46 protein-coding genes (1 of these 46 running past the window's edge) are annotated in these 57671 nt (G+C 71.3%); 11 read left to right on the top strand and 35 right to left on the bottom strand.

Going from position 1 to position 57671, the window contains the following annotated elements:
• The 5 genes from ACIBLA_RS30955 to ACIBLA_RS30935 form a co-directional block, all read right to left on the bottom strand.
• Positions 1-146 carry the 5' portion of a TetR/AcrR family transcriptional regulator gene (locus ACIBLA_RS30955; protein WP_363242541.1) on the bottom strand. It extends 454 nt beyond the left edge of the window, so the window shows 146 of its 600 coding nt (coding positions 1-146); its start codon is at positions 144-146; its stop codon lies beyond the left edge, outside the window.
• Between the two features lie 112 nt (positions 147-258).
• Positions 259-1353: a branched-chain amino acid aminotransferase gene (locus tag ACIBLA_RS30950; protein ID WP_399200534.1), complete on the bottom strand. Its 1095-nt coding sequence runs from the start codon at positions 1351-1353 to the stop codon at positions 259-261.
• A gap of 227 nt (positions 1354-1580) precedes the next feature.
• Positions 1581-2621: a 3-isopropylmalate dehydrogenase gene (locus ACIBLA_RS30945; protein ID WP_399200533.1), complete on the bottom strand. Its 1041-nt coding sequence runs from the start codon at positions 2619-2621 to the stop codon at positions 1581-1583.
• A gap of 92 nt (positions 2622-2713) precedes the next feature.
• On the bottom strand, positions 2714-2842 hold the full coding sequence (locus ACIBLA_RS30940) for a hypothetical protein (RefSeq protein WP_363242544.1): 129 nt from the start codon (positions 2840-2842) through the stop codon (positions 2714-2716).
• A gap of 305 nt (positions 2843-3147) precedes the next feature.
• Positions 3148-3693: a GNAT family N-acetyltransferase gene (locus tag ACIBLA_RS30935; RefSeq protein ID WP_363242545.1), complete on the bottom strand. Its 546-nt coding sequence runs from the start codon at positions 3691-3693 to the stop codon at positions 3148-3150.
• Positions 3694-3794: 101 nt separating this feature from the next.
• Here ACIBLA_RS30935 and ACIBLA_RS30930 point away from each other — a divergent pair, with 101 nt between their 5' ends.
• The 3 genes from ACIBLA_RS30930 (at position 3795) to ACIBLA_RS30920 (ending at position 6690) form a co-directional block, all read left to right on the top strand.
• Positions 3795-4370: a CDP-alcohol phosphatidyltransferase family protein gene (locus ACIBLA_RS30930; protein WP_399200532.1), complete on the top strand. Its 576-nt coding sequence runs from the start codon at positions 3795-3797 to the stop codon at positions 4368-4370.
• Entirely contained in the window at positions 4367-5245 is an 879-nt protein-coding gene (locus ACIBLA_RS30925; protein ID WP_399200531.1) for a phosphatidate cytidylyltransferase, read from the top strand. Before ACIBLA_RS30930 ends, ACIBLA_RS30925 begins: the two co-directional genes overlap by 4 nt.
• A 224-nt stretch (positions 5246-5469) precedes the next feature.
• On the top strand, positions 5470-6690 hold the full coding sequence (locus ACIBLA_RS30920) for a lysophospholipid acyltransferase family protein (protein ID WP_399200552.1): 1221 nt from the start codon (positions 5470-5472) through the stop codon (positions 6688-6690).
• A gap of 150 nt (positions 6691-6840) precedes the next feature.
• Here ACIBLA_RS30920 and pruA read toward each other — a convergent pair whose 3' ends face one another.
• Positions 6841-8472, bottom strand: a complete 1632-nt coding sequence (gene pruA, locus ACIBLA_RS30915) for an L-glutamate gamma-semialdehyde dehydrogenase (protein ID WP_399200530.1) — start codon at positions 8470-8472, stop codon at positions 6841-6843.
• Positions 8473-8547: 75 nt separating this feature from the next.
• Positions 8548-9474: a proline dehydrogenase family protein gene (locus tag ACIBLA_RS30910; protein WP_363242550.1), complete on the bottom strand. Its 927-nt coding sequence runs from the start codon at positions 9472-9474 to the stop codon at positions 8548-8550.
• Between the two features lie 176 nt (positions 9475-9650).
• On the opposite strand from ACIBLA_RS30910, the gene ACIBLA_RS30905 reads away from it, so the two are divergent.
• Positions 9651-10901 carry a helix-turn-helix domain-containing protein gene (locus tag ACIBLA_RS30905; protein ID WP_363242551.1) on the top strand — a complete coding sequence of 417 codons (1251 nt, stop codon included), beginning with the start codon at positions 9651-9653 and terminating at the stop codon, positions 10899-10901.
• Positions 10902-10979: 78 nt separating this feature from the next.
• Here ACIBLA_RS30905 and ACIBLA_RS30900 read toward each other — a convergent pair whose 3' ends face one another.
• Complete coding sequence (locus ACIBLA_RS30900) at positions 10980-11606, bottom strand: TetR/AcrR family transcriptional regulator (protein ID WP_399200529.1); 627 nt, start codon at positions 11604-11606, stop codon at positions 10980-10982.
• Positions 11607-11742: 136 nt separating this feature from the next.
• Between ACIBLA_RS30900 and ACIBLA_RS30895 the strand changes: the two genes are divergently transcribed.
• A complete protein-coding gene (locus tag ACIBLA_RS30895; protein WP_363242553.1) occupies positions 11743-13332 on the top strand; it encodes an MFS transporter in 1590 nt (529 codons plus the stop codon).
• A 117-nt stretch (positions 13333-13449) separates the two neighbouring features.
• Here ACIBLA_RS30895 and serA read toward each other — a convergent pair whose 3' ends face one another.
• The 6 genes from serA to ACIBLA_RS30865 form a co-directional block, all read right to left on the bottom strand.
• Positions 13450-15054: a phosphoglycerate dehydrogenase gene (gene serA, locus ACIBLA_RS30890; RefSeq protein WP_363242554.1), complete on the bottom strand. Its 1605-nt coding sequence runs from the start codon at positions 15052-15054 to the stop codon at positions 13450-13452.
• A gap of 290 nt (positions 15055-15344) precedes the next feature.
• Positions 15345-16346: a ketol-acid reductoisomerase gene (gene ilvC / locus ACIBLA_RS30885; RefSeq protein ID WP_363242555.1), complete on the bottom strand. Its 1002-nt coding sequence runs from the start codon at positions 16344-16346 to the stop codon at positions 15345-15347.
• Between the two features lie 119 nt (positions 16347-16465).
• Positions 16466-16993, bottom strand: coding sequence for an acetolactate synthase small subunit (ilvN, locus tag ACIBLA_RS30880; protein WP_363242556.1), 528 nt, complete (start codon positions 16991-16993; stop codon positions 16466-16468).
• A gap of 35 nt (positions 16994-17028) precedes the next feature.
• Positions 17029-18912 (bottom strand): acetolactate synthase large subunit, encoded by a 1884-nt coding sequence (locus tag ACIBLA_RS30875; RefSeq protein ID WP_363242557.1) that lies wholly within the window; start codon positions 18910-18912, stop codon positions 17029-17031.
• A 208-nt stretch (positions 18913-19120) separates the two neighbouring features.
• Positions 19121-22057: a putative bifunctional diguanylate cyclase/phosphodiesterase gene (locus ACIBLA_RS30870; RefSeq protein ID WP_399200551.1), complete on the bottom strand. Its 2937-nt coding sequence runs from the start codon at positions 22055-22057 to the stop codon at positions 19121-19123.
• A 358-nt stretch (positions 22058-22415) separates the two neighbouring features.
• Positions 22416-23354 (bottom strand): 2-hydroxyacid dehydrogenase, encoded by a 939-nt coding sequence (locus ACIBLA_RS30865; protein WP_363242559.1) that lies wholly within the window; start codon positions 23352-23354, stop codon positions 22416-22418.
• A 138-nt stretch (positions 23355-23492) separates the two neighbouring features.
• Between ACIBLA_RS30865 and ACIBLA_RS30860 the strand changes: the two genes are divergently transcribed.
• Positions 23493-24485, top strand: a complete 993-nt coding sequence (locus tag ACIBLA_RS30860; protein WP_399200527.1) for an aldo/keto reductase — start codon at positions 23493-23495, stop codon at positions 24483-24485.
• A gap of 92 nt (positions 24486-24577) precedes the next feature.
• Positions 24578-25732, top strand: coding sequence for a PQQ-dependent sugar dehydrogenase (locus ACIBLA_RS30855; protein WP_399200526.1), 1155 nt, complete (start codon positions 24578-24580; stop codon positions 25730-25732).
• Positions 25733-25742: 10 nt separating this feature from the next.
• On the opposite strand, the gene ACIBLA_RS30850 is transcribed toward ACIBLA_RS30855, so the two are convergent.
• The 6 genes from ACIBLA_RS30850 to ACIBLA_RS30825 all read right to left on the bottom strand — a co-directional run bounded on the left by ACIBLA_RS30850 (position 25743) and on the right by ACIBLA_RS30825 (position 35185).
• Complete coding sequence (locus tag ACIBLA_RS30850) at positions 25743-28763, bottom strand: AAA family ATPase (protein WP_399200549.1); 3021 nt, start codon at positions 28761-28763, stop codon at positions 25743-25745.
• Positions 28764-28923: 160 nt separating this feature from the next.
• On the bottom strand, positions 28924-29097 hold the full coding sequence (locus ACIBLA_RS30845; protein WP_363246388.1) for a hypothetical protein: 174 nt from the start codon (positions 29095-29097) through the stop codon (positions 28924-28926).
• A 198-nt stretch (positions 29098-29295) separates the two neighbouring features.
• The gene (locus ACIBLA_RS30840) at positions 29296-29988 is read right to left on the bottom strand and encodes a hypothetical protein (RefSeq protein WP_399200525.1); all 693 of its coding nucleotides are present in this window, start codon (positions 29986-29988) and stop codon (positions 29296-29298) included.
• Between the two features lie 46 nt (positions 29989-30034).
• Complete coding sequence (locus tag ACIBLA_RS30835) at positions 30035-30598, bottom strand: GNAT family N-acetyltransferase (RefSeq protein ID WP_399200524.1); 564 nt, start codon at positions 30596-30598, stop codon at positions 30035-30037.
• Between the two features lie 39 nt (positions 30599-30637).
• Positions 30638-32896: an MMPL family transporter gene (locus ACIBLA_RS30830; protein ID WP_399200523.1), complete on the bottom strand. Its 2259-nt coding sequence runs from the start codon at positions 32894-32896 to the stop codon at positions 30638-30640.
• Positions 32897-33043: 147 nt separating this feature from the next.
• Positions 33044-35185 carry a phosphocholine-specific phospholipase C gene (locus ACIBLA_RS30825; protein WP_399200522.1) on the bottom strand — a complete coding sequence of 714 codons (2142 nt, stop codon included), beginning with the start codon at positions 35183-35185 and terminating at the stop codon, positions 33044-33046.
• Between the two features lie 272 nt (positions 35186-35457).
• On the opposite strand from ACIBLA_RS30825, the gene ACIBLA_RS30820 reads away from it, so the two are divergent.
• Positions 35458-36075: an NAD(P)-dependent oxidoreductase gene (locus ACIBLA_RS30820; protein ID WP_399200521.1), complete on the top strand. Its 618-nt coding sequence runs from the start codon at positions 35458-35460 to the stop codon at positions 36073-36075.
• A gap of 41 nt (positions 36076-36116) precedes the next feature.
• Here ACIBLA_RS30820 and ACIBLA_RS30815 read toward each other — a convergent pair whose 3' ends face one another.
• The 12 genes from ACIBLA_RS30815 to ACIBLA_RS30760 all read right to left on the bottom strand — a co-directional run bounded on the left by ACIBLA_RS30815 (position 36117) and on the right by ACIBLA_RS30760 (position 49821).
• The gene (locus ACIBLA_RS30815; protein WP_363246394.1) at positions 36117-36623 is read right to left on the bottom strand and encodes a tetratricopeptide repeat protein; all 507 of its coding nucleotides are present in this window, start codon (positions 36621-36623) and stop codon (positions 36117-36119) included.
• Positions 36624-36677: 54 nt separating this feature from the next.
• Positions 36678-37142 (bottom strand): universal stress protein, encoded by a 465-nt coding sequence (locus ACIBLA_RS30810; protein ID WP_363246395.1) that lies wholly within the window; start codon positions 37140-37142, stop codon positions 36678-36680.
• Entirely contained in the window at positions 37139-38386 is a 1248-nt protein-coding gene (locus ACIBLA_RS30805; protein ID WP_399200520.1) for an SLC13 family permease, read from the bottom strand. The genes ACIBLA_RS30810 and ACIBLA_RS30805 overlap by 4 nt, the downstream gene beginning before the upstream one ends.
• A gap of 698 nt (positions 38387-39084) precedes the next feature.
• Positions 39085-40602, bottom strand: a complete 1518-nt coding sequence (gene gatB / locus ACIBLA_RS30800) for an Asp-tRNA(Asn)/Glu-tRNA(Gln) amidotransferase subunit GatB (protein ID WP_363246397.1) — start codon at positions 40600-40602, stop codon at positions 39085-39087.
• Positions 40603-40627: 25 nt separating this feature from the next.
• Positions 40628-40870: a hypothetical protein gene (locus tag ACIBLA_RS30795; RefSeq protein ID WP_363246398.1), complete on the bottom strand. Its 243-nt coding sequence runs from the start codon at positions 40868-40870 to the stop codon at positions 40628-40630.
• A complete protein-coding gene (gatA, locus tag ACIBLA_RS30790) occupies positions 40867-42372 on the bottom strand; it encodes an Asp-tRNA(Asn)/Glu-tRNA(Gln) amidotransferase subunit GatA (RefSeq protein ID WP_363246399.1) in 1506 nt (501 codons plus the stop codon). The genes ACIBLA_RS30795 and gatA overlap by 4 nt, the downstream gene beginning before the upstream one ends.
• A 5-nt stretch (positions 42373-42377) precedes the next feature.
• On the bottom strand, positions 42378-42674 hold the full coding sequence (gene gatC / locus ACIBLA_RS30785; protein ID WP_363246400.1) for an Asp-tRNA(Asn)/Glu-tRNA(Gln) amidotransferase subunit GatC: 297 nt from the start codon (positions 42672-42674) through the stop codon (positions 42378-42380).
• A gap of 114 nt (positions 42675-42788) precedes the next feature.
• Positions 42789-44915, bottom strand: coding sequence for a bifunctional diguanylate cyclase/phosphodiesterase (locus tag ACIBLA_RS30780; protein WP_363246401.1), 2127 nt, complete (start codon positions 44913-44915; stop codon positions 42789-42791).
• A 265-nt stretch (positions 44916-45180) separates the two neighbouring features.
• Positions 45181-47415, bottom strand: coding sequence for an NAD-dependent DNA ligase LigA (gene ligA / locus ACIBLA_RS30775; protein ID WP_363246402.1), 2235 nt, complete (start codon positions 47413-47415; stop codon positions 45181-45183).
• A 70-nt stretch (positions 47416-47485) separates the two neighbouring features.
• On the bottom strand, positions 47486-48487 hold the full coding sequence (locus tag ACIBLA_RS30770) for a methionine synthase (protein WP_399200519.1): 1002 nt from the start codon (positions 48485-48487) through the stop codon (positions 47486-47488).
• On the bottom strand, positions 48484-49173 hold the full coding sequence (locus ACIBLA_RS30765; RefSeq protein ID WP_363246404.1) for an SDR family oxidoreductase: 690 nt from the start codon (positions 49171-49173) through the stop codon (positions 48484-48486). Before ACIBLA_RS30765 ends, ACIBLA_RS30770 begins: the two co-directional genes overlap by 4 nt.
• 108 nt (positions 49174-49281) lie before the next feature.
• Complete coding sequence (locus ACIBLA_RS30760; protein WP_363246405.1) at positions 49282-49821, bottom strand: TIGR00730 family Rossman fold protein; 540 nt, start codon at positions 49819-49821, stop codon at positions 49282-49284.
• Positions 49822-49948: 127 nt separating this feature from the next.
• Here ACIBLA_RS30760 and ACIBLA_RS30755 point away from each other — a divergent pair, with 127 nt between their 5' ends.
• On the top strand, positions 49949-50278 hold the full coding sequence (locus ACIBLA_RS30755) for a DUF427 domain-containing protein (RefSeq protein ID WP_363246406.1): 330 nt from the start codon (positions 49949-49951) through the stop codon (positions 50276-50278).
• Between the two features lie 100 nt (positions 50279-50378).
• A complete protein-coding gene (locus ACIBLA_RS30750; protein WP_399200548.1) occupies positions 50379-51164 on the top strand; it encodes an alpha/beta fold hydrolase in 786 nt (261 codons plus the stop codon).
• A gap of 120 nt (positions 51165-51284) precedes the next feature.
• Here ACIBLA_RS30750 and ACIBLA_RS30745 read toward each other — a convergent pair whose 3' ends face one another.
• The 3 genes from ACIBLA_RS30745 to mnmA form a co-directional block, all read right to left on the bottom strand.
• Positions 51285-52208, bottom strand: coding sequence for an acetamidase/formamidase family protein (locus tag ACIBLA_RS30745; protein WP_399200518.1), 924 nt, complete (start codon positions 52206-52208; stop codon positions 51285-51287).
• A gap of 120 nt (positions 52209-52328) precedes the next feature.
• The gene (locus tag ACIBLA_RS30740) at positions 52329-54884 is read right to left on the bottom strand and encodes a beta-galactosidase (RefSeq protein WP_399200517.1); all 2556 of its coding nucleotides are present in this window, start codon (positions 54882-54884) and stop codon (positions 52329-52331) included.
• Between the two features lie 228 nt (positions 54885-55112).
• Positions 55113-56243, bottom strand: a complete 1131-nt coding sequence (mnmA, locus tag ACIBLA_RS30735) for a tRNA 2-thiouridine(34) synthase MnmA (protein ID WP_363246410.1) — start codon at positions 56241-56243, stop codon at positions 55113-55115.
• Between the two features lie 60 nt (positions 56244-56303).
• Here mnmA and ACIBLA_RS30730 point away from each other — a divergent pair, with 60 nt between their 5' ends.
• Complete coding sequence (locus ACIBLA_RS30730; RefSeq protein WP_363246411.1) at positions 56304-57083, top strand: N-acetylmuramoyl-L-alanine amidase; 780 nt, start codon at positions 56304-56306, stop codon at positions 57081-57083.
• Positions 57084-57671 lie beyond the last annotated feature (588 nt).

The following is a 57671-nucleotide window of genomic DNA, read 5'->3' as shown; positions in this document are numbered from 1 at the left end:
AGGTGCCCGCTGCTCATCCCGACGTCGCGTCCGAGCCCCGCCATGGTGAGGCCGTCGAGCCCGCGCCCGGCGATGGTGTCCATGGCGGCGGCGAGTACGGCCTCACGGGGCGGCGCGGCGTTGCGGCGGCGTGCGGTGGGTGTCACCCGTCCGTTGTACCTGATGCGGGCACACGGCGTTGCCGCCGGGTCACACAGTGCTGGAGACACCGGTTGTCGCCGCCGTCGCTGCGGCTGCCGCGCCGCCGCCCCTGCGGCGTCAGACCACCTGGTGCATCCACCCGTGGACGTCCTCGGTGCGGCCCGTCTGGATGTCCAGCAGTGCCGCGCGCAGCTTCGACGTGACCTCACCGTGCGACTGCGTCCACTCACCGCCCGCCGACCTGACGAGGCCGACCGGCGTGATGACGGCGGCGGTGCCGCAGGCGAAGACCTCGGTGAGGGTCCCGTTCCCGGTGTCACCGCGCCACTCGTCGATGGAGATACGGCGCTCCTGCGACGTGTAGCCGAGATCACCGGCCATCCTCAGCAGCGAATCACGGGTGATGCCGGCGAGCAGGGAGCCGGTGAGCTCGGGAGTGACGATCTTGTCCCCGTACACGAAGTACAGGTTCATCCCGCCCAGTTCCTCGACCCACTTGTGCTCCACCGCGTCCAGGTACGCGACCTGGTCGCAGCCCTCCGCCGCCGCCTCGGCCTGCGCGAGGAGGGACGCCGCGTAGTTGCCGCCGGTCTTGGCGTCGCCCATGCCGCCGGGAACGGCGCGCACCCGGTTCTCGGAGAGCCAGATGGAGACGGGCTTCACGCCGCCGGGGAAGTACGCGCCGGCCGGGGAGGCGATGACCAGGAACAGATACTCGTTGGCCGGCCGCACCCCCAGCCCGACCTCCGCCGCGATCATGAACGGCCGCAGATACAGCGACGCCTCGCCGCCGTGCGGCGGGACCCACGCCTCGTCCTGCCGGACCAGCGCGTCGCACGCCTCGATGAACGTCTCGACCGGCAGCTCCGGCATCGCCAGGCGGCGCGCGGAGACCTGGAAGCGCCGGGCGTTGGCCTCGGGCCGGAAGGTGGCGACGGTGCCGTCGGGGCGCCGGTAGGCCTTCAGCCCTTCGAAGATCTCCTGCGCGTAGTGCAGCGTCATGTTGGCCGGGTCGAGGGAGAGCGGGCCGTACGGGACGAGCTGCGCGTCGTGCCAGCCCCGGCCCTCCGTCCACCTGATGGTCACCATGTTGTCGGTGAAGTGGCGGCCGAAGCCGGGAGCGGCCAGGATCGCCTCGCGCTGCGCGTCGGACAGCGGATTCGACGAGGGCTTGAGCGCCAGAGTGGGCAACGGGGTCGTGGGCGTGGTCATGATTCGTGTCCTTCACCGGTTGTGTGTGACGGACCGCGCTCACGCCGCTACAGGTACTAGGACGTCCGAGCTTTCCCTCACGCCGCGGCCCACCACGATTGTCGCGCGTGACGGGACGGTGCATGAAACGGGGTGAATGCGGCCCTACGGATGATGGTGACACCCGGTCGCCGCAAAGCACAGCCGCCGGGTGCTGTGACCCGGCGGCTGTGAGAGTCGTCGGCGGGTCAGCTCGCTACTCGTACGACGAGCGCGTCACCGATCTCGTCGGTCGTACGGGGCGCACCGCCGCGCTCCGTGAGGTCGGCCGCGACGGCCTCCTCGATACGGGCGGCCTCGGCGTCGTACGCCAGGTGCCGCAGCAGCAGGGCGACCGAGAGGATGGTGGCCGTGGGATCGGCCTTCCCCTGGCCCGCGATGTCCGGTGCCGAGCCGTGGACGGGCTCGAACATGGACGGGAACACCCGGTCGGGGTTGATGTTCGCGGACGCCGCCAGGCCGATTCCGCCGGTCACGGCAGCGGCGAGGTCGGTGATGATGTCGCCGAAGAGGTTGTCGGTGACGATCACGTCGAAACGCTCGGGCTGGGTGACGAAGAAGATCGTCGCGGCGTCGACGTGCAGATAGTCGGTGGAGACGTCGGGGTACTCCTGACCGACCTGGTCGAAGATCCTCTTCCAGAGGTGGCCCGCGTAGACGAGGACGTTGTTCTTGTGGACCAGCGTCAGCTTCTTGCGGGGGCGGGAGTTGGCACGCTCGTACGCGTCGCGCACGACACGCTCCACGCCGTACGCCGTATTGAGGCTGACCTCCGTGGCCACCTCGGCGGGCGTGTCGGTGCGCAGGGAACCACCGTTGCCCGCGTACGGGCCCTCGGTGCCCTCGCGTACGACGACGAAGTCGATGTCCGGACGGCCGGCCAGCGGCGTGGCCTGGTTCGGGAACAGCTTCGACGGGCGCAGGTTCACATAGTGGTCGAAGGCGAACCGCAGCTTCAGCAGCAGCCCTCGCTCCAGGATCCCGGACGGCACGGACGGGTCGCCGATGGCGCCGAGGAGGATCGCGTCGTGCGCCTTGAGCGCGGCGAGTTCCGCGTCCGGGAGGGTCTCCCCGGTACGGTGCCAGCGCCGGGCGCCGAGGTCGTACTCCTTGGTCTCCAGCTTCACATCTTGCGGAAGCACGGAGCCGAGGACCTTCAGGCCCTGGGCCACGACCTCCTGGCCGATGCCGTCACCGGGGATCACTGCGAGATTGATGCTGCGAGACATGACGGGCACCCTACTGCGCGTCTTGGTGCCTGACACCTGCGGTCCAGGATTCGGACGGTCGCGTGTTGGGCGTGCGCCCGCGCCGTACCGGCTCAGTGACCGGTGGAGCCGCCGTTGTCCCTGCGGTCGAGGGCGCGCTGGAGGGCCGCCGCCGCGTTCTTGCGGTCGGACTCACTGCCACGGACGCGGTGACGGACTCGGCGGACTGTCGTCTCGGCCATGATGATCGACTCCTTGAGACAGCTGAGGCGTACGGCCGGGGGGAGCCGTACGAGGCATCTGCGAGGCGCCGGTTGGGCGGGGAGCACGCCCGCAGGGGTTGCCTGCGTGAGGGCGATTGCTCCTGTCCGCCGTTCGCTGGATCGAGCGAGTCGTTCGGCTTCTACAAAGCTAAGGGAGTCGGGCCGTTCTGTCTCCACAGTTAGTCGGACGTCCTACTATCTGAGACGGCGACCTTGGTCCGGCATGCATTCCGGAGGGGGCCGAGGCGGTACGTGGCGAGGGCCCGCGGCCCGCGCCACGGGGCCTACATCACGTCGCCGTCGCGCCAGTCGAAGGTCAACGCGGCGTCGGCGGACGGCAGTTCACGGTCGGGCACCGGCCAGAGAAAGGTCGTTCCCTCCTCCTCCGGCAGCCGCACCACCCCGTCCGGGCTCAGCACCTCGACGCGCCCCGGCCACAGATGCCAGCCGCGCGACAGGTAGAGCCGGGCGCCCGCGTCGGACGCGGAGAGCGCCCCGACGTCGTAGGCTCGGCCGATCACCCGCTCCAGCACCTCCAGGACCCGGCCGCCGAGCCCGTCCCTGCGCCGGTCGGCGCGTACGGCGACCGCCTCGACGTACCCCACGCGATACGACAGCCCCGCGTGCGTCAGCCGGCGCTGGATCACGCTGCCGTGCGCGACGAGCGCTCCCGCCCCGTCGCGTACGAGGACATGGACGCCGCCGAGCCCGTGCGTCCAGTCCTCCTCGCTGAAGTTCCCGTCGAAGGCGTCGTCCAGGAGGTCGCGGACCTCGCCGAGGGTCGCCGGGTCGAGTTCGAAGGTATGGGCGGTGCGCAGCGGGTCCGACATGCGTCTCACTCTTTCAGGCCGGGCGCCCGCGCACGTACTCAGTGGCCGGTTGAGTAGTTGCTCGATGTCGGAAAAGCGTGCCTGTCGCGACAGTTGGCCCCATGAACGGCCTTTACGCACTGAAGCCCTGGTACGCGTCCCGGCTCTCCGGAGTCCGGGCCGCCCTCGTCCGTCGCGAGGTGTCGCCCGACGCGCTCACCGCGGCGGGTGTCGTCAGCGCGGCCGGTGCCGCTGCCGCGGTGGCCTGGTTGCCCGCCGGCCCGCTCGCCGCGCTCCCCGTCGCCGTCCTCCTCGCCGCCCGGCTGGCCTTCGCCAACCTGGACGGGGCGCTGGCGCGTGACACCGGCCGGACGACCCGGCGCGGCGCCGTCCTCAACGAACTCGGCGACCGGGCGGCCGACCTGGTCGTCCTGGCCGGCTTCATCGCCCTGGCACCGCTGTGGCTGGTCGCCGTGGCGGGGCTGGCGGCGACGCTCCCGTCCTGGGTGTCCCTCGCCGGTGCGGCAGCGGGCGCGCCGCGCCGCAACGGCGGCCCCGTCGGCAAGACCGAACGCTGCCTGCTCGTCGTCATCGCCGCCGCGACCGGCTGGGCGCTGCCGGTGCTCGTCGTGATCGCGGCGGGCTCGGCTCTGACCGCGGCCGTCCGGTTCGGCTGGGTCTGGAGGGAGCTCGCATGAGCGGCGTCCTGATCGCGGGAGAGACCGTGGGGCGCGCCGTGCCCCTGGTGGCGGGTGCTCTCGGGGCGAGCGGGATCGCGGTGGCGGCGCTGCCGTCGCGCCTCGCGATGCGGGCGGAGCTGCGCGCGCGGTGGCGGACGTGGGTGATCGCCGCGCCGGTGTTCCTCGGGACGCTGTTCCTGGGCGCCGGGGGCGCGTTCGCGCTCGCCGCGGCGCTCGGGGTGACGGCGGTGAGCGAGTACGTACGGATGGCGGGCCTGCCGCGCGCGGAGCATGCGGTGCTGGCCGCGTCCGCCGTCGTACTCCCCGCGCTGGCGTGGCTGGTGCCGCACGCGGTGGACCTGCGGGCGATCGACCTGCGGGTGGTGGCGCTGCTTGTGGTGGCCGCGGCGCTGCCGGCGCTGCTGGCGGGTGACCACGAGCGGGGTTTCACCCGCTCCGCGCGCACCGTCTTCGCCCTGTTGTGGATTCCGCTGCCGCTCACGGGACTTGTGGTGCTCGGGGACACGGCGGTCGCGGTCGGGCTGGCGGTGGCGCTCGGCGACGTCGGGGCGTGGTGCGGGGGTACGGCGCTGGGGCGGCGTGGCGCGCTCGCCCGGCCGCTGTCGCCCCTCTCCCCCAGCAAGACATGGGCGGGGGTGCTGGGCGCGGCGGGGGCGACCGGTCTCGCCCTGGCCGCTGTCGGCGCGTTCACGCCGCTTCTGTGGGCGGCGGTGCTGACCGGCTGCGTACTGGGCGACCTGCTCGAATCCATGGTCAAGCGGGAGGCGGGCGTGAAGGACGCGGGCAGTTGGCTGCCGGGGTTCGGCGGGCTGCTCGACCGGATCGACTCCTTGCTGCTGGCTCTCCTGCTCGCGATGGTGGTGACGGCATGACCGTACGGATCTCCGGTCGTACGGCGGCGAGGTCGGCGGCACGTTCGGCGCCGCGACGCCTTCAGCGCCGCGCGAGGGGACGTGGGCGCGGGCTCGCGGGCGCTGGGGCAGGCGCTGGGGCTGTCGCGTTCGCGGCGGGCGGGCCCGGTGGGTCCGGTGCGCCGTGCGGGCGCAGCACTCAGGGGCGCGCGCGTGGGCGCCGTACCGCCTCCGCCTCCGTCGGCATCGGCGGCGGTGGTGGCGGCCCTCTCGGCCCCGGCGCGACGCCGCCGCCCGCCGTCTCACCGTCCCGGCTCGGCGCGGCCTTGCGCCGCGCCCTGTGGTGGGTCGTTCTCACCGTCACCGGCGGCGTGCGGCGGCACGGTCAACTGCCGCCCCGTGGGTGCGTAGTTGTCGCCAACCACTCCTCGCACGCGGACACCGCCGCACTGCTGGCCGCCCTCGACGCCCGGCACCGGCCCGCCATCGGGGCGGCTGCCGACTACTGGTTCGCCTCGCCGTGGCGACGGCGCGTCTGCCGAGTGCTCGCCGCCGGGTTCCCCGTACGGCGCACCGGAGGCGGCATGGACGACCTGCTGTCCATGGTGGAGGGGCTGCGGGCCGGCCGCGCGGTGGTCCTGTTCCCCGAGGGCACGCGCGGGGCGGACGGCGCGGTCGGAGCCTTCCACCGCGGCGCGCTGGTCCTCGCCGAGCGCGCGGGCGTCCCGGTCGTACCGGTGGGCATCGCGGGCACGGACCGGCTGCTGCCCAAGCACGGGCGGCTGCGTTCCTCGCTGGTGCGGGTGCGGATCGGTGATCCTCTGCCGCCGTCGGCGACGCCGGAAGAGGCACGGGCGGCGGTCGCGGCGCTGCACGCCCGTACGGCCGCGGAGCCGCTGCGCGACGCCCCCGTACGGCGCCGGGTGGCAGCGGTGGCGGCATCCCGCTGGGGACTGCCGCTGGCCTTCGCCTGGGCCTGCGCGGAGGCGCTGAGCTGGCCGCTGATGCCCGAACTGCTGCTGGGCGTCGCCTGCGTCGCCGTTCCCCGCGCCGCGCTCGGGCTCTCCGTCGCCGCGCTCGCGGGAAGCCTCGCCGGCGGGCTGCTGGCCCTCCAACTCGCGAACACGGGGCTGCTGTTGCCCGCGCCGCTGACGACGGACCGGATGCGCGCCGAGGTACGGCAGGAGCTGACGGTCGAATCGGCGTCCGCCGTACGCCACCAGCCGTGGAACGGCATCCCGTTCAAGGTGTACGCCACCGAGGCCGGCCGCGCCGATGTGCCGGCGGCCGACTGGCTCGCGCAGTCCGCGCAGGCGCGGGGCTCGCGGACGCTGACGGTCGGCGCGGCCTTCGCCGCGCTCGGCCTGCTGCTGCGCCGCTTCCGCCGCCACTACGGCACGTACCTGGTCCTGTTGGGTGCCGGCTTCGCCGCCGGTCTGTCACTCATCGTGGCCGGCTGGAGCTGAGGGCGGGCGCCCCTCCGGTTTTCGCCCGCACCAGGGGCAGCCGCCGAGCCAAGAGGAGGGGCGGCAGCGTGATCCTTCTGAAGAAGACACCGCCCCCGAGCCGGGTCGGGGCCGGCACGGGGGCGGGGATCAGGGGGACGGGACCAGGGGTCAGCCCATGTGCGGGTAGCGGTAGTCCGTCGGGGACACGAGCGACTCCTTGATCGCGCGGGTCAGGGTCCACCGCATCAGGTTCTGCGGGGCGCCCGCCTTGTCGTTGGTGCCGGAGGCACGGCCGCCGCCGAAGGGCTGCTGGCCGACCACGGCGCCGGTCGACTTGTCGTTGATGTAGAAGTTGCCCGCCGCGTAGCGGAGTTTGGCCATCGCGTCGGCCGCCGCCGCGCGGTCACCGGCGATGACGGCGCCGGTCAGCGCGTACGCGGAGACGGACTCCATCTGCGCCAGCATCGCGTCGTACTGCGCGTCCTCGTAGACGTGGACGGCGAGGATGGGACCGAAGTACTCCGTCGTGAAGACCTCGTTGGCCGGGTCGGTGCAGGCGATGACCGTGGGGCGGACGAAGTAGCCGACGGAGTCGTCGTACGTGCCTCCGGCGACGATCGTGCACGTCGGGTCGGCGGCGGCGCGGTCGATCGCGGCCTTGTTCTTGGCGAAGGCCCGCTCGTCGATGACGGCGCCGATGAAGTTCGACAGGTCGGTGACGTCGCCCATGGCGATGGCGTCGACCTCCGCCGCGAACTCCTCCTTGAAGCCGTCGTTCCAGATCGAGGCCGGGACATAGGCGCGCGAGGACGCCGAGCACTTCTGGCCCTGGAACTCGAACGACCCGCGGGTCAGGGCCGTCTTGAGGACGCCGCGGTCCGCGCTCGGGTGGGCGACGACGAAGTCCTTGCCGCCGGTCTCGCCGACGATGCGCGGGTAGGAGCGGTACTTCTCGATGTTGCCGCCGACGGTCCTCCACAGGTGCTGGAAGGTCTTGGTGGAGCCGGTGAAGTGGATGCCCGCCAGCTCGGGGTGGTTGAGCGCCACCTCGGACACGGCCAGTCCGTCACCGGTCACCAGGTTGATGACGCCCTTGGGCAGCCCCGCCTCTTCAAGAAGACGCATCAGCAGCACGGCGGCGTGCGTCTGTGTCGGCGACGGCTTCCACACGACGACGTTGCCCATGAGCGCGGGCGCGGTCGGCAGGTTGCCGGCGATCGCGGTGAAGTTGAAGGGCGTGATCGCGTAGACGAAACCTTCGAGCGGCCGGTGGTCCAACCGGTTCCACACGCCGGTGGAGTTGGCCCGCGGCTGCTCGGCGAGGATCTCGCGCGCGTACGCGACGTTGAAGCGCCAGAAGTCGATCAGCTCGCACGGGGTGTCGATCTCGGCCTGCTGGATGGTCTTGGACTGGCCGAGCATCGTCGAGGCGGCGAGCGTCTCACGCCACGGCCCGGACAGCAGCTCGGCGGCGCGCAGAATGATCGCGGCGCGGTCGTCGAAGGCCATCGCGCGCCAGCCGGGGGCGGCGGCGAGCGCGGCGACCACGGCGTCCCGCGCGTCCTGCTCGGTGGCGTTGCCGTACGTACCGAGGACGGCCTGGTGGTTGTGCGGCTGTACGACGTCGAAGCGCTCGCCGCCGCCCATCCGCTTCTCGCCGCCGATGGTCATCGGAAGGTCGACGGGGTGGTCGGCCAGCTCCTTGAGCTTGGCTTCGAGGCGGGTGCGCTCCGGGGAACCGGGGGCGTAGCCGTGCACCGGCTCGTTGACCGGCGTGGGGACCTGGGTCACAGCGTCCATGGTTGCCGAATCTCCTTGATCAGTAGACGGTTTACGGACTGCGGTCGGGGGCGTGGCGGAGGCGGGGGCGGAGGGTCAGCCGCGGGTGGCGAGGGAGCGCAGGAAGAAGGCGAGGTTGGCGGGGCGTTCGGCCAGCCGGCGCATGAAGTAGCCGTACCAGTCGGTGCCGTAGGCGATGTAGACGCGCATCCGGTGCCCCTCTGCCGCGAGACGGCGCTGCTCCGCCTCGCGGATGCCGTAGAGCATCTGGAACTCGTACGCGTCGGGCTCGCGTCCGGCCCGTATGGCGAGCTCCTGGGCGATCGCGATGAGGCGCGGGTCGTGGGACCCGATCATCGGGTAGCCGTCGCCCGCCATCAGGGTCTTGAGGCAGCGCACGTAAGCCTTGTCGACGTCGCCCTTGTCCTGGTGCGCGACCCGGGCGGGCTCCTTGTAGGCGCCCTTCACGAGCCGTACACGCGCGCCCGACTCCGCGAGTGCCCGGCAGTCGTCCTCCGTACGGAAGAGGTACGACTGGACGACCGCCCCGGTCTCGGGGAAGCGCTCACGCAGCGTGCGGTGGATGGCGAGCGTCGAGTCGACGGTGGTGTGGTCCTCCATATCGAGGGTAACCGTGGTGCCGATCTCGGTGGCGGCCTCGACGACGGTGGTGATGTTGCGCAGCGCCAGGTCGTGGCCGCCGCGCAGGGCCTGTCCGAAGGAGGAGAGCTTCACCGACATCTCGGCGCGGGCGCCGAGCCCCAGCGGCGCCAGTGCCTCGATCAGCTTCAGGTAGGCGTCGCGGGCGTGCAGCGCCTCGGCCGGGTCGGTGATGTCCTCTCCGAGGACATCCATGGTGACTTCGAGGCCGCTGTCGACCATGTCCTGGATGACCGGCGTCGTACCGTCGACGGTCTCACCCGCGATGAACCGCTCCACGACGGGCCTGGTGACCGGCGCGGCCGAGACGACGCGCCGCATCACGTCGCTGCGCGACGCGGCGAGAATCACGGGACCCAGCACAGGGCACCTCCCACGGAAGAGAACGAGCAGGCCGTACGGGGCGCGAACGCCTGGCGACGGCGCGGAGAACCACTGTGAAATCTAGGGACGGCTCCGATCCTCTGCCATCGACACCTGTCACGCATCCGTGGCCGGGATCTCAGACATATGTCTGAAGGCGGTGCGAGAATGTCCAGGTGAAGGACGATTACCAGGAGCTGGTCGACGAGATCTCGGCGCTGCTCGGCATGCCGCTGACACTGGAGAACCGGGACTTCGGGCTGATCGCCTTCGGGGTGCACGACAGCGACGACGAGGGCGTGATGGACCCCGTCAGGACGCGCTCGATCCTGACGCGGAAGTCGACCCCCGCGGTGCGCGCCTGGTTCGAGGGCTTCGGCATCACCCGCGCGACCGGCCCCGTCCGGATCCCGGCCGCCCCGGACGCCGGGGTCTTCCGGGGGCGGATCTGTCTGCCCGTACGGCACCGGGGCACGGTGCTCGGTTACGTGTGGCTGCTCGACGACACCGTCCAGGGCCCCACGGACGACCGATTGGCGGCGGCCATGGAGGTGACGGGGCGGATCGGGGCGCTGCTCGCCGAGGAGGTGCGGGCGGGCGCCGACCTGGCGCGTGAGTTCCGCGCCGTACTGACGGCGGAGCGCGACTGGCAGCGGGACATGGCGGTGGAGGCGCTGCGTACGGCGCTGGGGCCGGGCGGGGACGGTACGCACGTGGTGGTGTGCGTGGCGCCGTGGCGGGGCGCCGACCCGACGGTGCGCGCGGTGGCCGGCACGGCGGCGCTGTGCACCCTGCCGGACCCGTGGCAGAGCGCGGACGGGGCGGGCGGGGTGAGCGGCGTGAGCAGGGCCGACGGGCGGCCCAGCGGCGCCGGGGCGGCCCTTGCGGCCACCGAGGAGGCCGTCCTCGAGGTCCCGAGGGCGCTGGCGCTGCTCGTACGGCTCCGCTCGGCCGACGCGCTGGCGCCCACGCTCGACGCGGCATCCCGGCTGCGGGACGTGGCGGGTCCGGGAGCCACCGCCGGGGCAGCCCGGCCGCGCCGGGGTCTGGCCGAACTCCCCGCCGCCTGGCACGAGTCGGTGGCGGCGGCACGCGCGGCGGCGGCGCAGCCCCGGTTCGCCCCCGTCGCCCGGTGGTCGGAGATCGGCCCGTACCGGCTGCTGACGTCCCTGGCCGCCACGGCCGGCGCCGACCCCGCAGTGCGCCCGCTGCTGACGCCCGCCCACGCGGACCTGACGCACACGGCGGAGGTCTACCTCGACCACGCGGGCCAGGCGGGCCGTACGGCCTCGGAGTTGGGCATCCACCGCCAGACGCTCTACTACCGGCTGTCCCGCATCGAACAGCTCACGGGCCTGGACCTGGCCGACGGCGAGGACCGCCTGCTGCTGCACATGGCGCTGAAGGCGGCGCGGCTCAGGCCCTGAGGCCGAGGCCGAGGCCGAGGCCGTGCGGGGCGCCGGCGTCCGGGCGTCGGCGCCCCGCGCGGGCATCCCGCGCGGGCCTCAGGCAAGGTCGTCTCCGATGATCGCGCGCAGGCCGTCCGTCAGGTCCTGCGCCGACGGTGCGGTCTCCGGGTCGACCATCCACTGCACCATCACGCCCGCGAGCAGCGCCTGCGTGAGGAGGCCGACCACCCGCGCCTTCTCCGGATCGCCCTTCGGATCGACACCGAACATGCCCTCGGCGAGGCCTTCCCGGCCCTCCAACTGCTTCTCGGCCAGGGCCTTCCGCAGCCCGTCATCGATCCCGACACGGGACACGACCTCCATCTGAAGCTGCCACACGGGGCGGCTCTCCTCGTGCGACGCGACGACCTTCGCCCAGACGTCGCGGAAGTGGTCGAGCGTCGCGGGCGGGGCACCGACCGGCGCCTCTGCCGCCACCGTCGCCGCCTCCGCCGCCCCGTCCGCGCCCTCCGCGCCCTCCGGCTCGGTCACCCGGTCGCCCCACTGCTCCGTCACGGCGATGAACGCTTCGTTGAGCAGCGCCTCCTTGGAGCCGTAGTGGTAGCCGATGGACGCGAGGTTGGCCCCGGACGCGGCGACGATGTCGCGCGCCGTGGTCCGCGCGTACCCCTTCTCCAGGAGGCAGCGCTTGGCACCTTCGAGCAGATCTTCGCGATGTCCCATACGCGGGAGCCTAACGCGAATCCATACATGCGTCCCAGACGTACGTCACACACGAACGTCTCACACGAACGTCTCACACAAGCGTCCTATACATTCGTCATAGACAGGCGTTTATGACGAATGTACATTGCCCTGCATGACGAACCCCGCCTCGCTCCGCGCCGGCCGCAAGGAGTGGACCGCATTCGCCGTCCTCCTGCTGCCTCTCCTCCTGGTCTCGATGGACGTCTCCGTCCTCTACTTCGCGATCCCTGCGATCACCGAGGAGCTTGCTCCTAGCGCCACCCAGCAGCTGTGGATCTTCGACATCTACGCGTTCGCCCTCGCAGGACTGCTCATCACGATGGGTTCGCTCGGCGACCGGATCGGCCGGCGGCGGCTGCTGCTGATCGGCGCCACGGCGTTCGGTGTCGCCTCGGTCGGGGCCGCATACGCGCAGAGCGCCGAAATGCTCATCGCCGCACGGGCGTTGCTCGGCATCGGCGGCGCCACTCTGATGCCGTCGACCATGGGCCTCGTACGGAACATGTTCCGCGACGCCAAGCAGCGCGGTCAGGCGATCGGCATCTGGTCGGGTGCCATGGCGGGCGGCGTCGCGCTCGGTTCGGTGCTGAGCGGCGTCATGCTCAACCACTTCTGGTGGGGCTCGATCTTCCTGATCAACGTGCCCGCGATGCTGCTTCTGCTGGTCCTGGTGCCGGTGCTGGTACCGGAGTTCAAGGATCCGGAGCCCGGCAGGTTCGACCTGCTCAGCGTTCCGCTGTCGATGGGCTCCGTACTGCCGATCGTGTACGGCCTCAAGGAGCTGGCCGCCGAGGGGTTCGGCGCCGCGGTCGCGCTCTCGCTGTCGGTCGGCCTGGTGATCGGCTACGTCTTCGTCCGCCGCCAGCGCACCCACACCGACGCGATGATCAGCCGCGAGCTGTTCCGGGGGCGCGGTTTCGGCTCCGGAGTCGTACTCAACGCCCTCGCGACCTTCGCCATGATGGGCTCGGCGTACTTCACCACGCAGTATCTCCAGTCGGTGCTCGGCATGGGCACGTTGGAGGCGGCTCTGTGGAGTCTGGCCCCGTCCGTGGCCGTCGGCGCCGCGGCCCCCACGGCGACGATGATCGCCCAGCGGGTGGAGCGGGCGTACGTGGTCGCGGCCGGCTTCGTGATCGCCGCCGTCGGATACGCCCTGCTGAGCCTCATCGGTACCGATTCCCTCTGGGTCATGCTGGCCGGGGCCTGTGTCATCGGCTGCGGCATCGTCACCGTCATGGCGCTGGTCTCGGACATGGCGCTGGCGGCGGCCCCGGCCGAGAAGGCCGGTTCGGCGGCGTCGGTCCTGGAGACGGGGCAGGAGTTCGGCGGCGCGATGGGCATGGCGCTCCTGGGCACGATCGGCACCGCCGTCTACCGCCAGGACATCGCCGACGCCGCCCCGGCGGGGCTGCCGGACGCGGTGCTCGAATCCGTACGCGAGACGCTGGGCGGCGCGATCGTCGCCGCCGGTCAACTCCCGCCCCGTCTTGGCGAGTCGGTGCTCGAACTCGCCCGCGAGGCCTTCGTGCACGGCATGCAGCTCGCCGCTCTGGGCGGAGCGGGGCTGCTGGTCGCCGCCGCCGTTCTGGCCGCGACGCTGCTGCGCGGGGTCAGCGCCCCGGCCGACAAGGACGCCGGACCGAGTGGGGACTCTCCCAAGGAGGACGCGACGGAGGGGGCACTGGTCCGCACCGACTGATCACTCGCGCGCGCGGCGCGAGCGGGAACAGAAAACGGCGAGGGGGCACAGGACAGGGATCCTGTGCCCCCTCGCCGTCGGAGGCGTCCGCCGAACCGAAGTGATCAGTGACAGCGATCAGTCGGTCAGATCCACCGAGCGCGCCGAGTTGGCGCCGATCTCCTCGGAGATCTCGGCCAGCACGGCCGGCGGCACGTTGTCGTCGACGGAGAGGACGACCAGCGCCTCGCCGCCCTCCTCCGCGCGGGAGACCTGCATCCCCGCGATGTTCAGCCCCGCCTCGCCGAGAATGCGGCCGACGGTGCCGACGACACCCGGACGGTCCTCGTACCGCATGACGACCATGTGGTCGGCCAGGGACACGTCCACGTCGTACGTACCGATCGCGACGATCTTCTGGAGGTGCTTGGGACCGGCGAGCGTGCCGGAGACCGACACCTCCTCGCCGCCCGAGAGCGTGCCCCGCACCGTGACCACGTTGCGGTGGTCGGGCGACTCGCTCGATGTCGTCAGACGCACCTCGACGCCGCGCTCCTGCGCGAACAGCGGGGCGTTCACATACGACACGGTCTCGTCGACGACGTCCTCGAACACGCCCTTCAGCGCGGACAGTTCGAGCACCTTCACGTCGTGCTGCGTGATCTCGCCGTAGACCTCTACATCGAGGCGTACGGCGACCTCGCCCGCCAGCGCCGTGAAGATCCGGCCCAGCTTCTCGGCGAGCGGCAGACCCGGCCGTACGTCCTCGGCGATGACCCCGCCCTGCACGTTGACCGCGTCGGGCACCAGCTCACCGGCGAGCGCCAGGCGCACCGACCTGGCGACCGACACACCCGCCTTCTCCTGAGCCTCGTCCGTAGAGGCGCCGAGGTGCGGCGTGCAGACGACCTGGTCGAACTGGAAGAGCGGGGAGTCCGTGCAGGGCTCCTTCGCGTACACGTCCAGACCGGCGCCCGCGACGCGGCCCTCCTTGAGCGCGGAGGCCAGCGCCTCCTCGTCCACGATCCCGCCGCGCGCGGCGTTGACGATCCGCACCGTCGGTTTGACCTTGTGCAGCGCCTCGTCGCCGATCAGCCCCAGGGTCTCGGGCGTCTTCGGCAGGTGCACCGTGATGAAGTCCGACACCGCGAGCAGTTCGTCCAGCGAGAGCAGCTTGACGCCCATCTGCGCGGCTCGCGCGGGCTGTACGTACGGGTCGTACGCGACGATCTTCATCCCGAACGCCGACATGCGCTGGGCGACCAGGACACCGATACGGCCGAGGCCGACGACGCCGAGCGTCTTCTCGCTCAGCTCGACGCCCGTGTACTTGCTGCGCTTCCACTCGCCGTTCTTCAGGGCGGTGTTGGCCTGGGGGATGTTGCGCGCCGTGGCGACCAGCAGACCGCAGGCCAGCTCGGCGGCGGTGACGATGTTCGAGGTGGGCGCGTTGACGACCATCACGCCGGCCTTGGTGGCGGCGGAGACGTCGACGTTGTCGAGGCCGACACCGGCGCGGGCGACGACCCTCAGCTTCTTCGCCGCGGCCACGGCCTCGGCGTCGACCTTGGTCGCGGAGCGGACGAGGATGGCGTCCACGTCGGCGATGGCGGGCAGCAGTTCGGCACGGTCGGCGCCGTTGCAGTGGCGGATCTCGAAGTCCGGACCGAGCGCGTCGACGGTGGCGGGCGACAGCTCTTCGGCGATGAGTACAACCGGCTTTTCATTGGAACGCGAGCTCACGTGGGTCCTCACAGGTCCATTGCGGACGGCCGTCCCGACGGCCGCAGGCGGCGGAGGGTGCCAGGCCCTGGTCCGGGCCTGATCGCGTGGAAGACGCACGACGTTGTGGGCCTGACGCGGATGTATCGAGCAGTGTAGTGGTGCGCGGGGCGGGGGTTTCCCGTCTCGGCGGACAGATCACCCGTACGTGGGCAGGCCCGTCACCAGGCTTGCCGACGGGCCGTCCGGCGGCCGGTTCCCCGGGCGCCCGGGTGCCGGGCCCGAGGCGCGGGCCCGGCACCGGGAGCGTGTCAGGCGTCGTCGTTGTCGACCCAGCTCATGAGCTTGCGCAGCTCACGGCCGGTGCTCTCCAGCAGGGAGTCGCTGTCGGCCTTCTTGTACTCGTTGTACTTCTTCAGACCGCCGTGGTACTCGTCCATCCAGTTCTTGGCGAACGTGCCGTCCTGGATCTCGGCGAGGACCTTCTTCATCTCGGCCTTGGTCTGGTCCGTGATGATCCGCGGGCCGGTGACGTAGTCGCCCCACTCGGCGGTCTCGGAGACCGACCAGCGCATCTTGTCCAGGCCGCCCTCGTACATCAGGTCCACGATCAGCTTCAGCTCGTGGAGGCACTCGAAATACGCGATCTCCGGCTGGTAACCGGCCTCGACCAGCGTCTCAAAGCCGGCCTTGACCAGCGCGGACGTACCGCCGCAGAGGACGACCTGCTCACCGAAGAGGTCGGTCTCGGCCTCCTCGCTGAAGGTCGTCTTGATGACGCCGGCGCGGGTGCCGCCGATGCCCTTCGCGTAGCTCAGCGCCAGCTCGAAGCCCTTGCCCGTGGCGTCCTGCTCGACGGCCGCGATACACGGCACGCCGCGGCCCTCCTCGTACTGGCGGCGGACCAGGTGGCCGGGGCCCTTCGGGGCGACCATCGCGACGTCGACGCCCGCGGGCGGCTTGATGAAGCCGAAGCGGATGTTGAGGCCGTGGCCGAAGAAGAGCGCGTCGCCGTCCTTCAGGTTGTCCTTGATGGACTCCTCGTAGACCTGCGCCTGGATCGGGTCCGGCACCAGGATCATGATGACGTCGGCCTCGGCCGCGGCCGCGGCGGGCGTCACCACGCGCAGGCCCTGCTCCTCGGCCTTCGCCTTGGACTTGGAACCCTCGTGCAGGCCGACCCGGACGTCGACACCCGAGTCACGGAGCGACAGCGCGTGGGCGTGGCCCTGGCTGCCGTAGCCGATGACCGCGACCTTGCGGCTCTGGATGATGGACAGGTCGGCATCGTCGTCGTAGAACAGCTCGGCCACTGGGTCTTCTCCTTGGTGTGCAAACTGGGGTTCCGCTGTGTGCGCCCCACCGTACGGCGGGGTGGGTAAAGGGAGTCTCACGGTCTCGGCATACGAACCGGTCCCCGCTCCCGCAGGGGCTACGCGCTGCGGTCGAGCGCCCGCAGGCTGCGGTCCGTGATGGACCGCGCGCCGCGCCCTATGGCGATCGTGCCGGACTGGACCAGCTCCTTGATGCCGAACTGCTCCAGCATCTTCAGCATCGCGTCGAGCTTGTCACTCGATCCGGTGGCCTCGATGGTGACGGCCTCGGGTGAGACGTCCACCGTCTTGGCGCGGAAGAGCTGCACGATCTCGACGATCTGGGAACGCGTCTCGTTGTCGGCGCGGACCTTCACCAGGACGAGCTCGCGCTGGATCGCGGCGCCGGGCTCGAGTTCGACGATCTTCAGGACGTTGACCAGCTTGTTGAGCTGCTTCGTGACCTGTTCGAGCGGCAGGTCCTCGACATTGACCACGATGGTGATACGGGAGATGTCGGGGTGCTCGGTGACACCCACCGCGAGGGAGTCGATGTTGAAGCCGCGCCGGGAGAACAGGGCGGCGATCCTGGCCAGGATGCCGGGGGTGTTCTCCACCAGGACGGAGAGGGTGTGCTTGGAGGACATTGTCGTCGTTCTTTCTCTCGCTCTCGGCATCCGTCTCAGTCGTCCAGGCTGTCGCCGAAGTCGGGGCGCACACCCCGGGCGGCCAGGACCTCGTCGTTGGAGGTGCCCGCGGCGACCATCGGCCAGACCTGGGCGTCCTCGTGGACGATGAAGTCGACCACCACGGGGCGGTCGTTGATGGAGTTGGCCTTGGCGATCACGGCGTCCAGCTCGTCCGGGGACTCGCAGCGCATCGCGACGCAGCCCATGGCCTCGGACAGCTTCACGAAGTCCGGGATACGGGTGCCGCCGTTGGGCTTCGCGTCGTCCGCTGCCGTTCCCTCGAAGGAGCCGCCGGCGGCGACGTCGGGACCGCTGTGCAGGACGGTGTTGGAGTAGCGCTGGTTGTAGAAGAGGGTCTGCCACTGGCGGACCATGCCCAGCGCACCGTTGTTGATGATCGCGACCTTGACGGGGATGTTGTTGAGGGCGCAGGTGACCAGTTCCTGATTGGTCATCTGGAAGCAGCCGTCGCCGTCGATCGCCCAGACGGTGCGGTCCGGCTGTCCGGCCTTGGCGCCCATCGCGGCCGGGACCGCGTAGCCCATCGTGCCCGCGCCGCCGGAGTTGAGCCAGGTGGCCGGCTGCTCGTAGTCGATGAAGTGGGCGGCCCACATCTGGTGCTGGCCGACGCCCGCCGCGTAGATCGTGTCGTCCGGGGCCAGTTGGCCGATGCGCTGGATGACGTGCTGCGGGGAGAGACTGCCGTCGGCCGGCTGGTCGAAGCCGAGCGGATAGGTCTCGCGCCAGCGGCTGAGGTCGCGCCACCAGGCGCTGTAGTCGCCGACGTTGCCCTCGGTGTGCTCGGTCTGGACCGCCTGGACGAGGTCGGCGAGGACCTCGCGGGCGTCGCCGACGATCGGCACGTCGGCGGCGCGGTTCTTGCCGATCTCGGCCGGGTCGATGTCGGCGTGGACGATCTTCGCGTACGGGGCGAAGCTGTCCAGCTTGCCGGTGACGCGGTCGTCGAAGCGGGCTCCGAGGGCGACGATCAGGTCGGCCTTCTGCAGCGCGGTGACGGCGGTGACCGCACCGTGCATGCCCGGCATTCCCACGTGCAGCGGGTGGCTGTCGGGGAACGCGCCCAGCGCCATCAGGGTGGTGGTGACGGGGGCGTTGGTGAGTTCGGCGAGAACGCGCAGCTCGGCGGTGGCACCGGCCTTGATGACGCCGCCGCCGACGTACAGCACCGGCCGCTTGGCCTGCGTGATCAGCTTGGCGGCCTCACGGATCTGCTTGGCGTGCGGCTTGGTGACGGGGCGGTAGCCGGGCAGTTCCTGGGTGGGCGGCCAGCTGAAGGTGGTCTTCGCCTGGAGGGCGTCCTTGGCGATGTCCACCAGGACGGGTCCCGGACGGCCCGTGGAGGCGATGTGGAACGCCTCGGCGATGGTGCGCGGGATGTCCTCGGCCTTGGTGACCAGGAAGTTGTGCTTGGTGATCGGCATCGTGATGCCGCAGATGTCCGCCTCCTGGAAGGCGTCCGTGCCGATCGCCTTGCTCGCGACCTGGCCGGTGATCGCGACGAGCGGCACGGAGTCCATGTGCGCGTCGGCGATCGGGGTGACCAGGTTGGTGGCGCCGGGGCCCGAGGTGGCCATGCAGACGCCGACCTTTCCGGTGGCCTGCGCGTAGCCGGTGGCCGCGTGGCCGGCGCCCTGCTCGTGGCGGACCAGGATGTGCCGGACCCGGGTGGAGTCCATCATCGGGTCGTAGGCCGGGAGGATGGCGCCTCCGGGGATGCCGAATACCGTCTCGGCGCCCACTTCCTCAAGAGAGCGGATGAGGGACTGCGCGCCCGTGACGTGCTCAACGGGGGCGGACGAGGGTCCGCCGTTACGGGCGCGCGGCGTCGGGTGGGCCCCGGTGGCCTGCTCGGTCATCGTCATTCTCTTCTCGAAGCTGAGGGTTTTTGCGGGGGTTTGGGCTGTCCGGTACAACAAAAAACCCCTCGTGCCGGGAGGCAGGCGAGGGGAGCGCGTCGGTGCGGTCTGCAGGGCCGGTCGTGGCACTGCTTCAGCCGACGCGCTGTCCAAGTACGAGAATTCGGGTGCGCATGGCATTGACCCTCCCTCCGACGCGCCACCACTGTCAAGTGGGTGGGACTGGCGTCTCAACATTTGAACGGTGGGAGGGTCGGGGGCTCGGTCGCGGGATCATGTCCGGGGTCGCCGCGCGCGTACGGCGCACGGGCAGCGAGCCGCCGGTCAGCACCGGCTGGGGGGCGGCACCGGGGAGCGGATAGTCGCCCCGGATCAGCGCCCGGCGCAGCCGGTACTCGTCGAGGGGACCGGAGAAGGCCATGCCCTGGCCGTGGGTGCAGCCCATGGCGCGCAGCGCCAGGACCTGCTCCGGCACGTCGACGCCGTCGGCCACCGAGACCATGCCCAGGTCGCAGGCGATCCGGAGCAGCCCCGCCGTGATCTTGTGCAGCCTGGCGGACTCCACGACACCCTCGACCAGCCCCCGGTCGAGTTTCAGTACGTCGACGGGGAGCCGGCGCAGGGCGTTGATCGCCGCGTAACCGCTGCCGAAGCCGTCGAGCGCGATCCGTACGCCGAGACGGCGCAGCGCGACCAGGCGGTGCTCCAGCTCGTCCAGGGACGTACGGGGGTCGCTGTCGACCAGCTCGATCAGCAGGGCTCCCGAAGGGAGCCCGTGGCGGGTCAGAAGGGCCTCGATGGAGCCGAGCGGCAGTGACCGGTCGAGCAGCCTGCGGGCGGAGAGGCGGACGGTGACCGGTGCCAGGTGGCCCGTCCGGCCGCGCTCGGCGGCCTGCTCGACGGCTTTTTCGAGCAGCCAGCGGCCTAACTCGGCGGTGCGGTCGTTGTCGTCGGCGACCCGCAGGAACTCGGCGGGGGTGAAGAGGAGGCCCTGGGCGGAGCGCCAGCGGGCCTGTGCGGCGACGGCGGAGATCTGTCCGGTGGCCAGGTCGACCACGGGCTGGTGCAGCAGGGCGAACTCGCCGTCGCGCAGGGCCGTGCGGAGCCTGACCGCCAGTTCGGTCCTGCGGACCACGTCGGCCTGCATCTGGGGCGCGTACAGCTCGACGCGGTTCTTGCCGCCGGCCTTGGCGCGGTACATGGCGAGGTCGGCGTTGCGCATGAGGTCGGTGGGGGTGATGCCCGGCTCGGCGAAGGCCACTCCGATGGAGGCGGCGACGCGGACATCGTTGCCTTCGATGCGGTACGGCTGCGAGAGCTTGAGGCGCAGCCGGTCGGCGATCTCGTGGACCTGGTACTCACGGGCGGTCCGGTCGTCGGTGCCGTCGCCGAGGATGAGGGCGGCGAACTCGTCCCCGCCGAGGCGGGCGGCCGTGTCCCCGGCCCGTACCGCGTCCTGGAGGCGGCGGGCCGCGTGGATCAGCAGTTCGTCGCCGACCTGATGGCCGAGGCGGTCGTTGACGCCCTTGAAGCCGTCGAGGTCGATGAAAAGGACCGCCGTACCGGGGTCGCCCGCGCGGCGTCCGGAGAGGGACTGGCGGACCCTCTCGGTGAACAGGGCGCGGTTGGGCAGGTCGGTGAGCGGGTCGTGCTCGGCGTTGTGCTGCAACTGGGCCTGGAGCCGTACGCGTTCGGTGACGTCGCGGCTGTTGAGGATCAGGCCGCCCTGGTGCCGGTTGACCGTGGACTCCACGTTCAGCCAGTCGCCGGTACCCGATTTGAATCGGCATTCGATGCGGGTGGTGGGCTCCTCCGTGGGAGGTGCGGCGAGGAAGCGGCGCACCTCGCGTTTGACCCGGCCGCGGTCCTCCGGGTGGATGATCGATTCCAGTTCGGCCCCGACGAGGCCGTCCGCCTCGCGTCCGTAGACACCGGCCGCCGCGGGACTGACGTAGTCGAGGGTGCCCTCGGGCCCGGCGATCATGATGACGTCGCTCGATCCCTGGACCAGGGAGCGGAAGTGGTTCTCCTTCTGGGCCAGTTCATGGGTGAGCGCGATGTTGTCGACGAGCATGATGCCCTGCCGTACGACCAGGGCGAGGACGACTGTGCAGCCGGTGAGGACCACCACGCGGTCGACGCGGCGGCCCTCGATGACGTTGTACAGGATCCCCAGGGTGCAGACGGCGGCGGCGAGATAGGGCGTGAGGGCGGCCAGGGAGCCCGCGATCGGCCTGCTGGAGTGCCTGGGCGGTCGGGGGGCCCGCGGCTGCGTGGGCGGCGCCTCGTCGGCCTTGCGGACGCCCCAGGGGGCGTAGGCGAGCAGCAGGGACCCGGCGAACCAGCCCGCGTCGAGCAGTTGGCCCGAGCGGTAGGTCTCGCGGAGCAGCGGGGAGGTGAACAGGGCGTCGCACAGGACCGTGAGGGCGAGGGCGGCGATGGCGGAGTTGATCGCCGTACGGCTGCCGGTCGAGCGCCGGAAGTGCAGGGCGAGCACCATGCTGACGAGCACGATGTCCAGCAGCGGATAGGCGAGGGAGAGCGCGGCGTGGGCGACGGTCTCGCCGTCGAAGTGCGTGGTGTGGGCGAGGGCCAGGCTCCAGGAGAGCGTGAGGAGCGAGCCGCCGATCAGCCAGGCGTCGAGGCCGAGACAGACCCAGCCGGCCTTGCTGACGGGGCGTTTGGCCAGGACGAGCAGGCCGACGATGGCGGGCGGCGCGAAGCAGAGGAAGAACAGGTCGGCGAGGGAGGGGCTCGGTACGGGGCGGTCGAGCACGACCTCGTACCAGCCCCAGACCGCGTTCCCGCCGGCCGCCATGGCGGAGGAGAGCGAGAAGAGGAGCCAGGCGGGCTTGAAGCGGCTGTCGTTGCAGCGTGCGTAGAGGAAGCAGGAGACCGAGGCGATGGCGGCGGCGATGCTGAGGCCGAAGTCGCCCATGAACAGGGCCACTTCGCGGGAGCCCCAGCCGAGGGCCGCGCCGGTGGCGTAACCGCCGCAGATGAGGGCGAGGAGGAGCTGCGCGAGGAAACCGTTGGCGCCTCCGCCGCTGTCGGTTCCGGTGCTGTCGGTGCCGCTGCTGCTGCCGTTGCCGGTGTCGCCGTCCGGGGCCGTGTGGCGGCCGAGAAGGGCACCGGGGGCGCTCACGGGGTCACCTCGGGGGGTGTCGCCGTCACCGCCGACGGGCTGGGGCCGGGCTCTAACGAAAGACGTGTCGTCGAGGCGCCTGGCGGCGCCGAGGCGCGGGCCGTCGTCGCCCGGCCCCAGCATGTCGGTGGGTCCCAAGGCCGCCGTGGGCGGCCCTTCCGCGTCGGATCGTTCGTCCATCGGCAGTACATCGCCCGTCGCCCCCCTCGGATTCTGATCGCTCCGCCGCGCCGCCCCTCGCACGAACGCGGCCCCCAGATCGGGACGATACACCAGAGTCGTCACTCAGGGACATAGTTCTTCTACTCTCCGTGACGAGCTGCGCAGTTGCCTTTCCCTCGTGCGGATCGGCGGGGGCTCAGCCGGTGGTGAGCACCTCGTTGCGCAGAGCATCTCCCGCGGCGTAGCGGGTGAGTTGGTCGGCGAGCAGGCGTTTGGCGCGCGGCATGAAAGCCGAGGTGGATCCGCCCACGTGCGGGCTGATGAGGACACCCGGAGCATGCCAGAGAGGGTGGCCCTCCGGGAGGGGTTCCGGGTCGGTGACGTCGAGAGCTGCCTTGATCCTTCCGCTCTCCAGCTCGGCGAGGAGTGCCTTGGTGTCGGCCACCGGGCCGCGCGCGACGTTGACGAACAGCGCGCCGTCCTTCATACGGGCCAGGAACTCGGCGTCCACCAGGCCTTTCGTCTCCTCGGTGAGCGGTGTCGACACGATGACGATGTCGGCTTCGGGGAGCAGCTCCGGCAGATCGGCGAGTGCGTGCACGGGGCCGCGCTCTGTGGCACGGGCGGAGCGCGCCACGCGCGCCACCCGCGCACACTCGAAGGGCGTGAGCCGGTCCTCGATGGCGGCGCCGATCGAGCCGTATCCGACGATCAGCACGGACTTGTCGGCGAGCGCCGGGTAGAACCCGGACCGCCACTCCTCGGCGTCCTGGCCCCGGACGAAGCCGGGGATGCCGCGCAGGGACGCGAGGACGAGCCCGATGGTGAGTTCGGCGGTGCTGGCCTCGTGGACGCCTTTGGCGTTGCAGAGGCGTACGCCGGAGGGCAGCGAGCCGAGTCCGGGTGCGACATGGTCTATGCCGGCCGAGAGCGTCTGTATGACGCGTACGGAGGTCATCGCGGCGAGCGGCCGGAGCGCGACGTCCATGCCCTTCATGTACGGGACCACGTAGAAGGCGCAGTCGGCCGGATCGGCGGGGTACTCCGCGGCGCCGTCCCAGCAGCGGTAGTCGAGGCCTCCGGGGAGTCCTTCGATCTCGTCGGCGGGGATCGGCAGCCATACGTCTGAAGTCATGGTCAGGAGGCTATGCGAAGCCCATGGGGGTGTTGAAGAGCGTCCCGCGGAGCGGTACACGTGCCGGGCCGGGGCGGCGCCGGTGGGGCCATGCGGTTAGCTGGAGCGGGCACGAAAGAAGCGGGAGGGGAGGGGCAGTTGGAGCGCAGGACGATCGGTGCGACAGGACTCACGGTGGGCGCCGTCGGACTCGGCTGCATGCCGATGAGTTGGGGCTACAGCGCCTCCGAGCAGCGGGGCGACCGTTCGTCACGCACGGTGCACGCGGCGCTCGACGCCGGTACGACGCTGCTCGACACGGCCGACATGTACGGCCCGTTCACCAACGAGCTGCTGCTGGGGCGGGTGCTTGAGGAACGGCGCGGCGAGGCGTTCGTGTCCACCAAGTGCGGCCTGCTGGTGGGCGATCAGCACATCGTCGCCAACGGCCGTCCCGGCTATGTGCGCCGGGCGTGCGACGCGTCGCTGCGCCGGCTGCGGACGGATGTGATCGACCTCTACCAGCTGCACCGGGCCGATCCCGAAGTGCCGGTCGAGGAGACCTGGGGCGCGATGGCGGAGCTGGTGGCGGCGGGAAAGGTGCGGGCCCTGGGGATGTGCGCGGTGGACGCCCGCGCGTCGCGCCGTACCGGCACGGACCGCTACGGGGCGACGATCGGGCTGCTGGAGCGGATGCAGCAGGTGTTTCCGGTGAGCGCGGTGGAGGCGGAGCTGTCGGTGTGGTCGCGGGAGGCGACGGAGCGGCTGCTGCCGTGGTGCGCGGCGCGGGGCGTCGGGTTTCTGGCGGCGATGCCGCTGGGCAGCGGCTATCTGACCGGCACGCTCACTCCTGGGCAGGGGTTCGAGCCGGACGACGTACGCGCCAGACATCCGCGCTTCACGGCGGAGATGATGGCGTCGAACCAGCCGGTGGTGGCGGGACTGCGGCGGGTCGCCGGGCGGCACGGGGCGACGCCGGCGCAGGTGGCGCTGGCGTGGGTGCTGGCGCGCGGACCCCAGGTGGTGCCTGTTCCGGGGGCGAAGCGGGAGCGGTGGGCGGTGGAGAACGCGGGGGCCGCCGGGCTGGAACTGTCGGCGGCGGATCTGGCGGAGATCGGCTCGCTGCCCGCGGCGCGGGAGTCGTGGCACTGATTCCGCGTCGATGGGAACCTGTACGGAGGCCGCGGTGTATGAAACGTGGAGACGCAGCCGTCGAAGGGATCAAGACCGTGCAACGTGCTCCAGTGACGGCCGTGTTGGCCGCAGCGGCGCTATTCGTGGTGACCGCGTGCTCGTCCTCCGACGGCGGGCCGACGTCGGAGGGCCCCGCCGGTTCGCCGTCCGTGTCGGCGTCCGGTGGGTCGACGTCTCCGGAGGGCGAGGCGAAGCCGTCGGCGCCGCCCGCGAAGGGCTCGGCGAAGGTGATGTCCACGCTGACCGAGGACCTCAATTCGCCGTGGGGCCTGGCGGCGCTGCCCGAGGGCGATCTGCTGGTCTCCTCGCGCGACGAGGGGACGATCACGCGGGTCGACGTGGAGAACGGCAAGAAGACCGAGGTCGGTCAGGTGCCCGGGGTCTCCCCCGGCGGCGAGGGAGGTCTGCTGGGCCTCGCGATCTCCCCGTCGTTCGCCTCGGACACGTATGTGTACGCCTACTTCACGACGGACTCGGACAATCGCATCGCCCGCATGCTGTACGACCCGAAGAGGCCGGTGGGCCAGCAGTTGGGCGCGCCCGACACGATCCTGCGGGGCATCCCGAAGGGCAACATCCACAACGGCGGCCGGATCGCCTTCGGCCCGGACAAGATGCTGTACGCGGGTACGGGCGAGACGGGTGAGACGGGCCTCGCGCAGGACAAGAAGTCCCTGGGCGGGAAGATTCTGCGGATGACCCCGGACGGCCAGCCGGTGCACGGCAATCCGCAAGCGGACTCGGTGGTGTACACGTACGGGCACCGCAATGTGCAGGGTCTCGCCTGGGACTCCGAGAAGCGGCTGTGGGCGTCGGAGTTCGGGCAGAACACCTGGGACGAACTCAATCTGATCGAGCCGGGGAAGAACTACGGCTGGCCGGAGGTCGAGGGCAAGGGCGGGAAGCCGGGCTTCGTCGACCCGGTGGAGGAGTGGCCCACGGACGAGGCGTCACCGAGCGGTATCGCCTTCGCCAAGGGGTCCATCTGGATGGCCGCCCTGCGCGGCGAGCGGCTGTGGCGGATCCCCCTGGCCGGCGTAAAACCGTCCGCCGCCACCCAGTCCTTCCTTCAGGGCAAGTACGGCCGTCTGCGGACGGTGCTGGCGACCGGGGACGGGGGGCTCTGGCTGCTGACCAGCAACACGGACGGCCGGGGCACTCCGAAGCCGGGAGACGACAAGATCCTCCGGGTGGACGTGACGTAGTGGACCGACGTCACGCCGAGCGCTGGGTGGGGGTCGGTTCCAGGTCGTCGAAGAGGTGGAGGCGGTGGGTCATCGCCGCCGCCTCCGTGCGGCCCGAGACGCCCAGCTTGGCCAGGATGTTGGAGACGTGCACGCTCGCCGTCTTGGGTGAGATGTACAGCTCCTCGGCTATCTGACGGTTGCTGCGGCCTTCGGCGACCCGGCGCAGGACGTCCTGTTCGCGGGGGGTCAGGCCCAGTGAACCGAGGGCGTCGGCGTCGGGGGTGGGTGCCGGGGCGAGTCGCGGGGTGGTGGAGAGGCTGATCCGCGCCAGGCCCGCGAGGAGTTCGGTCTGCTCCACCAGGTGCCGTGCGCCCAGCCGCTTCGCCGTGGTGTGGGCCTGGACCAGGAGCGCGGCGGCCTGTTCCCGGTCGGCGGACGCCGCGAGGAGGTCCGCCGCCCAGCGGTGGCGCGTGTCCGCGAGTTCGTACGGCCGTCCCAGCGCTTCGAAGGCCGCCACCGCGCGGGCCCACAGCTTCGGGGCGACGATCCCGTCGGCGCGGGCGAGTTCGGCTTCGAGCATGAGGGCGTACGCCTGCCAGATCGGGACGATCGCCGGCAGCCGCTTCGCGTGATGACGGACGGTCGCCAGGATCGCCTCCCGGCCCGCGTCGGCCTCCGGCAGTCCGCGCGCGTCCGCCTCCATCCCGGCGGCGGAGCAGAGCAGCGGCAGCGCGTACCGCTGCATGCCGGGCGGGAAGCCCTGTGCGGCGACCTGTTCGAACTCGGCGCGGGCCTCGGCGAGCCGGCCCTGCCGCGCGGCGCTGACCATCGCCAGCCTGGCCGGTGCGATGACGTGCTGCGGCTGCGGGTCGTGCGGACCGAAGACCGCGCGGGCCAGGGCCACCTGGCTCTCAGCCTCGGGGGCGTCGCCGCGCCCCAGGGCGAACGTCGCGCGCCTTACGGCCACCAGGGCGCGCGCCTTGGGGGCGTGCGCGATCTGGGCGGCTTCGTCGATCGCCGTCCGCACCTCGCTCCAGCGGCCGAGCGAGAAGAGGGATTCGCTCAGGTTGACCCGGACCCAGGCCTCCTTGTCGGGCAGGGCTCGCTGATGGCAGAGGGTGATGCCGAGTTCGGCGGCGGCCACCGCCTCCTCGGAGCGGCCGACGCCCTCCAGTGTGGACGGCAGATTGATGGTGATGCGGCCGAGGAGGACGAGCGTGGCGGCGTTGCCCAGTTCGAAGACGCGGTCCCGTACCGCGTACAGCTCGGCGAGTCCTTCCTCGATGGATCCCGCCTCGGTGGTGAGCCAGCCGCGGGTGAGTCTGGCGTTCAGTTCGATGTCCTCCGCGCCGACGAGGCGGGCGTACTCCACAGCGCGGTCGGCGGCGGCCAGGCTGTTGGGGCCCGGCCGGTGCAGGGCGCCCCAGCTCGCGACGTCGGAGAGGACCGAGGCGTGCACGGCGGACGGGGGCAGGCCGAGTACCAGGTCCTGCGCGGTGGCCAGTTCGGCCCAGCCGTCGCCGCGTGAGAGGTCCGACACCAGCCGTGAGCGCTGGGTCCAGAACCAGGCGGCGCGCAGCGGGTCGTCCACCGTCTCCAGCACCCGCATGGCCTTCTTGGAGAGCGCCAGGGCGCGCTCGCGGTCGCCGCCCGAACGGGCGGCGACGGTCGCCTCGGCCAGCAGGTCGAGATAGCGCAGAGGGCCGCTCGCCCCTTCGGTGGCGGGTGGATAGACCTCGGTGCCGTCCGGGGGCCTGAGGCAGGCCCGTACGTCCTCGGGCGCGGCGTCCCACAGCTCCATGGCGCGCTCCAGCAGCCGCAGTTGCTCGGCGTGGGCATAGCGCCTGCGGGCCTCGACGGAGGCGAGCAGGACGACGGGCAGGGCCTTCGCCGCGTCGTGCGCGTAGTACCAGTAGCTGGCGAGGCGGGTGGTGCGCTCGTCGCCCCTTACGAGGGAGGGGTCGGCCTCCAGGGCTTCGGCGAGGCGGCGGTTGAGCCGGGAGCGTTCACCGGGGAGCAGGTCGTCGCTGATGGCCTCGCGGACGAGCGAGTGCCTGAAGCGGTAGCCGTCGCCGTCCGCCGTGATGAGCAGGATGTTCGCGCCGACGGCCGCCCGCAACGCCTCGATCAGGTCGTCCTCGGAGAGCTGCGCGACGGCCAGCAGCAGGGGGAACTCGACGGTGGCGCCGCCTTCGGCGACGATCCGGACCACTCGCTGGGTGTTCTCCGGCAGTGTCTCGACGCGCACGAGCAGCAGATCGCGCAGCGAGTCGGTGAGTCCGGAACGGCAGCCGGACTCGAAGGCGACGGCCAGTTCTTCCACGAAGAACGCGTTGCCGTCGGAGCGGTCGTAGATCTCGTCGACGAGCCTCGGCGCAGGCTCGTCCCCGAGGATGCCACGCAGCTGCCCCCGGACCTCGGCGCGGCTGAAGCGGGACAGCTCGACACGGCTGACCGTGCGCAGCCGGTCCAGCTCCGCCAGGAGCGGGCGCAACGGGTGACGGCGGTGGATGTCGTCGGCGCGGTAGGTGGCGATGACGAGGAGCCGGCCGCGGCGCAGCGTGTGGAACAGATAGGCGAGCAGGTGGCGGGTGGAGGCGTCCGCCCAGTGCAGGTCCTCCAGGATCAGGACGACCGTGCGGTCTGCGGCGACGCGCTCCAGCAGCCGGACGGTGAGTTCGAAGAGGCTGGCCGTGCCGTGCTCGCCCAGGGCGCCGCTCGCCGAGGGGCCCAACTCGGGGAGGATCCTGGCCAGTTCGCCTTCCTGGCCCTCGGCGGCCTTGGCGATCTCCTCGGGCAGCAGCAGCCGCAGGCCGCGCAGGGCGGCGGAGAAGGGCGCGAATGGAAGTCCGTCGCCGCCGATCTCCACACAGCCGCCGACCGCGACCACCGCGTTGTCGCCGCAGGCCACCGAGATCAGCTCCTCGATGAGCCTGGTCTTGCCGACGCCCGCCTCACCGCCGACGAGCAGCGCCTGCGGCTCGCCCGCGGCGACGCGGGCGAGCGCTTCGGTGAGTGCGGTCAGCTCGCGGTCGCGACCGACGAACACCGGACTCACGGACTTGGTCTCCACGGTCCCGAGGATCGCACAGGGGTACGACAGTGCGGCACTCGTTATCGCGGTCGCCGCGGGTACCGGTGGTACCCGCGGCGACCGCGGATCCGACTTCTTCAGGAGGTCGGGACGGGCGGCCATCTCCGCGACCCCGTCACGCCGCACTCACGTAGCGGCCGCGGTGCGATTCCACCCGCCCCTCGGCCTCGTTACGGGCAGCGCGCGCGGCCTCCTTGCGGGCCTGGCGGACCTTGCGGATCAGCCGCCGGTTGTCGGCCTCCCGGATCAGCTCGGCGGCCCGCATCTGGTGCATCTCGTACTCGAACATCTCGACTCCCTGGTCACGAAGTGTTCCGGCGTCCTGCGATGCCTCAACATTCGTCTCCCAGGGGGTACGCACGCATCGGGCGAGTGCCGCATCTTCGCGGCGCGGGGGCCTTAGGCGGGCGGGCCGGGGGCCGCGCCACGGCCTAAGGCCCTTACCCGGAGCACCGCGGCCCGCTGAGGGCGCCGCGCGGGATTCGCGTCAGCCGGTGGCCGGCGGGGCGGCCGGGGGCGGCTCCGGCAGGGACACGAAGACGTCGAAGTACATGCCGACGGAGATCAGCAGACCGAGGGCGGCGAGCGCGATACCGGCCACGGCGAACGGGCGCACCCAGCTCTTGCGCTGCGGCAGGCCGAGCGCCACCAGGCCGGCGATGAGCGCCAGTACCGCGAAGATTCCGTTGGTCAGGGCGACGGCGTGCCAGGCGTCGCCGTAGATCTCGGAGATCTGCTGCTCGGGCGTGCCGGTCTGGCCGAGGTCGATCTGGCCCACGAGCGTCTCGCGCTCGGAGATCACCTTGCCGGACCAGGTGCCGATGAGCGAGACGAGCGAGAGCAGCAGGGAGATGAGCGCCGCGGACGCGGCGGCGAGGCCGCTGGAGGGCGGCGGCGTGTACTCGCCGTCCAGGTCGTCGTCCAGCAGGTCGCCGTCGTCACCGTCGTCCGTGGTGACGCCGTCGCCGTCGGCACCTTCGGCGCGGCGGGCGCCCTCGTCACCGGTCGTGCCGGTCTTGCTCACGCCTTCCGCGGCGCCCGCCGAAGGGCTTTCCCCAGGCTCTTTGGCCAGGCTCGGGCCCGGCGCGTCGTTGATCTCGGCAGCAGCCGGAACGGGGCGCTCCGCCTCGTTGTCGCCGCTGTCGTCAGCGGACTTCTCTGGCTTGGTCGTGGGGTTCATGCGCCGCACGGTAGGCGCCCCGTATGAGAGATCCATGAGAGTTTTCTCAAGCGGTGTCCCGTCGCCGCTCACGCCACTCCGGAGCGAGTACGGCCCAGATCTCGTTGTCCTGCCGAAGCCCGTGGTGGAGGCCGCTTCCCCGCAGCACCCCCTCGCGCCGCAGACCGAGCCGCTCGGCTGTCCTGATGCTCGGGAGGTTGGCCGACGACGCCACCCACTCCACGCGGTGGATGCCGCGCCGGTCCACCGCCCAGTCGATCAGCACCCGCACCGCGCGGGTCACCAGACCGCGCCCCGTCGCCGCCGGTTCGAGCCAGCAGCCGACCTCACAGGTGCCGCTCGCCGCGTCGAAGAGGCGGAACATCACGCCGCCGACGAGGGTGCCGTCGAGCCAGATCCCATAGACCCGTCCGGCGTCGGCGGCCTGCTTCTCGGCGTACCGGAGGAGGAACGCGCGCGCCGAGCCTAGGTCGGACACGACCTGGGCGAGCCCGACGTGCTGGTCGACCAGGTCGCGGGCGCGGTCCATGTGCGCGAGGAACTCCTCGGCCTGCCACGGCTCCAGAGGTCTCAGTTCCGCCCCGTCGTCACCCAGTGATATCGCGAACATGCGCAGTCCTCCGGTCCGGTCGGCTCAGGTGCGGCCGGCTCACCGCGGTACATGCTCCGCATGTACCGCGTGCTCGTCGCGCCGCGCGGGGATCTTCCCAGACGTAGCACGGCGGGCGGCGGGCGCCTCGATGCTGATCCGGGGCAGCCGGCGGTCCAGCGCCTTCGGCAGCCACCAGTTGGCACCGCCCAGCAGATGCATCAGGGCGGGCACGAGGAGCGTACGGAGGACGAACGCGTCCAGCGCGACCGCCGCCGCCAGCCCGATGCCGAACATCGCGATGACACGGTCCCCGCTGAGGACGAAGGCGAGGAAGACCGAAATCATGATCACGGCGGCCGAGTTGATCACTCGGCCGGTCTCGGCGAGGCCGACGCGTACGGCGCGCCTGTTGTCGCCGGTCGCCAGCCACTCCTCGTACATCCGGCTCACCAGGAAGACCTGGTAGTCCATGGAGAGGCCGAAGAGGACGGAGACCATGATCACGGGCAGGAACGGCTCGATCGGGCCCGCGCTGCCGAGGCCGAGGAGTTCGCTCCCCCATCCCCACTGGAAGATGGCGACGACGATCCCGAAGGACGAGGCGACGGCGGCGACGTTCATCAGCGCCGCCTTCAGTGGGATGCCGACGGAGCGGAAGGCGAACAGGAGCAGCACAGAGCCGAGCGCGACGACGACGCCGACGAACAGCGGCAGTTTGCCGACCACGACCTCCGCGAAGTCGTCGTAGCCGGCCGTGACCCCGCCCACCGACACGTCCAGGGAGGTGCCGTCCTCCGCGCGGGGCAGCACCTCCGTACGGAGGCGGTCGACGAGGTCGCTGGTGTCCTTCGACTGGGGCGACGAATCGGGGACCACGGTGAGCAGCGCCCGGTCGCCGCTGCCGCTGAAGACGATGGGCCCGACGGAGGCGACGCCCTCCGACTCACGCAACGTGTCCGGCAGTTGGTCCATCGCGAGCCGGTCGTCGGCGCCGTCCAGCTCTGCGACGAGGGTCAGCGGGCCGTTGACGCCAGGGCCGAAGCCCTCGGCGAGCCGGTCGTACGCCTGCCGGGTGGTGCTGGACGCCGCGTTGTTGCCCTGGTCGGAGGTGCCCAGATGGAGCGAGAACGTGGGCAGGGCGAGCACCACCATCACGACCACGGCCGCGGCGCCGAGCAGCCTGGGGTGGCGTTCCACGAAGGCGGACCAGCGGGCGGCGAAGCCGGTGGGCAGTTCGGGCCGCGGGCCGTGTGCGGCGAGCCGGGCGCGCTCGCGGCGGCCCAGCGCGTGCGTGCCGGTGTACGACAGCAGGGCCGGCAGCAGCGTCACGGACGCGGCGACCGTGAGCGCGACGGTGACGGAGGCGGCGACCGCGACGCCGTTGAGGAAGCTCAGCCGCAGCACCAGCATGCCGAGCAGCGCGATACAGACGGTGGCCCCGGCGAAGACGACGGCGCGCCCCGTGGTGACGACGGCCTCCGTGGCGGCCTCGGTGACCGTCAGGCCCTGTTTGAGGCCCTTGCGGTGTCTGGTCACGATGAACAGCGCGTAGTCGATGCCGACGCCGAGGCCGACGAGCAGCCCGAGCATGGGCGCGAAGTCGGCGACGGTCATGACGTGGCCGAGGAGGGCGATGCCGGCGTACGCCGTCCCGACGGACACCAGCGCGGTGGCGATGGGCAGCACGCTGGCCGCGAGCGAGCCGAAGGCGAGGAAGAGGACCACGGCGGCGATGGCGACGCCCACGATCTCCGCCGTGTGCGCCGTGGTGCCTTCGGTGAGGGCGACGGCGCTGCCGCCCAGCTCCACCTGGAGGTCGTCGGTGGCCGCCTTCTTGGCCGTGTCGACGAGGGCCTGCGCCTGGGCGGTGGGGATGTCGTCGACCTGCTGCTCGAAGGTCACCACCGCGTACGCGGTGTGACCGTCCTCGCTGATCTGACGGGCGCCCTCGCCGTCCTCGGGGCCGGGCGCGACTCCGGCGCCGTCGGTGACGACGTAGGGGCTCATCACGCCGGCCACTCCGGGCAGCTTGGCGATCTCACCGAGAGTGACGCCCATGCGCTGTTCGATGTCGTCGGCGCGGACGGAGCCGCGCTCGGTGTGCCAGACCACGGTGTCGCTGTCGCCGCCGCGGTCGGGGAAGCCGCTCTTCAGGAGGTCGACGGCGTGGCCGGACTCGGTGCCGGGAGCCTCGTAGTCGTTGGAGTACGAGGTCCCGGCGACGACGGCGCCGGTGGCGGTGGCGCCGAGGGCCAGCAGCCACAGGAGTACGACCAGGAGCCGGTGCCTGACGCACCACCGCGCGACTGCTGCCAACGGTCTGCTCCCCTGCGTGGTCCGGAGAGCCAACTCTGACATCAAATCGTGATCGTTTGCCGGTTTGGTGGGGATCCTCACACAGCTTGACCTGCTGTTCGATCAAGAGGACGTGAGAATTCCGGTTCAGCGTCCAGCACCCAGCGTTCAGCCGGAGACGCTCGGCTTCCCGTTCTCTACGTGGCCCATCAGCCGCCGGCGGAAGCCCCGGCCGCCGGCCGTCACCTCGATGTCGTACCAGCCGTGCGCGTCGGCGGCCGAGTGCACGACATGGCGGCTGCGTCCCGGCTTGACCGTGAACTCGCGCTTCCAGTCGCCGAGATCGGCCTCGTCGGCGTACCCGAGCGAGCGCACCGTGAACGTGACGGGCAGATCACCCTCATTACGGAGGGTGAGGTGCAGATCGCGGTCGTGGTGGTCGACGGAGGAGGTGACTTCCGCGCCGCCGCCCGCGACGGGGCCGGCGAACTCGCGGCGGAAGCCGTTGGGACCGGTGATCGTGAAGCGGTACGCGTCGCCGGTAAGGGGCACCGTCCACTGCGCCGTGCCCCTTACGTCGCGGTGCTGCGGGACGTCGAACTCACCGGCGTACGGGTAGAGCGCGAAGTGGGCACTCGCCCGCCCCGTGTTGCGCAGATCGAGCCGCAGAACGCGCTCCCCGCCGCCGCCGTCCTTCACGAGGCGGCCGTAGGCGTCCGGCTGGTACGGCAGCGGGCGGGCGGGCCGGGTGCCGGGCTCCTGCGCCGGCATCCGCTGCACGACCGGCGGCACCGGCCGCCAGCGCCCCGTGAACGGCGGTACGGGGCCCGGCTGCTCGACGTCCGGGCGCGGCCGGCCCCGGCCGAAGTCGAAGGCGGAGGTCAGATCGCCGGCGACGGCGCGCCGCCACGGCGTGATGTTGGGCTCCCGCACGCCGGTCCACTTCTCCAGGAAGCGGACGACCGAGGTGTGGTCGAAGACCTGCGAGCAGACGTAGCCGCCGACGGTCCAGGGCGAGACGACGAGCAGCGGCACGCGGATGCCGAGCCCCGTGGGGCGGCCCTCCCAGCGCTCGTCGGCGTCGTCCACGGGCGGCACGGGCGGCGGGACATGGTCGAAGAACCCGTCGTTCTCGTCGTAGTTGATCAGTACGACCGTGTGCCGCCAGACGTCCGGGTGCGCGCCGAGGGCGTCGAGCACCTGGTAGACGAGGCTCGCGCTGGCGACAGGGGAGGACGCGCCGGGGTGCTCCGAGTCGGCGGCGGAGGGCACCAGGTACGACACCTCGGGCAGCTTCCCCGCCGCCACGTCGGCGCGGAACGCGGCCGCGAGGGTGCCCGTCTCGACGCGGCGCAGGCCGCGCTCGAAGAGCGAGCACTCGTGGGCGGTGAGCGTCGCGACGCCCTCGTCGAGCGCGGCGAGGAGCCCGGCCCGTACGGCGGTGTCGTCGGTGTCACGCACGGCGGCGTAGAAGGCCTCCATGTATGTGAAGCCGCTGCCGCCTTCGAGCGCACGCGCCGGGGCGAGCGCCTTGTGCGCGATCTTCTTGAAGGAGGTGAAGAACTCGATGTTGTTGTCGGTGAAGTTCTCCCACTCCGTGTACGTCTTCCAGCTCCGCCCGGCCTTCTCCAGCCGCTCGGCGTACGTCGGCCACGCGTAGCCGGGATGGGTGCCCTCGGCGTACGCGTCGTTGCCGACGGCGCGGCGCCCGTCCGCCTCGTAGCCGGTCCAGCCGCTCCACAGGTGGTTGCGGTTGGGGCTGGTCGAGGTGTGGACCGACGAGTGGTAGGCGTCGCAGATCGTGAAGGTGTCGGCCAGCTCGTAGTGCAGCGGGATGTCGGCGCGGTCGTAGTACGCCATGGTGGCGGCGGTCTTGGCGGAGACCCAGCCGTCCATCCAGCCGTTGTTCCACGCCTTGGCGCCGCCGTTCCAGGAGTGGTCGAGGTCGCCTATGTACTGAAGGTCCTTGCGCTGCGTCTCGGCGGCCTCGCGTACGGGGAACGGCAGGACGGTGCCGCCGCCGGCGGCGGCGGCGCCCGGCTGCTCGAACACGGGGCGGCCGGTGGGCAGTTCCACCGCGTTGGGGTCCCCGAAGCCCCGTACGCCGCGCAGCGTGCCGAAGTAGTGGTCGAACGACCGGTTCTCCTGCATGAGCACCACGACATGTCTGACGGCGTCCAGTCCCCCGGCCGGCGCCTCCGCGGCGATGGCGGCCCGCAGGGACGGCGGCAGTACGGATCCCGCCGCGGCGGCGCCGACGGCGCCACCACCGAGCGCGAAGAGCCGTCGCCGTGAAATGTCCGTGGCCAAGAGATCCTCCCGAGTCAAGGGGTACGGCCCGGAAGTTAGCCACCGCGGGTGGCGGCGGGAAGACCCGGGGACGGCCCGGCGGTGAACGTCCGAGAGCCGCCCCGTCCCGGCACACCTCGCGCGAGTGGTCCGGGCGGATCAGTAGCGGTGGGACGCCACGTGGCGCAAGCTGTGCGGGGTCGGCGACCGCGCCTCGTTGTGATCGACCCCATGAAGCCCATGAACCCCTTGAACCCCGATGAACCCATGAAGACGACAGGGACCACCTGCCCATGAATGTCACCGTGTTCGGCGCCACCGGGCGGACCGGACAGGCCCTCCTCGCCTCCGCCGCGCGCGCCGGGCACCGCACCACCGCACAGGTGCGGGAACCGGCGCGGCTGGGCACCGCCCCCGTGGACCGGGTGGTGACGGGCAGCCCCTTCGACGAGAGCGCCGTCGCCGACGCCCTCACCGGCGCCGACGCGGCGGTGATCGCCTTCGGCCTCAAGGGCAACCGGACGACGCCTCTGTACTCACGCGGCACCGAGCTGATCGTGGACGCGATGCGGAAGCTGACCGTACGGCGGCTGATCGTCGTCTCGGAGGCCGGTTACGGCTCCCACGTACGCGGCCTCTCGGGCCGTACCATCGCCGCCCTGTACCGTGCGACGGCCCGCCCCCTCCTGCGTGAGCGGGAGGCCCAGGACGCGGTGATCCTCACCAGTGGCCTCGACTGGACCGTCGTACGGTCCGGAGTGCTGCACCACGGGCCGGCCCGCGGCAACCGCCCGCGCTCCTTCACCCCCCACCGGGGCGTCGCGCCGCGCACGACCTACGCGGACCTCGCCGACCTCGTCCTCGACGCGCTGGACGACCCCGCGACGTACAGCCGGGACCTGTATCCGTAGCCGCTCGGCCGGCCGCTCAGCGGGGCGTTCAGGTGGGGCGTTCAGCCCTCCACGACCTCGCGTAGGTCCTTGGCGTAGTGGCTGATGGCCTTCCGGTACGACCGCACCTGCGGGTCCTCGCTGGTCGTGGCCAGCAGTTCCAGCAGGAACCGCATCGCCTCGTCATGCCGCCCGGTGTTGAACAGCGCCATCGCGAGAAAGGTCCGCAGCGCGCCGTCGCCGGGAAACTCCGCCAGCCCGCGCCGCAGGGTCTCGACGGACTTCTCGTAGCGGCCGAGGATCCGGAACGTGCTGCCGAGACCGACCAGCGCGCCGAGACGGTCCTGTGCCGAGAGGTCCGTTCCGGCCAACGCGCGTTCGTAGTACGCGACCGCCTCCGCCTCCAGGCCGAGTGCGTCGTGCGTCCAGGCGGTCTGATAGGCCACCTCCGCGTCGTGCGGGTGCTGTTGCGCGAGAGTCACCAAGCGCTCGCGAGCCTGCTCCGCCTCGCCCCGTGTGCGCAGGTCGACGGCTTCGGCGAGAAGCGTGTCCCTGCTCTCTGTCGTCATGCGGACATTGTCGCAACGGTCGAAACCGGCCATCAACCTCAACCGCGGCGCCGCTCAGCCCTGGTGCGGCCACACCAGCAGGACGGGGCACGGTGCGTGGTCGACCACGAAGCGGGACTCCGGGCCCAGGCTGTGCGGACCCGGCCGGTCGCGGTCACCGTCCCGCGCGCAGATCAGCAGATCCACCTCCGCCGCCGCGCGGACGACCTCCTCCTGAGGACGGCCATGCCGGTCGAGCAGTTCGCAGGGCCGGCCGAGCCGGTGCGCCGCCTTCTCCAGGAGGTCGGCGCCCGCCGCGCCGGACAGCGCCTCCAACCGGCTGCCCGGATCGCGTTCGGGACCATGGCCACGGCCGAGAAGCCCCGCGTACGCGCGGTGCGCCTCGGCGGCGATCCGGTCGTCGCCCACGTGCAGCAGGACGACATGGTCGTCGGGGGCTCTTTCGCGCGCCGCGTCGACGCAGGCGGGCCAGGTGGACGGGCTGATCCAGACGAGGGCGGTTGTCTTCACGTCACTCACAACTGGAGCGTGCCCCACAGGGCAACGGTCGAAGCGATCAGCGTCGCGGGCACGGTGAGCAGACCGAGCCGGGTGAACTGCCCCAGCGAGGGCGCGGAGTCGTGTGCGTGCAGGACACGGCGCCACAGGAGGGTGGCGAGTGAACCGACGTACGTGAGGTTCGGCCCCAGATTCACCCCGATGAGCGCGGCGAGTACGGGGCCGGGGCCGGCCGGCGCGACGACGGGCAGCAGGGCGAGGATCGCGGGCAGGTTGTTGATCAGATTGGCCAGCAGGGCGGCGACGGCGGCGATCGCGAGCAGGGTGGTGAGGGATTCGCCGCTCGGGAGGACCCGGCTGATTCCGGTGTCGAGACCGTTGTCGACGACCGCCTTGACGACGATGCCGAGTGCCAGCACGAAGAGACAGAAGAGCGGCGACGCGGCGCGGAACAGTTCGGGCACTGTGGTACGTCGGCGCCGCAGCGCGCGGGCGGCGAGCACGGCCGTGCCGGCGAAGGCCGCCCAGAGCGGTTCGATGCCGATCAGGGAGGTGACGGCGAACGCGACGAGTGTCAGGCCGAGAACGACGAGCGTGAACGTCGGTACGGCACGCGGCGCGGCCTCCTTGGGAGGGTGCGCCCCGACGGCCAGGTCGGCCGCGAAGAAGCGGCGCAGAACGACGTACTCGACGGCGATCGCGGCCAGCCACGGAAGCGCCATGAGCACCGCGAACCGGGTGAAGGACAGGCCGCTCGCGGTGAACGCGAGGAGGTTGGTCAGGTTGGAGACGGGGAGCAGGAGCGACGCGGAGTTCGCGAGGTGGGTGCAGGCGTAGACGTGCGGACGGGGGTGGGCTCCGACGCGGCTCGCCGTCACGAAGACGACGGGCGTCAGGAGGACGACCGTGGCGTCGAGGCTCAGTACGGCGGTGGTGACGGCGGCGACGCCGAACACGCCACCGAGCAGTCGGCGCGGGCTTCCGCCGCAGAGCCGGGCGACGAGGTCACCGGCCGCGTCGAACAGGCCGTCGTCGTCGCAGAGTTGGGCGAGCACCAGAATCGCGGCGAGGAACCCGACGACGGGCAGGAGACTGTGCGTCTGATCCCAGGCGTCGGCGGGCGACACGGCGCCGAGTACGACGACGAGCCCGGCGGCGGGGAGGGCGGCGACGGCTTCCGACAGACCTCTCGGCCGCGCGACGGCGAAGGCGAGCACGCCGAGCAGCAGCCCGACGGACACGATTTCGGCCACGAGGCTGTTCACGGGGCGGCGCCTGAGTGCTGGTGGGCGGACGGGACGTTCACGGTGCCACGCACTGCGCGCGACGCCCGCCCAACTTACGACCCACGCGCGAGCCTGCCAGGCAACGCGGGCGTGGCGGGTGGCACGTACAGCCACGGCGAAGCCTGGACGTCGGCCGGGTGACGCGGCTCGTGGGCCGCGCCTGCCTGCGGTCGCGGTACGTCCGGGCTGCCCCGCGGACCTTTCGGGCGGACACCACACGAAGCCCGTGCGGTGCTGGAGGACCAACCGCCCACTGGGCGCGGAGCGCATCCGTACATCCGCCCCACCGAGCGACCTGGCGACCCGCCCCAAACGCCGCGCCCGCACACGATCGCCGGACGGACCGCTTTACGCGGTCCGTCCGGCGATCGAGGAGCATGACGCACCGTTCGCCGGGCGACCCGGCGGACGGTTCCCGTCCCGGCCGGCGGCTGCCGCAACGCACGACCGGGAACCCACCACCAGAGGGTCGAGCCCCGAACGACCGACCACTCGCAGGACCGGCGCCCCCTGCGGGACCGGCGGCCCGGAGCGCGGCCCGCCCCCAGGGACCAGCGGCCCGAAGAAGCGACCACCCGCAGGACCGACCCCGCAGGCACTCGCCGATCCAAAGGACCGACCCCCGCAGGCACTCGCCGACCCGGAGGGCGGGCCGCCGCGAGGGCGGGCCCGTCCGTTCAGCCCTCCGCGCCCAGGCGTTCCAGGATCAGTTCGCGGACGCGGGCCGCGTCCGCCTGGCCGCGGGTGGCCTTCATGACCGCTCCCACCAGCGCGCCCGCCGCCGCGATCTTGCCCGAGCGGATCTTGTCGGCGATCGCCGGGTTCGCGGCGATCGCCTCGTCCACCGCCGTACCCAGCGCGCCCTCGTCGGAGACGACCTTCAGGCCGCGCTTCTCGACGACGGTGTCCGGGTCGCCCTCGCCCGCGAGGACGCCCTCAAGGACCTGGCGCGCCAGCTTGTCGTTCAGATCGCCCGCGGCCACCAGCTCCGCCACCCTGGCGACCTGCGCCGGGGTGATCGGCAGCGCCGCGAGGTCCGTGGACGTCTCGTTCGCGCTGCGCGCCAGCTCGCCCATCCACCACTTACGTGCCTGGTCGGCGGGGGCACCCGCCTCGATCGTGGCGGTGATCAGGTCCACCGCGCCCGCGTTGAGCATCGACTGCATGTCGTGCTCCGAGACGCCCCACTCCTCACGCAGCCGGTTACGGCGCAGGCGCGGCAACTCCGGCAGCGCGCCGCGCAGTTCCTCGACCCACGCGCGCGAGGGCGCGATCGGGACGAGGTCCGGCTCGGGGAAGTACCGGTAGTCCTCCGCCTCCTCCTTCACACGGCCGGACGTCGTGGAGCCGTCCTCCTCGTGGAAGTGGCGGGTCTCCTGGATGATCGTGCCGCCGCCGTCGAGCACCGCGGCGTGCCGCTGGATCTCGTACCGCGCCGCCCGCTCCACGCTGCGCAGGGAGTTGACGTTCTTCGTCTCCGAGCGGGTGCCGAACTTCTCCCGGCCGTGCGGGCGCAGCGACAGGTTGACGTCGCAGCGCATCTGGCCCTGCTCCATGCGGGCCTCGGAGACGTCCAGCGCCTTGATCAGCTCGCGCAGCTCCGCGACGTACGCCTTCGCGACCTCCGGCGCACGCGCCCCGGCGCCCTCGATCGGCTTGGTGACGATCTCGATGAGCGGGATACCGGCGCGGTTGTAGTCCAGCAGGGAGTGGGAAGCGCCCTGGATACGGCCGGTGGCGCCGCCGACGTGCAGCGACTTGCCGGTGTCCTCCTCCATGTGCGCGCGCTCGATCTCCACGCGGAAGATCTCGCCGTCGTCCAGCTGGACGTCCAGATAGCCGTTGAAGGCGATCGGCTCGTCGTACTGCGAGGTCTGGAAGTTCTTCGGCATGTCCGGGTAGAAGTAGTTCTTCCGGGCGAACCGGCACCACTCCGCGATCTCACAGTTCAGCGCGAGACCGATCTTGACGGCGGACTCGACGCCGATCGCGTTGACGACCGGAAGCGCCCCCGGCATGCCGAGACAGGTGGGACAGGTCTGCGAGTTGGGGTCGGCCCCCAGCTCGGTGGAGCAGCCGCAGAACATCTTCGTTCTGGTGCCCAGCTCGACATGGACCTCCAGGCCCATGACGGGGTCGTACGTCGCGAGAGCGTCGTCGTACGGGACGAGCGACACGTGTTCAGTGACGGTCACGGTGAAACTTTCCCTCTCTGCGGGCTCAGCCCAGCAGGACGTCGTCGTCGCCCAGCCGCCTCAGCTCGCGGCAGAGCAGAGCGATTCCGGTGACGATGGCGGCGGCGGAGACGGCGGCGTCGATCAGCTTCAGCGTGTCGTTGTCCTCGCGGGCCATCCTGGCCTGCTTGATGACGCTGACCGCTCCGAAAGCGGTCGTACCGATCGACAGGTACATGCCGGACTTCGACTTCTTGAAGCCCTTGGCCTTCTTGGTGATTGAGCTCATAGCGACGGTGCCTCCTCCAACAGCGGGTGTCCCCAGCGTTCCACGAACGCGGCCTCGACCGCGGCGCCTACCCGGTAGAGACGGTCGTCCTTCATCGCGGGGGCGATGATCTGCAGTCCGACCGGCAGACCGTCCTCCGGTGCCAGGCCGCAGGGCAGCGACATGGCGGCGTTTCCGGCCAGGTTGGTCGGGATGGTGCACAGATCGGAAAGGTACATCGCCATCGGGTCGTCGGCGCGTTCACCGATCGGGAAGGCGGTGGTGGGCGTGGTCGGCGAGACGATCACGTCGACCTGCTCGAAGGCCTTCTCGAAGTCCCTCACGATGAGCGTGCGGACCTTCTGGGCCGAGCCGTAGTACGCGTCGTAGTAGCCGGAGCTGAGCGCGTACGTACCGAGCATGATGCGCCGCTTGACCTCGTCGCCGAAGCCCGCCTCACGGGTGAGGGCGGTGACGTCCTCGGCCGAACGGGTGCCGTCGTCACCGACCCGCAGGCCGTAGCGCATGGCGTCGAAGCGCGCGAGGTTGGAGGAGCACTCCGAGGGGGCGATCAGGTAGTACGCCGAGAGGCCGAGGTCGAAGGACGGGCAGTCCAGCTCGACCACTTCCGCGCCGAGCTCCTTCAGGAGGTCGACGGACTCGGCGAACCGCTGCATGACGCCGGCCTGGTAGTGCTCGCCGGAGAACTGCCGGACGACGCCGACGCGCATACCGGCGACGGTGCCGTTGCGAGCGGCCTCGACGACCGGTGGGACGGGGGCGTCGATGGAGGTCGAGTCGAGCGGGTCGTGCCCGCCGATGACCTCGTGGAGGAGGGCCGCGTCCAGGACCGTACGGGCACACGGGCCGCCCTGGTCGAGCGAGGACGAGAAGGCGACCATTCCGTAGCGGGAGACGCCGCCGTAGGTGGGCTTGACGCCCACCGTGCCGGTGACGGACGCGGGCTGCCGGATGGAGCCGCCTGTGTCCGTGCCGATGGCGAGCGGTGCCTCGTACGCGGCGAGGGAGGCCGACGAGCCGCCGCCGGAGCCGCCGGGGATACGGGTGAGGTCCCAGGGGTTGCCCGTGGGGCCGTACGCGCTGTTCTCCGTGGAGGACCCCATGGCGAACTCGTCCATGTTGGTCTTGCCGAGGATGACGACTCCGGCGTCCTTGAGCCGCCGGGTGACCGTCGCGTCGTACGGCGGGATCCAGCCTTCCAGGATCTTGGAGCCGACGGTGGTGGGGATGCCCTCGGTGGTGAAGATGTCCTTCAGCGCGAGCGGGACGCCGGCGAGCGGGCCGAGCTTCTCGCCCCTGGCCTTCTGCTCGTCCACGGCGCGGGCCTGCGCGAGGGCGCCCTCACGGTCGACGTGCAGGAAGGCGTGGACCTTCTCGTCGACGGCCTCGATGCGGGCGAGGTGGGCTTCGGTGACCTCGACGGCCGTCAGCTCGCCGGAGGCGATCTTCCCGGCGATCCCGGCGGCGGTGAGCCGGATGATGTCGGTCTTGATGTCCGTCATGGCTGTTAGTCCTCCCCCAGGATCTGCGGCACCTTGAAACGCTGCTGTTCCTTGGCCGGGGCGCCGGAGAGCGCCTGCTCGGGGGTGAGCGACGGGCGTACCTCGTCCGCGCGCATGACGTTGGTCAGCGGCAGCGGGTGAGAGGTCGGCGGGACGTCTTGGTCGGCGACCTCGGAAACGCGGGCGACCGCGCCGATGATGTCGTCGAGCTGACCGGCGAAGTGATCGAGCTCTTCGTCCTTCAGCTCCAGACGCGCCAGCCGTGCGAGGTGGGAGACCTCCTCGCGCGTGATGCCAGGCATGCAGCGATCCTCTGGGTGAGTGTCGGGATTTTGACCCAATCCTATGGGGCGCGGCACCGTGCCCACGAAACGGTTTCCCGCATCGGGGCTCCGACAGGGGTGACGGGTGCGGCTCTACTGCACCACGCGGCTGGAGGGGCCCGACGCGTCGGTGCGCGGCGGCTCCAGCGCCGGTGCGGGCGGCGGGCGGTGCCAGCCGGTCTCACCGCGGGCCAGCAGCCAGGACGTCGCCTCGCGCGGCGGCATCGCGGCGGCCACGAGCCAGCCCTGGACGGCGTCGCAGCCCAGGTCGCGCAGGCGCTCCCAGGTCTCGTCGTCCTCGACGCCCTCGGCGACGACCACCAGGCCCAGCGAGTGGGCGAGGTCGATGGTGCAGCGGACGATCTCCGCGTCCTCGTTGTCGATGGCGAGGCGGGCCACGAACGAGCGGTCGATCTTGAGTTCACTCACCGGGAGACGGCGCAGATGGACCAGCGACGAGTAGCCCGTGCCGAAGTCGTCCAGGGACATCTTCACACCGTGAGCCGTCAGGCCGGCCAGGGTGTCGGCGGCCCGCTGCGGGTCCTCCAGCAGGACGTGCTCGGTTATCTCCAGCTGGAGCGCGCCGGCCGGGACGCCGTGCCGGGCGAGCCGCGCGGCGACGGCGCCGGCGAAGCCCGGGGTGTGGACGTCACGGGGCGAGACGTTGACGGCCACCGGGACGAACAGGCCCTGGGCGCGCCAGCGGGCGACCTGGCCAAGGGCCGACTCCAGTACGTACTCGGTGAGATGGGGCATCAGGCCCGAGGACTCGGCGATCGCGATGAACTCGTCCGGGGGCACTCTCCCCCGCTCCGGATGCACCCACCGGACAAGCGCCTCCAGGCCGGCGACCTGGCCGTCGAAACGGACCTTCGGCTGGTAGTGGAGCTCCACGTCGCCCGCGTCGAGCGCGCGCCTCAGATCGCCCAACAGGCCGAGTCGGTCGGGGGTGTTGGAGTCCCGCTTGGACTCGTACACCTCCACGCCCGTACGGTCCCGCTTGGCCTGGTACATCGCGACGTCGGCCCGCTGGAGCAGCCCTTCGGCGTCCACCGCGTGCTCCGGGTAGACCGCGACGCCCGCGCTCGCCTCCAGGACGAGCGTCAGGCCGTCCAGATCGAGCGGTGACGACAGCTCCGCGGCGAGATGGCGGGCCACACGCTGCGCGCTGGTCGTGGAGTCGACCAGCGGCAGCAGTACGGCGAACTCGTCGCCGCCGAGCCGCGCGGCCTCCGCCCCGCGGGGCAGGGCCAGCTTGAGCCGGTCCGCTATCTGCAACAGGAGTCTGTCGCCCGCGAGATGGCCGAGCGTGTCGTTGACGGAGCGGAACCGGTCGAGGTCGATCAGGACCAGCGCGGAGCGGGCGCCGAGCGTCTTGGCCTCCTCCAGCGCCGTCCATGTCCGCTCAAGGAGCCACTGCCGGTTGGGCAACCCGGTCAGGGGGTCGCGCAGCTGCTCCTCGGCCCGTGCCCTGGCTATCCAGAGGGTGGAGTCGAGGGCGATCAGCGGGACGGCGAACAGCGGCAGCACCACCGGCCGGGACACGGCGACGACACAGATCAGCGGCGTGATCCCGAGCAGCGCGACGGCGAGCAGGCCCTGTCGCAGGAGGGCCGTTCGGGCGACGGCAGGCAGGCCGCCGCCCTGCGGGGTCTGCGAGTACCACAGGAGCAGCCGGGTCACCAACAGATACGCCCCGGCCGCCAGCACGATCTCCGGGACGGTGCCGATCCCCCAGTGGAGGGGCTGCCAGGGCTTCGGGACCGTCGGTACGTCGCCGAAGGCGAGCAGGACCAGCGCCGCCGCCCCGATGCCGAGGATGTCCACGGCGCCGTGCAACGCGCCCTGCCGCCAGCGGTGTCGGCGGGCGATGCCGACCAGCACGACGACCGCGAGGCTGACCAGCCCGGCGGCCACCCAGCCGTACAGGAGAAGGACCGCGAGAGTCAGAGCGGCGCCGGAGCCCGTGCCGCCCCACCAGCGGTCGCGGCCGAGGGCGACGAGATGACCCACGACGATGGCGGTGAGCACGGCGAGCGACCAGCCCGTGGTGCCGCCGGGGAAGAGCGCCCGGCCGTCCCGTACTTCCTGGACGATGCCCAGGGCCAGCACGAAGGCGGCGACTCCCACCACGACGAGGGGCACTCGGGCCGACAAGCCTCCAAGTCCCGCGAATCCACGCGGGACTGAGACCGGGGCGGCGCTCTCGGTCGGTTTCATTCCCGTCCCTCTCACAGCCGGCAGTGCCGTTATCACGCGATGGCACGTTGTCATGCCACCGCGACTGATTTCCCCCATGCAGCCGTGCACGACAGGCGTACCCCTCAACAGTAGGCCGCGAACGGCGTCGGCGGGCAGCGCTCTACCGCTGTTGCCCGAATGCAACCCGCCCTTCCTTATCCATCTGGTATGCGCCGAACGGGTGACCCACGAGGGCTCGTTGTGCCCGTTCGGTCACTTCTCGCCGCTGCGCGCAGACGCTTCGTCAGCCGTTTTCGGGGTGGTCCCTGGCCGGTTCCCCCGCCCCCTCCTCGTCCGTCTCCGGCGCCTGTACGGCGGCTTCTCGCGCCGCCTCGGGGCCTTCGGCGAGCAGCACGGCGAACCCCGCCTCGTCGAGCACCGGCACCTTCAGCTGCATCGCCTTGTCGAACTTGGAGCCGGGGTTGTCACCGACGACCACGAAGGCGGTCTTCTTCGACACGGCGCCGGTCACCTTCGCTCCGAGCGTCTGGAGCGCCTCTTTCGCGCCATCCCTGGTGTGATTTTCGAGCGTGCCCGTGACGACGACGGTGAGGCCCGCGAGCGGGCGCGGCCCCTGGTCCTCGTCGGCGCCCTCGTCCTCCATGCGGACCCCGGCCTCGCGCCACTTGCGCAGGATCTCGCGGTGCCAGTCCACCTCGAACCACTGCTTGAGCGAGGCGGCGATGGTCGGACCGACGCCCTCGACCGCCGCCAGCTCCTCTTCCGTGGCCTGCTCGATACGGTCGATGGACCGGAACTCACGGGCCAGCGCGACGGATGCGACCGGTCCCACGTGCCGGATGGACAGCCCCGCGATGATGCGGGCCAGGGGACGCTGCCTGGCCGCCGCGATGTGCTCCAGCATCGCCAGCGCGTTCTTCTTCGGCTCGCCCTCCTGGTTGGCGAAGACGGTGACGACCTTCTCCTCGCCGGTCTCCGGGTCGCGCTTGGGCAGGCCGGAGTCCATGTCGAGCACATACGCCTTGATGGGCAGCAACTGGTCCACGGTGAGGCCGAAGAGATCGCCCTCGTCGAGCAGCGGGGGCGTCGACGGCTCAAGCGGCTTCGTCAGCGCGGCGGCGGCCACATAGCCGAAGTTCTCGATGTCCAGGCACTTACGGCCGCCGAGATAGAACAGCCGCTCGCGCAACTGGGCCGGGCAGGAACGCCCGTTGGGGCAGCGGAGGTCGATGTCGCCCTCCTTCATGGCCCGCAGTCCGGTGCCGCACTCGGGGCAGACCGCCGGCATCTCGAACTCGCGCTCGCTGCCGTCCCGCAGGTCGGCGACCGGGCCGAGAATCTCCGGGATGACGTCGCCCGCCTTGCGCAGCACGACGGTGTCACCGATGAGGACGCCCTTGGCCTTCACCACCTCCTGATTGTGGAGTGTGGCGAACTCGACCTCGGAGCCCGCCACATGGACCGGCTCGACCACCGCATACGGAGTGACCCGCCCGGTGCGTCCGACGCCGACCCGGATGTCGACCAGCTTGGTGTTGACCTCCTCCGGCGCGTACTTCCAGGCGATCGCCCAGCGCGGGGCACGCGAGGTCGAACCGAGCCTCCCCTGGAGGGCGATCTCGTCCAGCTTCACCACGACGCCGTCGATCTCGTGCGCCACCGAGTGGCGGTTCTCGCCGAAGTAGCCGATGAACTCCCTGACACCGGCGAGGTCTTCGACGACCTTGTTGTGCTGGGCCGTCGGCAGGCCCCACTCCTCCAGCAGTTCATAGGCGTGCGAGAGGCGGTCGATGTCGAAGCCCGCCCGCGCGCCGATGCCGTGCACCACCATGTGCAGCGGACGCGATGCCGTGATCTTGGGGTCCTTCTGGCGCAGCGAACCCGCTGCCGCGTTGCGCGGGTTGGCGAACGGTTTGTCACCGGCCCCCACCAGCCGGGCGTTCAGCTCCTGGAAGCCCTCCATGGGGAAGAAGACCTCGCCGCGGATCTCGACCAGCTCCGGGATCCGGTCGCCGCTCAGCCGGTGCGGGATCTCCGCGATCGTACGGACGTTGGGCGTGATGTCCTCGCCGGTGCGGCCGTCCCCGCGGGTCGCGGCGCGCGTCAGTCTGCCCTGTTCGTACGTCAGATTGACCGCGAGGCCGTCCACCTTCAGCTCGCACAGGAGGTGGTAGCCGGGAGCGCCCACGTCCCTGGCGACGCGCTCCGCCCAGGCGGCCAGCTCCTCTTCGTCGAACGCGTTGTCCAGGGAGAGCATGCGCTCGCGGTGCTCGACCGCGGTGAACTCCGTCTCGTACGCTCCCGCGACCTTCTGGGTCGGCGAGTCGGGCGTACGCAGTTGCGCGTACTGCTCCTCCAGCACCTCCAGGGCGCGCAGCAGCTTGTCGAACTCGCCGTCGCTGACGACCGGCTGGTCCTTCACGTAATACCGGAAGCGGTGCTCCTCGACCTGCTCGGCGAGGTGCGCGTGCCGCTCGCGCGCTTCCGCGGGTACTGCCGTCTGCTCTTCGCCGGCCACCGTTTCGTCCTCCCGTTTCACCACGTCATCGCGAGCAACCGCGATCAGCGGGACCCATGTCCCGCCAATGTCACTCAGGGTTGTCTGCGAGAGATCGCGCCGCCCTGACACAGTGCGCCATCGCGGCACGGGCATATGCGGGCGAAGCGCCCGCGAGCCCGCACGCCGGAGTGATCACCACGGACTCCGCGAGAGTCCCCGGATCCAGCCCCAGCCTGCGCCACAGCGTTCTGATACCCATGACGCTACCCCCCGGGTCTGACAACGCGGCGTCCGTGCCCGGCACCACCCCGGCGAAGAGTCCCACCCCGCCCTCCACCGCCTCACCGATCGAGTCGTCGTCACGCTCGGTGAGCAGCGAGAAGTCGAAGGACACGGCCCCCGCCTCCGCACGGCGCAGCAGCGCGAAGGGCACGTCCGGGGCGCAGGAGTGCACGACGGCGGGTCCGTCGTTCGCCCGTATCACCTGGCGCAGCGCGTCCTCGACGACCTGCCGGTCCACCGCCCGGTGGGTGCGGTATCCGCTGGCCGTCCTGATCCGCCCGCGCAGTACGGCGGTGAGGGACGGCTCGTCGAGCTGGAGCACCGGCCGGGCGCCGGGCACTCTGCGCCGTACGTCCGCGAGGTGCGCCGTCACTCCCTCCACCAGGGATCCGGTCAGGTCGCGGCAGGCTCCGGGGTCGCTGAGCGCCGACTCGCCGTTGCGCAGTTCCAGGGCCGCGGCGAGCGTCCAGGGGCCGGTCACCTGGACCTTGAGCGGGCCCTCGTACCCTTGCGTGAACTCTTCGAGCGCGTCCAGGTCCTCGCCCAGCCAGGACCAGGCCCGCCTGGTGTCGCGGCCGGGGCGGTCGCCGATCCGCCAGCCGCTGGGCTCCACGCGGGCGAAGACCTCGACGAGCAGGCCGGCGGTCCGGCCGATCATGTCGGCGCCGGGGCCGCGGGCGGGCAGTTCGGCGAGGTACGGGAAGTCCTCGAAGGTGCCGCCGACGCTTTTGGCCGTCTCGCGGGCGTCGGTGCCCGGCATGGACCCGACGCCGGTGGCGGCGCCGTACCCCGTCTCGTTCTCGGTCATCGTCCCGGCCGCACCGTCAGGTCGTTGATCTCCGCGTCGCGCGGCAGGTCCAGGGCGGTGAGGATCGTGGTGGCGACCGACTCCGGGTCGATCCAGCGGGCGGCGTCGTACTCCTTGCCCTCCTGCCCGTGCACCTTGACCTGCATGGGCGTGGCCGTACGGCCCGGATAGACCGAGGCGACGCGCAGGCCGTTCGGACGCTCCTCCAGACGGAGGGCGTCGGCGAGCGCCTTCAGGCCGTGCTTGGAGGCGGCGTACGCGCCCCACTGGGCGTGGGCGGTCAGACCGGCGCCCGAGTTGACGAAGACCACCTGGCCCCGCGCGGCGCGCAGTTGGGGCAGGAGGAGGCGGGTCAGCTCCGCGGGCGCGACGAGATTCACGTTCAGCTGGCTGGTCCACGCCTTGGGAGTCAGCTCGCCGACGGGGCCGAGGTCGACGATGCCCGCGATGTGCAGGAGCGAGTCCAGCCGGTCGGGGAGCGCCTGGTGGGACAGCGCCCAGGAGAGCCGGTCGGGGGTCGCGAGGTCGCCGACGAGCGTACGGGCGCCGGGGTGGGCCGCGGCGAGTTCCTTGGCGCGGCCCGCGTCGCGGGCGAAGAGCAGCAGGTCGTCGCCGCGCTCGTGCAGCCGGCGCGCGACGGCGGCGCCGATGCCGGAGCCCGCGCCGGTGATCAGATGGGTAGCCATGGAGTCATGTTCGCATCACCCCATGGCACGGCCCTACGAGTCCCGGCGCGGTCGCGTTCATGGCCCCGGCGCGGTCGTTCGCGAAGCCCGCGCGGTCGCGTCGCCGGGTCAGCGCACCCCGGCGGACTCCTCCAGATACGCGAGGGCGGCCACCGCGTCCTCCGCGAAGAAGACCAGGTCGGTCAGGGGCAGCGGGAGGAAGCCCTCCCTGTCCATGCGGCTGAACTGCTCCTTGAGGCCGTCGTAGAAGCCCGCCGTGTTGAGCAGCACCACGGGCTTGTCGTGCAGGCCGTGCTTCTTCAGTTCGAGGATCTCGGTCGCCTCGTCCAGCGTGCCCGTACCGCCGACCATGATCACGACGGCCTCCGACTTGGCGAGCAGCAGCGCCTTGCGCTCGGCGAGGTCCTTGGCGATCACCATCTCGTGGGCCCGCTCCCGCACGGAGGCGCCCAGGAAACCGACGGACACCCCCACGAGACGCCCGCCCGCCTCCTCCACTCCGTCGGCGACCACTTTCATCAGCCCGACGTCCGAACCGCCCCAGACGAGCGTGTGACCGCCCTTGCCGAGGAGTTCGGCGAACTCACGGGCGGGGCGGGTGTAGCGCTCGTCCAGCTCGGCGGCGGAGAGGAAGACACAGATATTCATGGCTCCACGGTATCCGGGTGACCTCTTTGGGAAGAGGGCGTGGCCGACCGTTGCTGAAGGGGAGAAGGGACCGGCGGGAGAGACCGCACAAGAAGCGGTACCGAGTTCATCGAAGGAGCGGATCGTCATGGCCAAGGGCCACACCATCACCGTCGAGCAGGGCACGGATCATGTACGGGTCGTGCGCGACGGCCAGGTCGTCGCGGACAGCCGCCGGCCGTTGCTGCTGCACGAGACGGGGCTGCCCGTCCGTTACTACCTGCCGCCGCAGGACGTACGTACCGAGCTGCTGAGCCCGTCCGACACCACGACCCACTGCCCGTTCAAGGGCGACGCCTCGTACTGGTCGCTGCCCGACGCACCCGACCTGGTCTGGGCCTATCCCGAGCCGAAGGACGAAGTCGCCGAGATCAAGGACCACTTCTGCTTCTACGAGACAGAGGTCGTCGCGAGCTGAGCGGCGGGGTCACGGCGGCGCCCCGAAAAAAGTTCCGCGAAATTCCGCTCACCGGCGATGAGTTCCGGTGAGCCCGCCGGTCCATACGCGTATGGACCAAGTGGGCAAGGCGAAGTCGGGTGACGGCACCGTCATCGCGTACCGGCGGACGGGCGGCGACGGGCCTCCGGTGATCATGGTGGGAGGGGCGTTCAGCACGGCGGAGGCGGAAGCACCGCTGGCGGCGCTCCTCGCGCCGCGCTTCAGTGTGATCACCTACGACCGGCGGGGGCGCGGCGGCAGCGGCGACACGGCGCCGTACGCGGTGGAGCGCGAGGTGGAGGACATCGCCGCCCTCCTTACGGAGGTGGGCGGCAGCGCCTCCCTGTACGGCATGTCCTCCGGCGCCGCCCTGGCGCTGGAGGCTGCCGCCACGGGGCTGCCGATCACCCAACTCGCGGTGTACGAGCCTCCGTACGACGCCGGTCGCGCCGACGCCATGGAGAACGCGGCGTACACGGCGCGGCTGGACGCTCTGCTGGCGCGGGGACTGCGGGACGAGGCCGTGGAGCTGTTCCTGTCGGTGGTCGGTGTGGCGCCCGACGTGGTGGCGGGGATGCGCCGGGCGACGATCTGGCAGGGCATGACCGCGCTGGCGCACACCCTGGCGTACGACAACGCCGTGATGGGCCCCGGACCGGTGCCGACGGAACGGCTCGCGCGGATCACGGCGCGGGTGATGGTCGTGGACGGCGGCGCGAGTCCGTCGCCGATGCGGGTGGCGGCGCGGGCGGTGGCCGAAGCGCTGCCGCGTGGGCGGCACCGCACACTGACGGGTCAGATGCACGAGGTGGCGCCGCATGTACTGGCGCCGGTCCTCGAAGAGTATTTCGCCGCGGCGGCGTGAGGGCGGTGAGACCAGTGACCACGGTGACAGCGGTGACAGGCGCAACAGCGGTAACGCCTGTGGCGGCGTCCGGCGGCTTGCTCGCCGCCCACGCGCGTTGCCGGCACGGGCGCGTGGGGTTCAGCGGATCGCGTCGTCCGGCAGCAGCGCGTGAACTCCCCACGCCTGGTTCGCCACCTGCGTCACCCGCAGATCGACCGTCGTACTCGCCAGAGCCAGCGCCGTCGCCCGCTTCACCCCGTACAGCGACGTCATCCACGTCAGCATCGCGTCGAGAGCCTGCGCCGACGCCTCGTTGAGGTCCGCGTCGAAGCCGAAGGTGATCCGGCCCGCCGGGGTCACCGCGTGCGGCGTGGCCAGCGGCGGGGACGCCTGGAGGCCGACGGTGAGGCGGGTCGTCATGCCGCACTCGACCGCCGTGCCCGACACCTCGCCGTCGCCCTGCGCGGCGTGGCCGTCACCGACGCTGAGCAGCGCGTCCGGCACGGTGACGGGGAGGAACAGGGTGGATCCGGCGACCAGTTCGCGGCAGTCGATGTTGCCGCCGCCGAGGGTGCGGGGCGGCGTCGTGGAGTGCTCGCCCGGTTCGTCCGGGGGTGTGCCGATCACGCCGAGGAAGGGCGCGAGGGAGACGGTGTGGCCGTACTGGTCGGTCCCGGTGCCCTTGTCCGCGTCGAGGTCCCACAGCAGCCACTCGGAGTCCTCGTCGGTCATGCCCAGCCGGCGGGTGAGCGGGGTGTCGGACGTCGCGGCGGCGGTGAAGCCCCAGTCGTCGGGACGCAGGGACTCCAGCGACACGGAGAGCGCCATGCCCGGCTCGGCGCCGCGCACGGCGATCGGCCCCGCCAGGCAGTGGCCGCGCCGCTCGTCGAACATGCGCGGCACGTCCTCGTCCGCCGTACGGCGCCGCTCCAGATGGCCCGAGCAGTCGAGCGTGTGGACGGTGAGGGTGTCGCCCGGATCGACGGTCAGCACGGGAGGCAGTTCGCGCGAGAAGACGTCGCTGACCGTGCCGGGCACGGAGTCCAGGAAGTGCTCGGCCACGGTGAGGTTCCTTCGGTCGGTGTCCGCCCCGCGGGCGGGACCACGGGCCGGTGACAGCCTCCCACAGAAGGCGACCGCGCGGTCCGGGGCAGGTGTACGGGGCCCGGACCGCGCGGTGCGTCAGCCGCGGCGCACGGTGAACTCGGCGCGGCGTACGCGCAGTACGGTCCGGCCGCCCTCGGTGGAGATACGGGCGCCCTCGCACCGCGCGGGGCCCTCCACAGCGACCACCGACTCCCCCGGTTCCGCGCCGGGAGCACCGGACGCGCCGAGCGCGCGGAACGTCACGCGGCCGTCGGCGGCGCCGGTGAGCTCCGCCGTCGCGTACGCGATGCGCAGACCTCCCGCGGTCAGCCCGAGGGGCAGGATCGCCGCCGTACGACCGGGCAGGTGCAGCTTCTCGCCGCCGAAGAGGGGCTTGCCGTTCTCCGTGACGGTGAAGTCCTGGTCGTAGCCCGCGGAGACGTTGAAGGCGTGCAGCAGCCGTCCGCGCTCGCCGTCCGCCGTCGTCAGCAGAAAGACTCCTGGGTCGGTCGCGCTGTGCCGGAGGGCGGGGGCTGCGTCCAGGGTGCGGAAGGCGCGCTCCCAGAAGGTCAGGTCGCACTGGTAGTCCGTGGTGATCACGACGGCTCGTCCCCGCCCGAGCGGGATGTCGAAGCCGCACCCCTTGCCGGTGGACAGTTCGCGCAGCACCGTCGTCCCGCGGGAGGGCTCGCACAACTGGGTGCGTGACAGCCGTACTTCGGGGAGCGGCGCCGCCCAGCCGTGGGCGGTGACGGACAGCCAGAAACGGTTCGCGTCGGTGAGCGTGGAGCCGGCCTTGAGGCCCAGGGCGTCCGCGAGGACGGTGCAGGCCTTGTCGGCCATGTCCTTGACCGGCAGCCTGCCGGACAGCAGCAGCTTTCCGCCCGCCTCGGCGTAGCGGACCAGGCGCCGCTGGAGTTCGGCCCCCAGATGCTCGCCGGTGGCCAGAGCGAGCACGGGTACGTCCTTCGGGTCGAGATCGCCCGCTTGGAGGTTCACGCTCCGGTAGCGGAAGCCGCCGAGCAGCATCGCGCGGGCGAGGGAGCCGCGTGGGCCCGCGCCGCGCGTGTTCACCGTTTCGTCCAGCACCCGCTGAACGGATTCGAGCTTCGGCGGGCGGTACTCGGTCAGATAGTGATCGGGTACGAAACCGAGTGCCACGTCGTCGTAGGTCGTGCGCATCGGCGCGAGGATGTCGGCGATACCGCCCATCGCACGCACCGTCTGCCGCGTCGGCTCGTAGCTGACCCCCGGCCGGCCCTCCGGGTCGACGGGTGCGGCGAAACCGTGCCGCTCGCCCGTGATGCCGATCCGGTCGTTGCCGTCGCCGGTCGGCTTGTCGAGTTTGGGATTGAATCCGCCCGCGAACAGGTAGTAGTTGAGCATTTTCGCGCCCTGCGCGATACAGAGCCGGGTCTTGAGATCCACGCCCGACGGGCTGGTCTGTTGATCCATGTTCTGCCCGTAGTCGGCGTGCCCGGCGTCGAACTCCAGCGCCGTGACCGGCTGGTCCTTGTCGTTGATCGCGTCCATGAAGGCGTTGATGAGATACAGGTCGGTGACATTGCGCAGGGTCAGATCGCCGAGGTAGAAGTCCGCCCCGGAGATCGTCCCCTCGATGCCCCCGTAGGTCTCCATCAGTTGGCTGATCCCGATGGGGAACGGCTCGGCGCGGCTGTCCGAGGTGCCGTGGATGTTGATCACGAACGGGACGCCGGAGACCCCGTACTCCTCGGCGGCCGACCGCAGTTCGGCGACGTACCGCGCGAAGCGGCCCCGCATGAAGCGGCCCAGGTCGTGCATCAGGGCCGCGCCGTAGGCGTCCTTCGGATTGCGGATCGCCTTGCGCCGCCCGGCGAGGTCCTCGCCCGCGAAGGGGTAGCGGGCGGCGAGCCCGTCGCCGTACTCCGCGCGCAGCCAGCCGTCGAAGTCGGACGTCAAGTGGTCGGTGAGGTCGGGCGAGTTGCTGACCCAGGCCAGCATGCCGATCTCGTTGTCGAGCTGTACGGAGATGACGGGGCCTCCGCCGCTGTGCAGCCGCTCCGCGAGTACCGGCATGACCGCCGCGTACCAGTGGCGCATCTCGTTCACGAAGGCGGGCGCGAGGTAGTCGACGGTGGGCGTGGTGGCGGGAGCGTCGTTCCAGCCGGTGGAGACGATCTCGGGGTGGTCCTCGCGCACCCGCTCGGGGACGCCCTCGCCCTTCAACTCGGCCATGGTGAAGGGGCCGGGGCGGGCGATGAAGAAGAAGCCGTTGCGGTGACAGAGGTCGATGAAGGCGCCGAGGTCGCGCTCGGGGCGGGTACGACCGGTGACGTCGATCGTGCCGTCCGGCAACTCGTGCCACATCCAAGGGATGTACGTGGCGATGGTGTTGAGCCCGGCGGCCTTCGCCTTGTCGAGCCTGGACTGCCAGTCCGCCTTCTTCAGCCTGAAGTAGTGGATCTCTCCGGCGAGTACGAGCACGGGCTTGCCGCCGACGAGGATCTGCTTGTCCCGGTACGAGACGGAGTCGGCCGGGGTGGTGTCACCGGGCGGGGCCGGGGCGGCGGGGGCGGCCTGGGCCTCCTGGAAGGACAGGCCCGCGGTGGCGAGCGTACCGAGGGCGGCTCCGCCCAGGACGGTGCGGCGGCGTGGGGGGACAGGCGTCATGGCGTCGTACTTCCTCGCGGGAGAGAGCAGAACGGGGGCGGCTCGACGGAGCGTTCGGCAGCATGTATGCGCTGCCTGTATGCGCATACATGCACCCTGAGGCAGGCCCTCGGAAGCCACAAGAGTCCATTTGATTACGCTTGTGTAACGGGCGTGAAGAGATGAAGTGGCCGCGTGCACCAGCTCGATCGGCCGGTGCGCGCGGCCACTTGGGCACCGAGCGAGCGGTCAGCCGGTCAGGGCGCCCGTGCGTCGCTCCGTCGTCGCGATCGTGGCCGAGCCGACCACGCGCGTGCCGTCGTACAGCACGATCGCCTGGCCCGGTGCCACGCCCCGTACGGGCTCCGCGAAGCCGACGTGCAGGGTGCCGTCGATCAGTTCGGCCGTGACCGGTGTCTCGTCGCCGTGGGCGCGCAGCTGGGCCGTGTAGGCGCCGGGGCCGGCCGGGGCCGTGCCGCCGCACCAGCGGGGCCTGATGGCCGTCAGGGCGGTGACGTCGAGTGCGGCCACGGGGCCGACCGTCACCCTGTTGTCGACGGGCGAGATGTCCAGCACGTAGCGCGGCTTGCCGTCCGGCGCCGGGTGGCCGATGCGCAGGCCCTTGCGCTGGCCGATGGTGAACCCGTGCGCGCCGTCGTGGGTACCGACCTTGGTCCCCGACTCGTCGACGATGTCCCCCTCGGCCTTGCCGAGACGCGCGGCGAGGAAGCCCTGCGTGTCACCGTCCGCGATGAAGCAGATGTCATGGCTGTCGGGCTTCTTCGCGACGGCGAGGTCGCGGCGCCCGGCCTCCGCGCGGATCTCGTCCTTCGTGGTGAGGGTGTCCCCGAGCGGGAACATGGCGTGCGCGAGCTGGCGCTCGTCGAGCACGCCGAGGACATACGACTGATCCTTGGCCATGTCGCTGGCGCGGTGCAGCTCGCGGGTCCCGTCGGGGCCGGTGACGACCGTCGCGTAGTGGCCGGTGCAGACGGCGTCGAAGCCCAGCGCGACGGCCTTGTCGAGCAGCGCGGCGAACTTGATCTTCTCGTTGCAGCGCAGGCACGGGTTCGGGGTGCGCCCTGCCTCGTACTCGGCGACGAAGTCCTCGACGACATCCTCACGGAAGCGCTCGGCGAGGTCCCATACGTAGAAGGGGATGCCGATGACGTCGGCGGCCCGCCGCGCGTCGCGCGAGTCCTCGATGGTGCAGCAGCCCCGCGCGCCCGTACGGAACGACTGCGGGTTCGCCGAGAGCGCGAGGTGGACGCCGGTGACGTCGTGTCCGGCCTCGACGGCGCGGGCGGCGGCGACGGCGGAGTCCACGCCACCGGACATGGCGGCGAGCACACGGAGGGGGCGCTTGGGTGTCTGAGTCATAGCAACACAAGCGTAAGGGTGCCGGGGAACCAGAGTCGCGCGAGTATCCGTTGTCGGTGCATGGGCAAGAGAAGGCGGGGCGCTGTGGGCGGCGGCGTGAGCGGTGACACTTCGGGTGCGGGCGGCGGAGACGGTACGGGCGGTGCGGGCAGCACGGACGGGGGCGGGGGCGGGACGACGATCGGGCGGCGCACCCTTCTGATCGGCGGCGCCGCCGCGGTGGTGGGCGGCGGGGCGCTTGCCGTCCTGGCCGGCCAGGACCAGGCGACGCGGCTCTGGTACCGCGTGCCGGGGGTGGAGAAGCCGCGCAGGCCGGGTGAGCTGGATCACGCGGGCGCCGAGTGGGTGGCGGCTTCCTCGGCGAACTGGCGCCGGGCGGACCGGCCCGACGACTACACCGTGGACAGGGTGATCATCCATGTCGTGCAGGGGAGCTACCGGACGGCCCTGAAGGTCTTCAAGGACCCGGCGCACCAGGCGGCCACGCACTACGTGGTGCGCAAGGACGGCCATGTCGCGCAGATGATCCGTGAGCTGGACGTGGCGTACCAGGCGGGGAACCGCTCGTACAACGAACGCGGCGTCGGCATCGAGCACGAGGGGTACGTGGACCGGCCGGAGGACTTCACGGACGAGATGTACGAGTCGTCGGCACGGCTGACGGCGGGGATCTGTGAGCGGTACGCGATACCGGTCGACCGGACGCACATCATCGGCCATGTGGAGGTGCCGGGGACGGACCACACGGATCCGGGGCCGCACTGGGACTGGGACCGGTACATGAAGCTGGTGCGGGCGGCGCGGGCGGAGCTGGGGACCGAGCAGGCGACGGCGGGCTGAGCCGGGGCGCTGACCGGGCTTGGTCGTTGCGGGTTGGTTGGCCGGGGGCGGGGTGGCGGGTCCTCCGGGGTGCTGTCTGGGCGGGGTTGCTGTTGTCGGCTGACGGGCGGGGTTCGGGGTCTCCGGAGGGGTATGTCCGGACGGCGTGATTTACGGCGCGTGCAGGGTTCGTTGGATCCGATGAGGCCTTCTTGTTCACGCGCCACAAATCAGCCTGAGTGTCCGGACACACCCCTCCTGCGCCCCCGCCCCCCTCAGGCCGGTGGGGGATCCGTACCAGCACCCCGTCGCTCCGGTCCGCGCGGGCTGAAGGGGGACGCGCAGGGGTCGTGGTCGGACACTCAGGCTGATGTGTGGCGCGTGAGAAGCCCGGCTCCCCCGAGACCACCGAGCGTTGCACGCGCCGTAAATCATGCCGTCCGGGCATGACCCCGGAGCGGCACCCGGCAACCACCGCAACCACCCAGCCCGTCCGGCCGGACAGGGTCTAGCTCCAATGCCGGTGATTTTAGGTTGTTGCTGGTCGGGTGGTGATCGTTGCTGGGGCTGGTGGTGGCCAGTTGCGGTGTTCGGCTCGTTTGAGGGGCC

Source organism: Streptomyces sp. NPDC050433, assembly GCF_044458565.1.
Classification (GTDB): Bacteria; Actinomycetota; Actinomycetes; order Streptomycetales; family Streptomycetaceae; genus Streptomyces.
The sequence above is the reverse complement of the archived record's forward strand: the minus strand, read 5'-3'. Positions and strand labels throughout refer to the sequence as shown.

Bases quoted from the DNA above. Each gene is read 5' to 3' on its own strand.
- ACIBLA_RS30950 (WP_399200534.1), bottom strand. From the start codon at position 1,353: ATGACCACGCCCACGACCCCGTTGCCCACTCTGGCGCTCAAGCCCTCG.
- ACIBLA_RS30945 (WP_399200533.1), bottom strand. From the start codon at position 2,621: ATGTCTCGCAGCATCAATCTCGCAGTGATCCCCGGTGACGGCATCGGC.
- ACIBLA_RS30940 (WP_363242544.1), bottom strand. From the start codon at position 2,842: ATGGCCGAGACGACAGTCCGCCGAGTCCGTCACCGCGTCCGTGGCAGT.
- ACIBLA_RS30935 (WP_363242545.1), bottom strand. From the start codon at position 3,693: ATGTCGGACCCGCTGCGCACCGCCCATACCTTCGAACTCGACCCGGCG.
- ACIBLA_RS30930 (WP_399200532.1), top strand. From the start codon at position 3,795: ATGAACGGCCTTTACGCACTGAAGCCCTGGTACGCGTCCCGGCTCTCC.
- ACIBLA_RS30925 (WP_399200531.1), top strand. From the start codon at position 4,367: ATGAGCGGCGTCCTGATCGCGGGAGAGACCGTGGGGCGCGCCGTGCCC.
- pruA (WP_399200530.1), bottom strand. From the start codon at position 8,472: ATGGACGCTGTGACCCAGGTCCCCACGCCGGTCAACGAGCCGGTGCAC.
- ACIBLA_RS30900 (WP_399200529.1), bottom strand. From the start codon at position 11,606: ATGGGACATCGCGAAGATCTGCTCGAAGGTGCCAAGCGCTGCCTCCTG.
- ACIBLA_RS30895 (WP_363242553.1), top strand. From the start codon at position 11,743: ATGACGAACCCCGCCTCGCTCCGCGCCGGCCGCAAGGAGTGGACCGCA.
- ilvN (WP_363242556.1), bottom strand. From the start codon at position 16,993: ATGTCCTCCAAGCACACCCTCTCCGTCCTGGTGGAGAACACCCCCGGC.
- ACIBLA_RS30875 (WP_363242557.1), bottom strand. From the start codon at position 18,912: ATGACCGAGCAGGCCACCGGGGCCCACCCGACGCCGCGCGCCCGTAAC.
- ACIBLA_RS30865 (WP_363242559.1), bottom strand. From the start codon at position 23,354: ATGACTTCAGACGTATGGCTGCCGATCCCCGCCGACGAGATCGAAGGA.
- ACIBLA_RS30845 (WP_363246388.1), bottom strand. From the start codon at position 29,097: ATGTTCGAGTACGAGATGCACCAGATGCGGGCCGCCGAGCTGATCCGG.
- ACIBLA_RS30840 (WP_399200525.1), bottom strand. From the start codon at position 29,988: ATGAACCCCACGACCAAGCCAGAGAAGTCCGCTGACGACAGCGGCGAC.
- ACIBLA_RS30835 (WP_399200524.1), bottom strand. From the start codon at position 30,598: ATGTTCGCGATATCACTGGGTGACGACGGGGCGGAACTGAGACCTCTG.
- ACIBLA_RS30820 (WP_399200521.1), top strand. From the start codon at position 35,458: ATGAATGTCACCGTGTTCGGCGCCACCGGGCGGACCGGACAGGCCCTC.
- ACIBLA_RS30815 (WP_363246394.1), bottom strand. From the start codon at position 36,623: ATGACGACAGAGAGCAGGGACACGCTTCTCGCCGAAGCCGTCGACCTG.
- ACIBLA_RS30795 (WP_363246398.1), bottom strand. From the start codon at position 40,870: ATGAGCTCAATCACCAAGAAGGCCAAGGGCTTCAAGAAGTCGAAGTCC.
- gatA (WP_363246399.1), bottom strand. From the start codon at position 42,372: ATGACGGACATCAAGACCGACATCATCCGGCTCACCGCCGCCGGGATC.
- gatC (WP_363246400.1), bottom strand. From the start codon at position 42,674: ATGCCTGGCATCACGCGCGAGGAGGTCTCCCACCTCGCACGGCTGGCG.
- ACIBLA_RS30780 (WP_363246401.1), bottom strand. From the start codon at position 44,915: ATGAAACCGACCGAGAGCGCCGCCCCGGTCTCAGTCCCGCGTGGATTC.
- ACIBLA_RS30770 (WP_399200519.1), bottom strand. From the start codon at position 48,487: ATGACCGAGAACGAGACGGGGTACGGCGCCGCCACCGGCGTCGGGTCC.
- ACIBLA_RS30765 (WP_363246404.1), bottom strand. From the start codon at position 49,173: ATGGCTACCCATCTGATCACCGGCGCGGGCTCCGGCATCGGCGCCGCC.
- ACIBLA_RS30760 (WP_363246405.1), bottom strand. From the start codon at position 49,821: ATGAATATCTGTGTCTTCCTCTCCGCCGCCGAGCTGGACGAGCGCTAC.
- ACIBLA_RS30755 (WP_363246406.1), top strand. From the start codon at position 49,949: ATGGCCAAGGGCCACACCATCACCGTCGAGCAGGGCACGGATCATGTA.
- ACIBLA_RS30740 (WP_399200517.1), bottom strand. From the start codon at position 54,884: ATGACGCCTGTCCCCCCACGCCGCCGCACCGTCCTGGGCGGAGCCGCC.
- mnmA (WP_363246410.1), bottom strand. From the start codon at position 56,243: ATGACTCAGACACCCAAGCGCCCCCTCCGTGTGCTCGCCGCCATGTCC.
- ACIBLA_RS30730 (WP_363246411.1), top strand. From the start codon at position 56,304: ATGGGCAAGAGAAGGCGGGGCGCTGTGGGCGGCGGCGTGAGCGGTGAC.